Source organism: Streptomyces roseirectus (assembly GCF_014489635.1).
Classification (GTDB): domain Bacteria; phylum Actinomycetota; class Actinomycetes; order Streptomycetales; family Streptomycetaceae; genus Streptomyces; species Streptomyces roseirectus.
The window spans coordinates 4,299,226-4,356,896 of record NZ_CP060828.1; the positions used below are offsets into that span (position 1 = coordinate 4,299,226).

Genomic DNA, 57,671 nt, shown 5'->3' on the forward strand with positions numbered 1-57,671 from the left:
GAAAAAGGCCCCGCAAGCGAACCGAAAGGACCCGGCAAGGGGCCACCAGCCGCCGACGGAGGAAACCGCAAGGGGTGCGGCCCACCATTTCGCTCACGGAGACACGGACAGCGGTGCTGCCCGTGCCGGCGGAGAGCGAGACGGACAGAACGGCGGGATCACCCATGTTCGACCAGAGGAGCGCGGCCCCCGCGAACGGCGTGCCGCGCCCGGGGCCGCCGGACCCGGACGGCCGTCCCCCGGGCCGCCCGCGCCACCGGCACGCCGCGACCGACCACGTGGGCTTCAGCCTCGCCCAGTTGCGGTACTTCGTGGTCGCCGCCGAGATGGGCAACATCTCCGAGGCGGCGGAACTGCTGTGCGCGTCGCAGTCGACGGTCTCCTCGGCCGTGATGCGGCTGGAGCGCCGGCTCGGCGTGCAGTTGCTGCTGCGGCACCGGTCCCGTGGGGTCACCCTCACCCCGAGCGGCCGGCGTCTCCTGCGGGAGGCGCGTGCGCTGCTGAGGCAGGCGGAGAACATCCAGGCCCAGGGCGACGCACTGGTGAACGACACCGCCGGCCGCCTCGACGTCGGGTTCTTCCTCCCCGTCACCCCGTTCCTGCTGCCCCTCGCCTACCGGCTGACCAAGGAGCGCCACGCCCGGCTCCAGCTGAACGTGCACGAGGAATCCGCCGAACTCCTCCTCGACCGCCTGCGCGACGGCCTGTGCGAGCTGATCGTCACCTACGACTTCCTCGCGGCGGAATCCGCGTTCCACCCACTCGCCGAACTCCCCCTGCACGCCCTGCTTCCCGGCGACGACCCACGCGGCACGGACGGCGCCCCCCTGCCCCTGGCCGAGCTGAGCACCCGCCCCCTGATCACCCTCGACTCCGCCCCTCTCGTCCGCCACTTCGAGAAGCTCTACGCGAACGCCGGCGCACCCGCCCCCCGCGTCATCACCGCGTCCACCCCGGAAACCGTCCGTGGCCTCGTCGCCGCCGGCGCCGGCATCTCCCTCACCTACGAACGCTCCTCGACCCCCACGACCTTGGACGGCAACACCCTCCACACCCTCCCGATCACCGCCCCCACACCCCCCACCACCGCCCTCGGCATCGCCACACCCCCCGGCCTCACCATGACCACCCGCGCCACCGCCTTCCGCGACATCCTCCACACCGCCATCCCCACGGCCTACGGAACGGCCTCCCATGCGACCGGCTGACGGCACGGGCTGGGCGGGGCAGGCGACCGACGACACGGGCCGGCCGACCGGCGGCACCGATGGGACCGGGCAGCCGGCTGACGGCGGCGGTCAGGCCATGCCGCCGGGCGGGCTCGTGTCGAGCGTGGTGCTGTCGGACGTGGTGCGGGAGGTGACCGGGCGGGTCCTGGCCCGCGAGCCGCACGAGATCGCCGGCGAGTTGCCGTTCGAGGCCCAGGGGCTGGACCCGTTGCGGGCCATACACCTGGTGCGCGCCCTGAACGAGGCCCTGTCCCTGGACCTCCCGACGACCGTCGCCTTCGACTTCCCGACCCCGGACCACCTCACCGCCCACCTGCTCACGCGGTACGCCGACGCCACGCCCCGCACCGCCCCAGCGCGTCTGGCACCGGGCCACCCCGCCCGGGATCTCACCGAACCGCGAAACCCCGCCTCGGAACTCCCCGCCCCGGGCCACCCCGCCCCGGAACGGCCACCGGCGCCCGCGGCGGCTCCCGAGCCCCCCGCTTCGGCCGCGCCCCTGGCCTCGACCGCGCCCCCCGGCCCCACCCAGCCGCTCACCACCGCCCAGCCGCCCGGCCCCACCCCCCTGCCCGGCCCCGCCCAACTCCCCGGCCCGCACCCCTCCGTCCCCGCGCCGCCCCTTCCCCCCGTCCGCTGGAACCTCGCGCAGGGCCAGCTCGTCATGTACCGGGACCAGCGGCGTTGTCCGGGGTCGGTGGCCTACAACCTGCCGTTGCTGTTCGAGATCCACGGGGAGTTGGACGAGGCGGCGCTGGAGCGCGCGGTCCGGGCGCAGGTGGAGACGCATCCGGTGCTGGGTGCGCGGTTCGGGGAGCGGGACGGCGTTCCGTACATGACCGTCGTACCGGGCCGGGGCCCGTCGTTCGGACGAGTCACGCTGACGGGCGAGTCCCGTGCGGAGCAGCTTGCCGAGCTGCGTGCCCTGGTGGACGTCCCCTTCGACCTGGCGGCCGGCCCGCTGGTCCGCGCTCACCTCGTCACCCTCCCCGGCGGGCGGCGCCTGCTGCTGCTCACCGTCCACCACATCCTGATGGACGGCACGTCGACCGCGGTCCTGATCCGCACGCTCAAAGAGGCGTACCGGGGTGAGCGGGCCCAGCCCGGCGTCTCGTTCGGGGACTTCGTCGCCTGGGAGGAGGAGTTGCTGGCCGGCGCGCGGGGGGCCCGGCACCGGGAGCACTGGCTGCGGAGGCTGGCCGGCAGTCCGCCGCTCGCGCTGCCCTTCGACCGCCCGTACGACCCGCGCCGGCTGCCCCGGGTGGCCGTCCTGACCGCCGGGGTGCCCCCGGCACGGGCCGCCGCGCTCGCCGCGACGGCGAGGGCGCACCGGGTGAGCGTCGCCACGGTGTTCTTCGCGGCGTACGTGCGCCTGCTGCGCCGGCTGACCGGACAAGGCGACCTGATCCTCGGCATGACCGTGGCCGCCCGCTACGAGAAGCGCTTCCAGGACGTCGTCGGCCAGATCGCGAACTGTCTGCCCCTGCGCTGCGCGGACACCGGCGACCTCGCCGGGCTCCTGAGGTCGGCGCAGCGCGAGATGGTCGCCGGCATCGAGCACGGCGCCTGCCCGCTGCCGGAGATCGCCCGGTCGCTGGGCACCGGCGGCCCGCTGGTCCTGACGAACTTCCTGTTCCAGAACTTCGAGGGCGCCGAACTCCTCGGGGACGGCGTGCGGTCCGGTCCCGGCGCCCTGGATCTGCGGCCGTTCGACGACCTCCCGTACGCCGGTGAATATCCGCTCTCCCTGGAGTTCTACCGGGACGGCGAGGGCTACAAGGTCTTTCTCAAGTACGACACCCACGTTTTCGACGAGAGCACCGCGCGAAAAGCGCTGACCGAATGGAACGCGGTGCTCGACGAATTCACCCCCGATATCCCTGGCATCCCTGGAGGAAATGATGGCCGGTCTGCATGAGCCGTTCACCGTGGGTGATCTCACGGTCCCCAACCGGATCGTGATGGCGCCGATGACGCGCACCGCGTCCCCCGGCGGTGTCCCCGGCCCGGACGCCGCCGAGTACTACGCCCGCCGGGCCGCGCACCAGGTCGGCCTGATCATCACGGAGGGCACGTACATCGACCGCCCGGCGGCGGGCGCGTACGACAACGTGCCCCACTTCTACGGCGAGCGGGCCCTGGAGGGCTGGTCGCACGTCGTCCGCCGGGTCCACGCGGCCGGCGGCCGGATCATCCCCCAGCTGTGGCACACGGGCGCGGCCCGCCTCACGGACGACCCGCCCGCCGACGTCCCCTCGGGCATCGGCCTGGACGGCACCCCGCTGGGCCGCGCGATGACGCAGCGGGACATCGACGAGGCGATCGCCGCGTACGCGCGGGCCGCGGCCACCGCCGAACGCCTCGGCTTCGACGGCGTCGAGATCCACGGCGCGCACGGCTACCTGATCGACAACTTCCTGTGGAGCGCCACCAACCGCCGCACCGACCGCTACGGCGGTGACCCGGCCTCCCGCGCCCGGTTCGGCGCCGAGGTCGTGCGGGCGGTCCGCGCGGCCGTCAGCCCCGGGTTCCCGGTGTTCTTCCGGCTGTCGCAGTGGAAGGTGGGCCGGTACGAGGCGCGCACCGCCGAGAGCCCGGAGGAGCTGGCGGGGCTGGTGACGCCGCTGGCCGAGGCCGGTGTCGACGTGTTCCACGGCTCCACGCGCCGGTACTGGCTGCGGGAGTTCGAGGGCAGCTCCCTGAACCTGTCGGGCTGGCTGCGCAAGCTCACCGGCAAGCCGTCCGTGACGGTCGGTTCGGTCGGCATGGAACGGCAGTACGGCGAGGGCGACTTCACGTCCGGTTTCACGGGCCCCTCCGCGGTGGCCGGCATCGAGGAGCTGGCGGCCCGCCTGGAGCGCGACGAGTTCGACCTCGTCGCCGTCGGCCGCTCCCTGCTGGCCAACCCGGACTGGGCAGCGCTGGCCCTGCGCGGCGAACTGTCCCGCGCCCTCCCCTACGACCCGTCGGTCCTCCAGACCCTGGCCTGACGGCACCGGAAAGGCACGTCCATGCGCATCGGCATCATCGGCGCGGGCAACATCGGCGGCAATCTGGCCCGGCGGTTCACCGCGCTCGGGCACCGGGTGGCCGTGGCCAACTCGCGCGGCCCGCACACCCTCACGGCGCTCGCCGAGGAGACCGGCGCCCTCCCGGTCACCGTCTCCGAGGCGGCCCGGGGCGCCCAGGTCGTCGTGGTGGCCGTCCCCGTCAAGGCCGTCGCCGAGCTGCCCGCCGGGCTTCTCGACGGCGCGGCGCCGGGCGTCGTCGTCATCGACACCGGCAACTACTACCCGAGGGAGCGCGACGGCCGGATCGCCGCCATCGAGGACGGCCTGCCCGAGAGCCGCTGGACCGAGCAGTGTCTCGGCCACCCCGTGGTGAAGGCGTTCAACGGCACCTACGCCCAGGACCTCCTGGACCGCGGCCTTCCCCGGGGCACCCCCGGCCGCCAGGCCCTCCCGGTCGCCGGTGACGACGAGGCGGCCAAGCGGACCGTGCGCGACCTCATCGACCAGCTCGGCTTCGACACCGTCGACGCGGGCACCCTCGACGACTCCTGGCGCCAGCAGCCCGGCACCCCCTCCTACGGCCTGCGCGCCGACGCCCCCGCCCTCGCCGATTCCCTGTCGGCGGCCTCAATAACCAGAAGATAAGGAACCGTCATGTCGGAGAACATAAGCAATCTGGTGGACCGTTTTCTTCGGGTGCTGGAGAAGTACGACTTCTCCGCCGCCGAGGAGATGTGCACCGAAAAGGCGACCGTATGGCAGAACGACGGAAAGCCGGAACAGCTGATCGGTGAACGCCTCACCCAGTTCAGGTCGTTCGTCACCACGGTCGAGTCGATGCGGTACGACGTGCTCCGTCGGTTCGACGACGGGGAGGCGGTGCTCCAGCAGCAGGTGCTGCACCTGAACATGACCGACGGGACGAGCAGCGCCCTCAACGCCCTGCTCTATTTCCGCTTCGAGGACGGTCTCATCGACCGCATCGAGGAGTACGTCTACGCCATGCCGGCGCCCGGCGAAGCCGCGTAGCGGCGGCTCGGCGATTCGAAGGGAGACGGCCATGGAGACGCCGCAACCTGCCACCCGCCCCACCCGCCCCAGTCGTCTGCCGTCGCTGACCGGCACCCGGGCCATCGCGGCCCTGGCCGTGCTGATCACCCATCTGACGGGGCTGTATCCCGGCCTGTGGCCCGTGTTCACGACCATCGGGCCGGTCGGGGTGTCGTTCTTCTTCGCCCTCAGCGGTTTCGTCCTCACCTGGGTCGCCGCCCCGCAGGACACCGCGCGGAAGTTCTGGCGCCGACGCCTGGTGAAGGTGTTCCCGAACCACTGGGTGACGTTCGCCGTGACCCTCGCGCTGATGGCCACCGCGGGCGTGACCCTCAAGGTCGTCAACACGGTCCCGGTGTTCTTCCTGGTAGAGCCCTGGGTGCCGCACTTCGACACCCTCGGCGGGCTCAACGGCATCAACGTGCCGGTCTGGTCCCTCTGCTGCGAGCTGGTCTTCTACCTCGCGTTCCCGGTCCTGATCCGGTACATCAGGCGGATCCGCCCGGAACGGCTGTGGCTGTGGGTGGGCGCGACCGCCGCGGGCACCGTCCTCGTCCCGTTCGTCGCCCTGCTGCTGCCGAGGGACCCGGCGACCTCGTGGGACCCGACGATCCCGGAGTGGCACAGCTGGTTCGTCTACAGCTTCCCCTTCACCAGGATGCTGGAGTTCGTGCTGGGCATCCTGCTGGCGCGGGTCATGATGAACGGCAAGTGGATCCGCTTCGGCATGGCGCCGGCGTTCCTGCTGCTGGCCGTCTGCACGACCGTCCAGGCGTACCTGCCGGGCATCTTCCGCATCTCCGCCGGGATGACGGCGTTCCCGGTCGCCCTGGCGATCGCCGCGTGCGCCGCCGCCGACGTCCGCGGGGTGCGGACGCCGTTCAACGGGCGGGTCATGGTGTGGCTGGGCGAGATCTCGTTCGCCTTCTACATGGTGCACTGGCTGGTCATCCAGTACGGCCCGCTGGACGCCATCGACGGCGTCAACACCGGTTCCGCGACGGACACGGCCCTCAACATCGCGCTGACCGTCGTCCTCAGCCTCGCGTTCGCGGTGGCCCTCTACACGCTGGTCGAACGCCCCGCGGTCCAGCGCTTCAGCGTGAAGCGGCCCCGCCGGACCGAACCGCCCGCCGCCGTCCGCGAACCCACGGCCGTCCGGTAGGCCCCAGGGCCCGTCCGGCGGACCGGATCCCGGCGCGCACCCCCCACATCCGTGCGCCCCGGCCCCCCGGACAGCCCCTCTTCTCTCCACCACGTCAGCCCGGAGCTGCCCCCATGACAGACATCAGCCCCGTATCCGACACCGTGACATCCGACACCGACGTTCCCGACTTCCCCGTCTCCCGGCCGCAGGGATGCCCCTTCGACATCGACGAGACCTACACCCGGCTGCGGGCCGAGGAGCCCGTGTCCCGGGTGCGCTGCCCAGCCGGCATGGACGCCTGGCTGGTCACCCGCTACCAGGACATCCGCGACGTGCTCGCCGACCCCCGGCTGAGCTCCCGCGCCGCCGGCTCCGACCACATGCTGCCGTCCTACGCCGGCCACGCCCCGCTGCCGGGCTTCATGATCCAGCTGGACGGCGAGGAGCACTCCCGGCTGCGGCGGCTGCTGGTCGGCGAGTTCACCGGCCGCCGGGTGGCGGCCATGCGGCCCTACATCCAGCGGATCGCCGACGAGCACACCGACGCGATGCTCACGGGCACGAGCGCCGACCTGGTGCGGGACTTCGCGCTGCCGATCCCCTCCCAGGTGATCTGCGACATGCTCGGCGTGCCCTACCAGGACCACCCCGCCTTCCAGCACGACAGCCAGATCCTGACGAGCTTCGAGGCCGACGAAGCCACCCGCGCGGCGGCCACCCGGCGCCTGGAGGACTACCTCGGCGAGCTGATCGAGAAGCGGATCGCCGTGCCGCGGGACGACATGCTGAGCCGGCTGATCGAACGCGCCGCCGCCACCGGCCGGCCGCTGACCGTGCCCGAACTGTCCACGCTGGCCGTGCTGACGCTGGTCGCCGGGCACGAGACGACCGCCAACATGATCACGCTGAGCATGGCGGTGCTCCTTGAGGACCCCGAACGGCTGGCCGCGCTGCGGGCCGCCCCGGAGACCATCGGCCCCGCCGTGAAGGAACTCCTGCGCTATCTGACGGTGATCCAGTTCGGCCTGGTCCGGTACGCCACCGAGGACGTCACCGTCGCCGGCACCGAGGTGAGGGCCGGTGAGTGGGTGGTCGCCGCGCTCCCGTCCGGCAACCGCGACGCGAGCGTGTTCCCCGACCCCGACACCCTCGACCTGGGCCGGCGGGCCCGCACGAACCTGTCCTTCGGCGTCGGCCCGCACCAGTGCGTCGGCCAGCACCTGGCCGAGGTCGAACTCCAGGTCGCCCTGACCACCCTGCTCCGCCGGTTGCCGGGCCTGCGGCTCGCGCGACCGCTGGAGCGGTCCGACTTCAAGCTCAACGACATCGTCCACGGCCTGCGCACCATGCCGGTCGTCTGGTAGCGCCCCGCGCGCCCGCAACCTCAGGAGGAGAACCCCATGACCAGCCAGGACCACCCCACCCCGACGCCGCTCACGGAGCTGGCGGGCAAGCGGGCCGTCGTCACCGGCGGCAGCCGCGGCATCGGCGCCGCGATCGTGCGGAACTTCCTCGACGCCGGCGCCGGCGTCGTGACGTCCGCCCGCAACCCGGACCCGGACGCGCCGTCCGGTGCCACGTTCGTCAAGGCCGACCTCAGCACCGCCGACGGGGTGCGCGCGTTCGCGGACGCCGCGCTGGAGACGCTGGGCGGCGTCGACATCATCGTCAACAACGTGGGCGGCGTCCGCTCCTTCCACCCGGTGCTGGAGCTGGAGAAGGACTGGCAGTACACGATGGACGTCAACTTCCTGGCGTCCGTGCGGCTCAACGCGGCGCTGGTGCCCTCGATGCGCGAGGCGGGCGGCGGGAGCATCGTCCACGTCTCGACGACGGCGACGATCGCCGCGTACCCGATGCTGTACCACTACGCCGCCGCCAACGCCGCCCTGGAGTCGTACAGCAAGGGCCTGTCCACCGAGCTGGCGCCGGACGGCATCCGGGTCGTGTCGGTGTGTCTGGGCAACGTCGACACGCCGGCCTCGAAGTCGGCGCGCGGCCAGATCGTCGAGTACTTCGGCGGCGACCCGGCCAGCACCGACCTCGACGACCTCGCGAAGCAGTGGGCCGCCGAGATCCCGCTCGGACGACTGGGCGCCTCGCAGGACGTCGCCGACGCGGTGAGCTTCCTGGTCTCGCCGCGCGCCTCGTGGATCACCGGCAGCAACGTCGTCATCGACGGCGGGAAGACCGCGAGCCTCGCCTGACCCGCGACGCCGCCTCCCGACACCCCACCCCACGTAAAGGACGCACACGATGACTGCGGCAGGCGAAGAAGTACGGGCCTACCCCTTCGGCCCGATCATCCGCCTCGACCTGGACCCGACGCTCAAGGAACTGTGCGGCGAGCGCCCGGTACTGCGCGTGCGGCTGCCGTTCGGCGGCGACGGCTGGCTCGTCACCCGGCACGCGGACGTCAGGACGGTGCTGGCCGACCCCCGGTTCAGCCGGGCGGCTGCCGTCGGCGACCACGTGCCGCGCACGGTCGCGGTCGGGCTGCCCAGCACCTCGATGCTCAGCATGGACCCGCCGGACCACACGCGGCTGCGGCGCCGGGTCACGAACGCGTTCTCCGTCCGCCGGCTGAAAGCGCTGCGCCCGCGCATCGAGGAGATCGTGCACGAACTGCTCGACACGATGGAGGCGACCGGGTCACCGGCCGATCTGACGACGGCCCTGACCTGGCCGCTGCCCATCACGGTGATCTGCGAGATGCTGGGCGTCCCGCTGGCCGACCGGGGCCGGTTCGGCGAGTGGGTGGACGGCCTGCTCATGCTGGCCGACCCCGAGCAGGCGGCGCAGGCCCGCGCCCAGCTCGACACCTACCTCGCCGGACTGATCGCGCAGCGCCGGATCACCCCCACCGACGACCTGCTCGGCGAGCTGGTCGCCGACGACGAGCAGGACGAGGAGGGCCCGCTCGCCGAGGAGGAGCTGATCGGCCTCGGGGTCAGCCTGCTGTCGGCGGGCCAGGAGGCGACGGCCAACCAGATCGGCAACTTCGTCTACACGCTGGTGACCCGGCCCGAGCTGTGGGAACGGCTGCGGACGGAGCCGACGCTGATCCCCAAGGCCGTCGAGGAGCTGCTGCGGTTCATCCCGAACAGCGCGACCGCCGGGTTCACCCGGATCGCCACCGAGGACGTCGAGCTGAGCGGGACCCTGATCCGCGCCGGGGACGCGGTGGTGGCCGAGCTGGGCATGGCCAACCACGACACCGAGGTGTTCGAGCGGCCCGACGAGATCGACTTCCACCGCGAGCGCGTCCCGCACGTCACGTTCGGGCACGGCCTGCACCACTGCCTGGGCGCCCAGCTGGCCCGCCTGGAGCTGCGGATCGTCCTGGAGATCCTGACCCAGCGCCTGCCGAACCTTCGACTCGCGGTCCCGGCCGACCAGTTGTCCTGGCGCACCGAACGCCTCGTGCGGGGCGTGGCGGCCCTGCCGGTCACCTGGTGACCATCCCACCCCCCACTGAGACACCCTGATACACCCTGAGGAGAGCCGACCATGGCCGTATCACGGGACGCGACCACCGCGCCCGCCCCTGACACGGGCGGCGGGCTCGCCGAGGTCCTGGCGTCCGTCGACCCGGGACAGGCGCTCGCCGAGGTGATGGCGGCCGTCATGGAGAGCTACGGCGACCGGCCGGCCCTCGGCGAGCGGGCGAAGGACCCGGCGACGGGCGAACTCCTGCCGCGCTTCGACACCGTCAGCTACCGCGAGCTGTGGGCCCGCATCCGGGCGGTCGCCGCCCGCTGGCACGACCCGGAGTACCCGCTGGGCCCCGGGGAGCGCCTGTGCACGCTGGGCTTCCCGAGCGTCGACCAGGCGACGCTGGACCTGGCGTCCATCCACGCGGGCGTCGTCCCCGTGCCTCTCCAGCACAGCGCGACGAGAAGCCAGTTGACGGAGATCGTCGCGGAGACCGAGCCGAGCGTCTTCGCGGTGAGCGCCGAGCACCTGGACGCGGCCGTCGAACTGGTCCTGGACGCGGCGTCGGTGCGGCGGCTGACGGTCTTCGACCACCGCCCCCAGGACCCCGCGCAGCGGGCCGCGCTGATGCGGGCCCGGCGGCGGCTGGCCGAGGCGGGGAGCGCGGCGGCCGTCGAGACGCTGGCGGAGGTGATCGCGCGAGGCAGGGAGCTGCCGCCGGCCCCGCTGTTCACGGCCGCGCCGGGCGAGGACCCACTGGCGCTGCTGATCTACACGTCCGGTTCGACCGGCGCCCCCAAGGGGGCGATGTACACGCAGCGGCTGGTGGGCACCGCCTGGTACGGCTTCAGCTACGGGTCGGCCAACCAGCCCCCGGTGAGCGTCCTCTACATGCCGCACAGCCATCTCGCCGGGCGGTACGCCCTGATGGGGTCGCTGGTGCGCGGCGGCACCGGCTACTACACCGCGAAGAGCGACCTGTCGGCGCTGTTCGACGACATCGCGCTGGTGCGGCCGACGGAGCTGACGATGGTTCCGCGCATCTGCGACATGCTCTTCCAGCGCTACCGGGGCGAGCTGGACCGCCGGGCGGGCGAGCCCGGTGACGTGGAGGCGGCCGTCCTGAAGGACCTGCGGGAGAACGTGCTGGGCGGGCGGATCGCCAACGCGTTCTGCGGGACCGCCCCGCTCTCCCCGGAGCTGGCCTCGTTCGTCGAGGCGTGTCTCGGCTTCCACCTCTACACCGGGTACGGCTCCACGGAGGCGGGCGGCGTCCTGCTCGACACGGTCGTCCAGCGTCCGCCCGTGCTCGACTACAAGCTCGTCGACGTCCCCGAACTCGGCTACCACACCACCGACCTCCCCTACCCGCGCGGCGAACTGCTCCTCAAGTCGCAGACCCTGGTGCCCGGTTACTACAAGCGCCCGGAGCTGACGGCCGAACTCTTCGACGCGGACGGCTACTACCGCACCGGTGACGTCTTCGCCGAGCTGGGCCCCGACCGGCTCGTGCACGTGGACCGCACGAAGGACACCCTGAAGCTGTCCCAGGGCGAGTTCGTGGCCGTCTCCCGGCTGGAGACCGCGTTCCTCGCCGCGCCGCCGGTCCACCAGATCTACGTGTACGGCAACAGCGAGCGCTCCCACCTCCTCGCGGTGATCGTGCCCACCCCGCAGGCCCTGGCCCGGTACGGCGAAGGCACGCCGGCCCTCAAGGCGGCGCTCGCCGAGGGGCTGCGGCAGGTCGCGGCGGACGCCGGCCTCAACCCGTACGAGGTGCCGCGCGACTTCCTGATCGAGACCGAGCCGTTCAGCCCCGAGAACGGCCTCTACACCGAAAGCCACAAGGTGCTGCGCCCCCGGCTCAAGGAGAGGTACGGCGCCCGACTCGAAGCGCTGTACGCCGAGTTGGCCGAGGGCCAGGATCAGCGCCTGCGCGAGCTGCGTCGCACGGGCGCGGACCGACCGGTGGCCGAGACCGTCGTGCGGGCGGCGCAGGCGCTGCTGGGCCGCTCGGACGCCGCCCCCGCCCCCGGCGCCCGCTTCACCGACCTCGGCGGCGACTCCCTGTCCGCGCTCGCCTTCTCCCGGCTGCTGGAGGAGATCTTCGGCGTCGAGGTGCCCGTCGGCGTCGTCATCGGCGCCGCGAACGACCTCGCCGGGGTGGCCCGGCACATCGAGGCGGGCGCGCGCGGCGCGACGTACGCGGCGGTGCACGGCGCGGACGACGCCGAGGTGCGCGCGAGCGACCTCACCCTGGAGAAGTTCCTCGACGCCGGGCTGCTCGCCGCCGCCCCCGCGCTGCCGGGCCCCTCCGGCGACGTCCGCACGGTCCTGCTGACCGGCGCCAACGGCTACCTGGGCCGGTTCCTGTGCCTGGAGTGGCTGGAGCGGCTGGCGCCGGTGGGCGGCCGGCTGGTGTGCGTGGTGCGGGGCACGGACCCGGCACGGCGCCTCGAGGAGGCGTACGACACCGGCGACGGTGAACTCCTCGCCCGGTACCGGGAGTTGGCGGGCTCCACGCTGGACGTCGTCGCGGGCGACCTCGGCGAGCCCCGGCTCGGGCTCGACGAGGGGACGTGGGACCGGCTCGCCGGTGAGGTGGACCTCGTCGTCCACGCGGGCGCCCTCGTCAACCACGTCCTGCCCTACCGCCAGCTCTTCGGGCCGAACGTCGCCGGGACGGCCGAGGTGATCCGCCTCGCGCTCACGGCCCGGCGGAAGCCGGTCACGTACGTCTCGACGATCGCCGTCCAGGCGCCCGACGAGAACGCCGACATCCGCACCGCCGTGCCCGTCCGGCGCGCCGGCGACGGGTACGCCGACGGGTACGCGACCAGCAAGTGGGCCGGTGAGGTCCTGTTGCGCGAGGCGCACGAGCGGTTCGGGCTGCCGGTCGGTGTCTTCCGCTCCGGGGTCCTGCTCGCGCACACCCGCTACGCGGGCCAGCTCAACGTGCCCGACCTGTTCACCCGGCTCCTGCTGAGCCTCGCCGCCACCGGCATCGCCCCGGACACCTTCGGCCACGTCCGCCACGACGGCCTGCCGGTCGACTTCAGCGCCTCGGCCCTCACCACGCTGGGCGCGGGCATCACCGAGGGCCACCACACCTTCCACGCCGTGAACCCGCACGACGACGGGGCCGGCCTCGACACCGTCGTCGACTGGCTCACCGACGCGGGGTGCCCGGTGCGGCGCCTGCCCGACCACGCCACCTGGCTCGCCCGCTTCGAGGCCGCCCTGCGCGCCCTGCCCGAACCCCTGCGCCGGGCCTCCCTGCTGCCCCTGCTGCACGCCTTCGCCGAGCCCGGCGCCCCCACCCCGGCCCTGCCCGCCGAACGGTTCCACGCGGCCGTGAAGGACACCGGCACCGAGATCCCCCACGCCTCGGCGGCCCTCGTCCGCAAGTACGTCGCGGACCTCCGGGCCCTGGGCCTGCTGGGGACGACGACCGAGGCGGCACGCCGATGAACGAGACCGTCGGGGCGCGCCACCGCGTCCACGCGCTCACCTTCCCGCGCGGCGGCGTCCACCACGCCCACTCCCGCCCCGCCACCGGCCCCGTCCGCGAACCCCTGGACCCCGGCAACTCCTGGCTCCTCCAGCTCCGCCCCCACGACCCCGACGCCCTCCACCACGCCGTCAGCGACACCCCCACCCTCCGCGAGGCCCGCCTGCTCATCGGGGACGGCGCCGTGGGGTGGGCGGTGGAGGTGGCCGCGCGAATGGCCGCAGCGGGCGCCGCCACCGGCCGCCCGCCCGGAACCAACACCCAGCCACCGTCCCGGAGCACCCACCGACCACCGGCCCCTGGCACCGGGTGGCCGACGGCCAGGAACACCGGCCCGTCACCGGACGGAGAACCCGGCCGCCTGCTGGACGGAGTCGCCACACCATCACCGGACAGGCTCGCAGGCCGGACGCCGGACGAGGCCGCCGACCGTCTGCCGGGCCAAGGCTCCGGGTGGCCGGCGAGCGGGGCCGCCGGCCCGTCACCGTACGGAGTCACCGGCCGGGCACCGGGCCGGGGCGCCGCCGGGGCGTCGGACGGAGTCACCGGCCGACCTGCGGGCCGGGACACCGGCCGGCCGCCGGGCGGAGCCACCGTGCCGCCGCCGGGCCCTGGCGCCGGGTGGCCGACGAGCGCAGCCGCCGGCCCGTCACCGGACGGAGTCACCGGCCGGGCACCGGGCCGGGGCGCCGGGCGGCTGCCGGGCGGAGTCGCCGTGCCGCCGCCGGGCCGGGTCGCCGTGCTGCCCCGGGTCCCCGCCGACCTCGGGGCGCGGGGCGCGGAGGCGCTGGCGCTGTACGTGCTGACCTGCCTCGCCGGGTACACCGCCGACGACCTGCCGGAGGCCGTCGGAGTGTCCGTCCGGGAGGCCACCCGGCGGGGGCTGCCGGCCGGCGGCACGTTCGACGTCCTCAAGGGGCAACTCGACTGTCTGGTGCGGGAGTTGTTCCACGCCTGCGAGGACCTGCTCGGCCCGGCGGAGGCCGCCGACGTCACCCGCACGCTCTCCGGGGCGCTGGTGGCCGAGGTGCAGCACATCCTGCTGACGCTGGCCGAGCAGGCGGAGCACGAGCGGCGCGGCTGGTTCGGCAGCGCCGCCGCGCACCACCAGGAACTCGTCCTCGACATCCTCGACGGCACGGACATCGACGCCCCGCAGGCGTTCCTGCGGCTCGGCTACGACATCAGCCGCAGCCACCTCGCGCTGATCGTCTGGCGCGACGACTGGGACGCCCACGGCACCGCCGACCTCGCCGCCGCCGCGACGACCCTGCTGCGCGGCGCGGGCTGCTCCTCGCTGCTGACCGTGCCCGTCGGGGTGTCGTCGCTGTGGGCGTGGGGCGCGCGCACGCGCGGGAACCCGCTGTCGCTGCGTCAGCTGCGCGACGCGGAGGGCCCGCACCGGCAGGTGCCGGGCGTGCACATCGCGGCCGGCCTGCCGGGCGAGGGCATCGAGGGCTTCCGGACCAGTCACCGGCAGGCCGGGGAGGCGGCGGAGCTGATCCGCGCGGCCGGTCCCGGCGCCGGGGGGCAGCGGTCGCCGTACGACTACGCCGACCTCGAACTCGCCGTCCTGCTGCGCTCGCGGCCCGACCTCAGCGCCGGGTTCGTGCGCCGCGAACTCGGGCCGCTGGCCGGTGAGGACATGGCCGAGCTGCGGACGACCGTCAAGTGCTACCTGGATCTGGAGCGCAGCATGTCCGCCGTCGCCGGGCGCCTGCACATCGCCAAGAGCAGCGTCGCCTACCGGATCAGGAAGGCCGAACGGCTCCTGGGCCGGCCCGTCCAGGAGGACCGGCTGCGGCTGCACAGCGCCCTGCTCCTGTTCGACGTCCTCGGCAAGGCCGCCCTGGACGCCTGACCCCGTCCACCACCCCGTACTGGGAGACACCATGCCGTTCGCAGTCCTCTTCCCCGGGCAGGGGGCGCAGTCCCGCGGGATGGGCGCCGGCCTCTTCGAGCGCTACCCCGCGCTCACCGAGTTCGCCTGCGACCTCCTCGGCTACGACCTCGCCGCCGTCTGCCGGGACAACCCCGACGACATCCTCGCCCGCACCGAGTGCACCCAGCCCGCCCTGTTCACCGTCAACGCCTTCCACACGTTCGAGCGCGAGCACCGCGAGGAGCGGCCCGCGGACTTCTACCTCGGGCACAGCCTCGGCGAGTACAACGCGCTCCTCGCGGCCGGCGCGTTCGACTTCCAGACGGGGCTGCGGCTGGTCAAGAAGCGCGGCGAGCTGATGGCGGCGGCCTCGGACGGGGGCATGACGGCGGTGATGGGCCTCCAGCCGGAAGAGCTCCAGGAGGTCTTCCGTCAGGACGGCATCGACACCATCGACATGGCGGGCTTCAACTCCGACACCCAGCTCGTCGTCGCCGGCCCCCTCCCCGACCTGCGCACCGCGCACGACGCCCTCAAGGCCCGCAAGATCCGCTTCGTGCCCCTGCGGGTGGGCGGCCCCTTCCACTCCCGCTACATGGACCCGGCCCGCGTCCTCTTCGAGAAGTACCTGAAGGACTTCACCTTCACCGCCCCCCACACCCCGGTCATCTCCAACGTCACCGCCCGCCCCCACGACCCCACCGACTTCCCCCACACCCTCGGCGCCCAACTCATCCACCCCGTCCGCTGGACCGACAGCATCCGCTGGCTGCACACCCATGACACCCCCCTGGAATGCGAGGAAATCGGCGGCAAGTCCCTCCTGAACATGCTGAAAAAAATCAGCGCCCCGACCCCGGTACCGGCCTAGGCAACTCGGCACCCGTGGCCGGGTGGCAGCAGCCGTGGCCGAGGGGCTCGGCAGCCGGGGCCGGGCGGCTCAGCGCCGTGTCCGGGGGGCTCAGCGGCCGGGGTCAGGCCGCTCGGCAGCCGGGGCCAGGCGGCTCAGCGACCGGGGTCAGGCGGCTCGGCAGCCGGGGCTGGGCGAGGCGGCCGCCACGAGCGCATAGGCGACGCCCGACAGGAGGTGGCCAGACGGTTCAGCGGCCGTAGCCGAGCAAGGCAGCTCAACGCCGCGTCCAGGCGGCTCAGCGCCGGGGCCAGGCGGCTCAGCGCCGGGGCCAGGCGGCTCAACAGCCGTGGCCAGGCGGCTCAGCGCCGCGTCCGGGCAGCTCAGCGGCCGGGGTCAAGCCGCTCGGCAGCCGGGGCCAGGCGAGGCGGCCGCCACGAGCGCATAGGCGGCACCCGACAGGAGGTGGCCAGACGGTTCAGCGGCCGTAGCCGAGCAAGGCAGCTCAACGCCGCATCCGGGCGGCTCAGCAGCCGTGGCCAGGGGGCTCAGCGCCGGGGCCAGGCGGCTCAGCGACCGGGGTCAGGCGGCTCGGCAGCCGGGGCCGGGCGAGGCGGCCGCCACGAGCGCATAGGCGGCACCCGACAGGAGGTGGCCAGACGGTTCAGCGGCCGTAGCCGAGCAAGGCAGCTCAACGCCGCATCCGGGCGGCTCAGCAGCCGGGGCCAGGCGGCTCAGCGCCGGGGCCAGGCGGCTCAGCGACAAGCCGCTCGGCAGCCGGGGCCGGGCGAGGCGGCCGCCACGAGCGCATAGGCGGCACCCGACAGGAGGTGGCCAGACGGTTCAGCGGCCGTAGCCGAGCAAGGCAGCTCAACGCCGCGTCCAGGCGGCTCAGCAGCCGGGGCCAGGCGGCTCAGCGCCGGGGCCAGGCGGCTCAACAGCCGTGGCCAGGCGGCTCAGCGCCGCGTCCGGGCGGCTCAACAGCCTTGGCCGGGCAGCTCAGCGGCCTTGGCCGGGTGGTTCAGCAGCCGTGGCACACCAGTTCGTCCGTCTCGTTCGCCGCCTCGGCGATCCGTTGCCGGAACCGGTGCCGTTCCTCGTGGCCGATGCTGTCCGCGAGGGCCTGGCGGACCGGGGCGGACACGAACCGGACGCGGCCGGGGTGGCGGGGGTCCTCGCGCAGCAGCTCGGCGCGCAGCAGCTGGTCCAGCGCGGCGTCGACGGGCTCGTCCGCCGCGACCCGGCGCAGCAGATCGAGGTCGATCCGCTCGCCGGCGACCGCGCACAGGTGCGCCACGCGCCGCTCCCGCTCCGGCATCCGCGCGAGCACGGCCCGCAGGCTCTCCAGCGCCCGCGCCCGCCCCTGCGCGCAGCACGCCCGCTCGCCGCGCCCGTCGCGGTCCTGCCGAGCCCCGCACCACATGAGCGTGCGGTGGGCGAAGTAGGGGTTGCCCTGGCTCTCCTGGTAGACCCGCTCGACGTGCTCCTCCTCCGTCTCCGGCCCGAGCCGCGCCCGCACGAGGTCGGCGATGGAGTGCCGGGGCAGCTCACCGAGGCGCAGCACCCCGGCGCGCGGCCCCCGCAGGATGTCCCCGAGAACGCGCCGCAGCCGTCCGTCGACGGTGATCTTCCAGTCCCACACGGACGCGACGACGCCGATCCGCCACCCCCCGCGCCGCCGCGCCAGCATCTCCAGGAGCCCCAGCGACGCGGCGTCCGCCCAGTGCAGATCGTCCACGCACAGCACCAGCGCCCGCTGCGCGGCCAGCGTGCGCAGCACCTCGCAGACCGCGTCCTGCGTGAGGAACCGCGTCCGCGCCTGCTCACCGCCCGCCCGCTGCTCCCCGACGCCGGCGAGCAGCGGCGCGAGCAGCGCCTCGTACGGCACGACCGCGTCGTGGAACGCGCCTGCGCGTGTCACCGACAGCCGCCGCAGCACCTGCGTCCACAGCCAGTGCGGCGGCACGCCCTGGTCCCGCAGCGCGTGCACGGCGACGACCTCGACGTCCGGATGCGCCGCCCCCATCCGCGCGGTGAACTCCGTCAGCAGGTGCGACTTCCCGATCCCGAGCGGCCCCGTCACACAGCTCACATACTCCTGCCCCCCGAGCGCCCCGACGGCCTCGGCCTCCAACCGCCCCAACTCGACGCTCCGCCCGACGAACGAGGACCCACCCAAGGCCGCGTACGCCCCCGGCGACGGCGACAGGCTCCCCGTCGGTACCGAGGCCGCCCGAACGCCCTGCACCGGAGCCGGAGAACCCACCTGCGCCGGGCCCGCGAGGGCATCCTGCGCCGGGCCCTGCGCCGAACCCTGCGCCGGGCCGTGCATCCCACCCTGCACCGGAGCCGCCAGGGCCCCCTGCGCCGGGACCGGGAAACCCGCCTGCGCCGGGCCCTGCGCGGGAGCGGCGAACGCCCCCTGCACCGGGGCCTGCGCCGGAGCCCCCAGGGCCCCCTGCACCGCCGCGCCCTGCACCGGGCCCACAAAGGCCCCTTGCACCAAGGCCGACCGGGCATCCAGCCCCGCCCCCGCCGGCACCGACACGCCCCTTCCCCGCTCCCCCACTCCCCCACCACCGGCACTGAACCCGGCACCGCCACCAGCCCCAGTCCCGGCACCGGCACCGGCACCGGCACCACCGCCTCCTCCGCCCCCCATCCCGTTCGCCCCCACCGGCTCCCCCAGCCGCCCCACTCCCCGAACACCCTCCCCCGTCCGCACCCCTTCCCCCGTCCGCACCCCCATCTCCTGCCGCAGGATCGCCACATGCACCCGCCGCAGCTCGTCCCCGGTCTCCACCCCCAGCTCCTCCGCCAGATACCCCCGGGTCCGCTCGTACACGGCCAGCGCCTCCGCCTGGCGGCCGAGGGTGAAGAGGGCGGTCATCAGGTGCCCGACCAGCCGTTCGCGCGCGGGATGCCGGCGGGCCTCGCTGTCCAGCTCGAAGACGACCTGCTCGGCGTCCCCGAGCCGGAGGCGCGCGTCGGCGCGGTGTTCCAGCGCGGTGAGCCGGAGCTGTTCGAGGCGGGCGAGTTCGTGGGCGAGTGACGCGGAGGAGTCGAACTCGGTGTAGGGCGCCCCGCGCCACAGCGTCAGCGCCTCGCTGAGGCTCACGCAGGCCCCGCTCGCGTCCCCCTCCCGCAGCAGCCGCTGCCCGGCGTGGACCAGTTCCTCGAAGAGGTGGACGTCGACCTGCCCCGGCGGCAGCAGCAGCACATACCCGGGTGCCTGGTGCCGCAGCACCGACCCCACGCCCCGCGCGCCCGGCGGATCGAGGACCCCGCGCAGATGGGAGACGTGGCTCTGGAGCGTGGCGAGCGCCTTCTTCGGCGGCCGGCCCGTCCACAGCTCCTCGATGAGCAGTTCGGCGGGGACGACCTGCCCGCGTCTGACGACGAGGAGGGCGAGCAGGAGCCGGCGCAGGGGTGGGCCGACAGGCAGCTCACGGCCTTCGGCCCGGACCGCCATGGGCCCGAGGACACGCAGCATGGGCGGTGTGTCGGTTCGCATTTTCATGGCCACCCGTTTGAAATCGGGAAATCCGATGCGGCAGATTCGTTCCACCGTATCGACCGTAATTGCCGCCCTTGTACGCAGCCACCCCTAGGCCACCCCACCTGCCCCCTGAAATGGATCCTTCCCGCGGAAAAAACAAGGTGCCGCCCATGTTTATGGACGGCACCCAGAGAAACGCGCGCTAGGCGAGCGTTTCGTCCAGTGGCGGAGAACATGCGGCGAGTTCGTCACGGTGTTTGACCTTGAGTTTGCGGTAGATACGGGTGAGATGCTGTTCGACCGTACTCACCGTGACGAAGAGTTTGGCGGCTATTTCCCGGTTGCTGTATCCGACGCCGACCAGCCAGGCGACTCGCCGTTCGGCCGGACTGAGCCGGGCCGCCGCGCCCTCGGCCGCCGGCTGCGGACCGGCCGGACCAGCCGGCGCAGGCGGCGCAGGCGCGGACCGCGCGTCCCCTTCCCCGAGCCGGCGTTGCAGCACGTCCTCGAACCCGGCCCCGCGCGCGACGCGCACCGCGCGCTGGATGAGCGAGCGGGCGACCCGCGCGTTGCCGAGCGCGTAGTGCGTCTGCCCCAACTCGACCATGCACTCGACGAGTTCGACGCGGTCCCCGGTGTCCTCCAGCAGCCCCATCGCCTCCCGCAGCAGCGCCCCGCGCCCCTCGACGGGCCGGGCCAGCGCGAGGACCCGCAGGGCGACGGCGCGGGCGCGCGCGAACCCGCTGTCGGCGGCGTCGCGGGCGAGGCGTACGGCGTCGTCGCGGTGGCCGAGGCGCAGGTGGGCCTCGGCGGCGTGGGCCTGCCACAGGCAGGCGGGCGTGGGCTCGAACCCGCCCTGCCGTTCGGCCTCGCCGCAGCCGAGGAAGTCGCTGAGGGCGGCGCCGTAGCTCTTGACGGCGAGGTAGTGCTGGCCGCGGGCGTCGAGGTAGAGCAGCCCGAACCGGGAGGCGAACAGGGCGGCGGGGACCGGGGTGTTGAGCAGTTCGGCCGTCTCGTCGGCCTTGCCGCGCCGGGCGAGCGCGACGACGAGGACGCTCAGCGGCAGTCCGACCGCGACCCCCCAGGCGCGCGGTCGCACCAGCGCGGCCCGCGCGCTCTGCTCGGCGCGCGCCAGGTCGCCCTGGGCGAGGGCGCTGACGGCCTGGAGGCAGTGCAGCAGGAGCTGGTGGAAGGGGGAGAGCCGTTCGACGGCGGCCACGGACACGGCGTCGATCCTGGGCAGCGGCTCCCGGTCCGCGCTGACCTGGTGCAGCAGCCGCAGGTGGCAGTGGACGATGTCGGTGATCCGCGCCTCGGCGTCGCCGGCCGTGTAGAGGGCCTGCTGGGTGAGGTCGACGAGGGAGAAGAGGGAGCCGTCCGCGCCGGCGCTCCCGAGGGCGGGCAGCGAGAGCAGCACCTCGCGCCAGGGCGGCACGTCCAGCGCCGGCCGGTGCTGTCCGTCGTCCCGGTAGCGGGTGAAGACGAGGCTCAGCATGGCGTCGAGCAGCCCGAGTTCGACGGCGGCCTGCGCGTCGTCCGCGGCCCGCTCCCGCAGCAGCGCGAGCACGTCGTCGACCTCGTCGAGCCGCCCGTGCCAGGCCAGCATCTGGGCGACGAGGGTGAGTTCACGCGCCGCGAGCCGCCCCGCGCGGCCCAGGCCGACGAGTTCGGCGAGGTGCCGGGAGGCGGTGTAGGGGTCCAACTGCCAGCGGGCGAGGACCACTTGGACGAGGAGCCCGGCAGGGTCGTCGAGTTCTCCCCGGCAGCTCTGGGCCAGTTCCAGCAGCTCGACGGCCTCCTCCCAGCGCCCCTCGGACTGCGCGTGCCGGGCGGCCTCGCGCAGCGCGGACACCTCCCAGGCGGCGACGACGCCCCCGGCGGCGGTCAGGCAGCGGGCGACCCGCAGCGGGGCGGCGCCGGCCCGGTACAGCAGCCGCGCGGCCCGGCGGCTCAGCTCGGCGCGCCCGGTGAACCCGCTGTCCTCCAGGACGGCGGCCCGGGTCGCCGGGTGCCGGAAGCGGCCGTCGGCGGCCAGTCCGGCGGCCTCCAGCAGGTCGAGGCTGGTGGCCACCCCGACCGGGTCCACGCCGGCGAGCCTGCTGATCAGGTCGGGCGAGCGGGCGTCGCCGAGGACGGCGAGGGCGCGGGCGACCTTCTCGACGGTCTCGGAGCGCTGCGCCGACACCATGAGCGCGACCGCCTCGCAGAACGCCGTCCCCGGCACGGGCGACCAGCGCGCGGCCGGCACGTCCTGGAACGCGTACTGCGTGTCCCGCGCGACGGCCCACAGCAGCCGGGGGTTCCCGGCGGTCACCTCCAGCGCGTCCCGCACGTACGCGGGCGTCGGCGGCCGTCCCAGCACTTCGCGCAGCAGCCGGACGGTGTCCTGCGGGTCCAGCGGGGCGAGTTCGGCCACGCACAGGCGGGCGCCGCGCAGCAGCGCGGCCTGGAAGGCGCGGTACTCCTCGCCGGGGTGCAGCCCGTCGGCGAGCACGAGGAAGACCCGCAGCCGCACGAGGCGCTTGGCGAGGAACCGCAGGACCTGCGTGGAGGCGTCGTCGGTGTGGTGCGCGTCATCGACGACGGCGACGACGGCCCCCCGCCCGGCGAGGCCGCGCAGGGCGTCCTCGACGAGCGCCTGCGTGCGCAGCATCAGCCGCTCGGCGTCCCGCTCGTCGCCCCGCAGCAGGGCCTCGCGGTACGCCTGGACGAGGGCGGCGAGCCGGGGCGGCGGCCCGACGCCGCCCCGCCCGTCGTCGAACCACTGCTCGACGACGCCGAGGGGGACGCCCTGTTCGTCGGCGCTACCGGTGGCGTACAGGGTCACCATCCCGGCGGCCCGGGTCCGTTCGGCGAACCGTCCGAGGAGGGTCGTCTTCCCGGAGCCCGGAAATCCCTTGAGGACAGCCGCCCCGCCGCCGTGCCGCCGGAGTTTCTGAATGTGCCCCCAGAGCTTCGTCATTACTCTTTCGCGGCTGTCGAGCACTGTCCGACGCTCCTCTCGATCACTCCACCGTACGTCGCCGATAAACGTGAAGAGCAGCCCACGGGTGCCCGCCACTCTACGGAACGCGATGTTCGGTGCCCTGGTCAACGGGCGTTCCGCCGAATGGAACGCGACCCGCACGCCGCCCCTATCGGCCGGACTTTATTAGGGGTTGGCCGCCCGGCGGGCGCCCGGTTTAATTCCCCGGGACCGACGTTCCGGAAATCTACCTGGACAAGAGGGAACCGAAATGACCGGCACACATTCGACCCGGAACGGCGGCCGCCGCCTGTTCACCTCCGAGTCCGTGACCGAGGGCCATCCCGACAAGATCGCCGACCAGATCAGCGACACGATCCTCGACGCGCTGCTGCGCGAGGACCCCACGTCCCGGGTCGCCGTCGAGACGCTGATCACGACGGGCCTCGTGCACGTCGCCGGTGAGGTCACCACCCAGGCGTACGCGCCGATCCCCCAGCTGGTGCGGGAGAAGATCCTGGAGATCGGCTACGACTCGTCGAAGAAGGGCTTCGACGGCGCGTCCTGCGGCGTCTCCGTGTCCATCGGCGCGCAGTCCCCCGACATCGCGCAGGGTGTCGACACCGCGTACGAGTCCCGGGTCGAGGGCGACGAGGACGAGCTGGACAAGCAGGGCGCCGGCGACCAGGGCCTGATGTTCGGCTACGCGTCCGACGAGACGCCCACCCTGATGCCGCTCCCCATCTTCCTGGCCCACCGCCTCTCCAAGCGCCTCTCGGACGTCCGCAAGAACGGCACCGTCCCCTACCTGCGCCCCGACGGCAAGACGCAGGTCACCATCGAGTACGACGGCGACAAGGCCGTCCGCCTCGACACGGTCGTCGTCTCCTCCCAGCACGCGGCGGACATCGACCTCGACACCCTGCTGACCCCCGACATCAGGGACTTCGTGGTCGACCCCGAGCTGAAGGCCCTGGCGGACGAGGGCATCGTCCTCGACACCACCGACTACCGCCTCCTGGTCAACCCCACCGGCCGCTTCGAGATCGGCGGCCCGATGGGCGACGCCGGCCTCACCGGCCGCAAGATCATCATCGACACGTACGGCGGCTTCGCCCGCCACGGCGGCGGCGCCTTCTCCGGCAAGGACCCGTCCAAGGTCGACCGCTCCGCCGCGTACGCGATGCGCTGGGTCGCCAAGAACGTCGTCGCCGCGGGCCTCGCCTCCCGCTGCGAGGTCCAGGTCGCCTACGCCATCGGCAAGGCCGAGCCCGTCGGCCTCTTCGTCGAGACCTTCGGCACGCACACCGTCTCCCCCGCCGCCATCGAGCAGGCCATCGACGAGGTCTTCGACCTCCGCCCGGCCGCCATCATCCGCGACCTCGACCTCCTCCGCCCCATCTACGCCCAGACCGCCGCCTACGGCCACTTCGGCCGCGAACTCCCCGACTTCACCTGGGAGAAGACAGACCGGGTGGACGCCCTGCGCAAGGCAGCGGGTCTCTGAGCCTTTTCGCATGAAGCCCAGGTCGGAACGGTCCCGGCCTGGGCTTCAGCGCTCGTCGGGCGTCCAGGCCGCGACGAGGTCCAGCAGGCCGGGGAAACGCGCTTCGAGGTCGTCGACGCGGACGTGGCTGCGGCGCTCCAGGCCGTACTGGCGCTGCCGGGTGACTCCCGCCTCGCGCAGGGCCTTGAAGTGGTGGGTCAGCGAGGACTTGGGGCGGTCGAGCCCGAACCAGCCGCAGGTGTGGTCGAAGTCCTCCGACTCCAGGAGGAGTTTCCGCACGATCCGCAGCCGCAGCGGATCACTCAGCGCGCCGAGCACGGTTTCCAGCCGCAGGTCCTCCACGGCGGGCTCGGGCAACGGCTCGGGCAGGTCCGCCGGAGGCTCGATGGCAGGCATGGACGACTCCTCAGGGCCCGGATCCTCAGTACGACTCCGATCGTACTGCATGCTAAGTTCGAGAAAACTCGTACTTAGCCGGCGGGAGGGCCTGTCATGCCGGAGAACCGAACCGCGCCTGCGAGGGCGGCTGTTGAACGGGGAGCGTCGCGGGGGTGGGTGTGGCTGGCCGCCTGGCCGGTGGCGGCGGTCTTCGTCCTGTCCAACGCGGCGACGCCGCTGTACGTGCTGTGGCAGCGCGAGATCGGGTTCTCCAAGGGGACCCTGACCGTGATCTTCGCCTTCTACATCGTCAGCCTGCTCGGATCGCTGCTCGTCTCCGGCGTCGTCTCCGACCGGCTCGGCCGCAAGGCGGTCCTGCTGCCCGCGCTCGGGCTCGCGCTGGCCGCCTGCGCCGTCTTCGCGACCGCGTCCACCGTGGCCGCGCTGATCGCGGCCCGGCTGTTCACCGGGATCGCCGTCGGAGCGGTCGTCTCCGCGGGGATGGCCGCGGTGACGGACGTGGCGGCGGGCACGGCCGCCGTGACGGACGTGGCTGGGCAGAGCCGTAAGCGGCTCGCGGCGCTGCTCGCCTCCTGCGCCATGGTCTTCGGGGCCGGCCTCGGCCCGCTCCTCGCGGGCGTGCTGTCCGAGACCGCGCCCGCTCCCACCGTCACCGTCTTCGTGGTGGAGGCGGTGCTGCTCGCCACCGCGGTGCTCGCCGTGCTGCGGATGCCCGTACGCCGGCCCACCGCGCCCGTGGCGGGCCCCTGGATCCGCGTCCCCGGCGTCCCGCGCGGCGACGGCCTGCGACTCGCCCTCGGCATCGCCGTCTTCGCCCCCGGCATCACGGCGACGTCGTTCATGCTCTCGCTCGGCCCGTCACTGCTGTCCGGCCTGCTCGGCACCACCAGCCGCACCATCGCCGGCGCCATGGCGTTCGCGATGTTCCTGGCCGCCACCGGCGTGCAATTCGCGGTGCAGAAGCTGAACCGGCGCACCATTCTGACCGCCGGGGCGATCAGCACCACGCTCAGCATGATCACGCTCACCACCGCCGTACACACCTCATCGGTCCCCGCACTGATCGCCTCCGCCCTCCTGGCCGGCACCGGCCAGGGCATGGGCCAACTCGGCGCCCTCTCCCTGCTCAACCACAGCGTCCCCGCCCACCGGCTCGCCGAGGCCAACGCGGCGCTCAACATCGGCGGTTACATACCCGCCGGAGCACTGCCGGTCTCGACCGGCTACCTCAGCGACACCATCGGCCTGACGAACGGCACGACCGCGTTCGCCCTCACCCTCCTGACCCTCGCCGTCACCGGCGGCCTGATGGTCGCCACCTTCCGCCCCCGGCGCTGACTCATCACGAATCGTGATCGTCGTCAGAGTCGATCGCGTCTTGGACGGCAGGTACGCCGGTGCTGGACTTGATCCGCGACGGAACGCCCCCGTCGCGTTCCTCACCAGGCCCGATCGGAGATACCCATGCCCCTCATCCACGTTCAGCAGACCCCCGGCAAGACCGCCGAGCAGAAGAGCGAGCTCGTGCGCGAGCTGACCGATGCCTATGTGCGGGCGACCGGCGCGAAGCCGGAGAGCGTCTGGATCACCGTCCAGGAGATCGCCCCCGACAGTTGGTCGATCGCCGGGGAAACCCTCGCGGCCCGCGCGGCCAGGAGCTGACGGGTTCCCCTCCCCGGACCACCGGTCCGGCCCGGTCGTCCCCCGTACCGGCCCGGACCGGCCCTGACCGACTCAGACCGGCCCGGACCGGCTCGGGGGGCCGCACCGGACCGCTGAACGCGCCGCCCCCTGCCCCCCTCCTGACCTCCTCCTGACCTCCTCCTGACCTCAGGGAAGTCCGTTCACGACGACCGCCCTGGCCCACACGCCGTACGCGCTGCTGCTCGCCGTGCTGTGCTAGCTCAACGCAGGCGGCCTGTTCGCGTACGGCCGCAAGCGCGTCATCCTCTTCGGCCTCGGCGTCTTCGTCGCCGCGTCCCTGATCTGCGCGGGCGCGCCCACCATCGAGGTCTTCGGGGCCGGCCGGCTGCCGCAGGCGCTGGGCGCCGGATCGGGCATGGTGATCGGCCGCGCGGTCATCAGCGACCTGTACGAGGAGAAGGACGCGGCCCGGATGTTCGCCACGGTCATGCCGATCGTGGGCGTCTCCCCCTCGGTCGCCCCTCTCGTCGGCGGCTACCTGACCACGTACGTCAGCTGGCGGGCCCCGTTCGCGATGACCGCTCTGACCGGTGCGCTGACCCTGCTCGTCATGGCCGCGCGGGTGCCCGAGAACCTGCCGCCCAAGCGGCGCGGCCGGCACCTGGGCGCCACCCTGCGCGGTTACCCGCGGCTGCTCACCTGCCCGCTCTTCTTCGGTTACCTGGCCGCGTCCCCGCTGATCTTCCAGCGGATGGGGCTGGCCACCGTGACGACGAGCTACTGCTACACCACCGTCTGGGTCGCCTACGTGGCGGGCAACCTGACCTCGCGCGCCCTGGTTCGTACCCGCGCGATCGACCGCCTCCTGTGGTGGGGCCACGGTTTCTTCTCCACGGGCGCCCTGCTGATGCTGGCGCTCCAACTGCTCGGCGCGTCGCTGGGCATCTTCACGGTCAGCCGGCTTCCCGCGGGGGATCTGTTCAGCCTCGGCTGGTACGTCGCCGGCACGTCCCTCCTGGGAATCGTGTCCTTCCGCTTCTTCCTGACGCCGGCCACGCGGCAGGAAGGAGCGCATCGTATATTGATCGTAAATTTCTGCCGCGAATCCTATGGGTCATGAGATGATCACTCCCGTGACATCAGCCCAGTTTGTCGGGCAGGCGCGGGGGGGCCGAGTGGAATTGCGTCAGATCCAGTACTTCGTGGCCGTCGCCGAGGAGTTGCATTTCGGCCGGGCCGCCGAGCGCCTGAATATCGGACAGCCCGCGGTGAGCCAGCAGGTCCGACGCCTGGAACGCGAATTGGGCGCAGACCTTTTCGACAGATCCCGGCGTTCCATACAGCTCACCCCATTCGGCCGGGAACTGCTCACCGAAGGCCAAGAGATCCTGCGAGCGGTCGACACCTTCACGGCCAAGGCCAGAAAAACGGCGACCCAGGAGAGCGACACCTTCCGCCTTGGCATCAGCTCGGCACTAGGACGACGCCTCGACTACTTCCTGGACGCCCTGCCTCGACACGGAATGAACACCCGCTTCGAATTCCAGACACTCGGCATACAGGAACGCCTCAAGGAACTACAGGCCGGCACACTGGACGCCGCCTTCATCCGCGGAGTCGAGAGCGTGCCAGGGCTGAATCTGCTCACCCTGTGGTACGACCCACTGCTGGTAGCCCTCCCCGCCACCCATCCCCTGGCCGAAAAACCCACCCTCACCCTCCACGACCTCGCCGAACTCCCCCTGCGCATCGCCGACCGAACCCAGAACACCATCCTCCACGACTCGGTACTGCTCGCCTGCCAGGACGCCGGTTTCGATCCGGCGCCAGGCCCACCCTTCACCGGCCTCCAGGACACCCTGGCCGAAATCGGCGCAGGCTCGCCCGCCTGGACCCTGGTCTATCCGACAGCAGTCGCCTCGATATCCTCACGACGCATCAAACTCAAAAAGCTCGAAAACTTCCCGATCACCATGCGAATGTCCCTAGCACTCCGCCCGGACATCGACCGGAATTGGTCATCGATACTTTCAGGGGTCTGCTCCCAGGTGCGTCGAAAGGTCGTCGAGGAAAATTCGACAATCCTTGAGGACAGGTAAGCCTTGCTCTGCCGATGCCGATAGCGTTCACAGCGAGAACTCCGGGTCTGCTCGGCCGTGATTCCGTTCAGGAATCCGCTGATCCAGCATGCGGACCCGTCGCGGCAATGGCGAACGCGCTGAATCGAACAACTTCGACTTCTCGCTCGACTACGCCCAGCCCAAACCGGGCGTGGGGCTGACCGGCGTCGGTACCGACGACCACATACGGGCCGTCGCCGAGGTCATACCGCCCGAACAGATCTGCATGATCCTGCACCCGAAGAACATCGCCGACGACGACCTCACGCGGATGTACCGGGCGGGCGTGCGGCTCGTGCGGCTCTGCCTGCCGTCGAAGACACCCGAGCCGGGGCCGGCCATGCTGCGCAGGGCCGCGGACATCGGCTTCACCACCACCGTCAACATCACCCGGGTCAGCCGGCTCGACCGCCGGCGCCTGGTCGAGCTCGCCGCGCTCTCCGAGGACGCGGGGGCAGACGTGATCTACCTGGCGGACTCCAACGGCAGCCTCCTGTCGGAAGAGGTCTCCCGCCTGGTCACCCTGGTCCGCTCGGTGACCGGCTCGGCCATCGGCCTGCACGCCCACAACAACCTGGGCCTGGCCCTGGCCAACTCCACGGCGGCAGTCGACGCCGGCGCCACCTGGGAAGCACCGACCTGGTTCACCGGCGAAGAACGCACCACAGCCCCGGTCCCGGACCAGTGCGCAGGAACTCCTCGACCTCCATCGCGCCCACGACAACGTCCTGATCGCCGCACGCGCTTCCGCCACCCTGGCCACGGAACGCCGCTACCGCAAGAGCAGCTTCGAGACCTCCGCCAAAGCCCAGGAGGAACTCGACAAGGTCTGGGTCCTGCTGAAGATCCCGGACGAGGACGACGACTGGGGCCGCCAGCAGATCAGCGACCTCCTGAAGAAGTGCCTCAGGGACAAATCCCCGGTCCCGGACTACGACGAGACCCGCCGCCGGATCAAGATGGGCCAGCAGGTCACCCTGAAGACCACGGTCGAGAAGCAGCTCGACACCTGGCTCGCGGGCAAGAAGAACCTGCGTCGAGGCGACACGTCCCGCTACGAGACCGACGTCCGCGTCCGCCACCTCACCGTGATGTTCAACGCGATCAACGAACGCGACATCGAGATCCAGGAGCAGAACGCCCAGCGCCGGGCCGTCGCTCAGGAACTCAAGGCCACCCCCTACAAGGGCGCGGAGCACCGGACTCGCCGTAAGCAACTCAAGGCCCAGCTCGACGCGATGCCGCCCTTCCGCAGGCCATCGCGCGGGAGCCCCGGCCAGCTACGGCCGGGGCTCCCGCGTTTGCAGAAGTCCCCCAAACCACAGTCAGCCACCGCCGAACGGCCCATGTCACCGGCCTGCACGCCTCCTGCACGCCACGACACCGTTACGTCACCGCTGGCCCCCAGGCCGCCTTTTCGCACCGTGCCGCGCTCACGCACCACATCACGGGCAAGAAAAAAGCCCAGGTCAGACAGCATCTGACCTGGGCTTCACAAGAGCCGCCTTCGGGATTCGAACCCGAGACCTACGCATTACGAGACCATGAGCGTTCGTGTTGCGTGGTGATTCGTCGTGCTGCGTGGTGACGTTTTGCCTGATCAGAACATGTGCGGCAGGTTGGCCCGTGCCACCCTGTGATGCACCGTCCAAAGGCGTCTGTCCACCGGTTGTCCACCGACGGGGTTGTCGCCGACCCATCAGTGAGACCGAAACTGGTCTCCCGACGACGCATTCGACCAATTGGAGAGCCATGGGGGCCACTGTAGAATCTCCACAAGCACCCCTTCGCTCAGGTTCCGGCACCGTTCCCTCGGTCAGCCTGCACGACTTGGCGGTCGATCCATTCTAAAGGCGGCCTTGCCTCACCATCGGCTCGCGCATCGTACACGGAGACCTTCCAACACAGACGGCGGGCCTCACTGACCTTCCCCTCGTAGCGTAGAGACCGTGACTGCAGGGGAAGTTGAGGGTCATGGCGGGCAAGAGGCGGAAGTTCGACGCGGAGTTCCGTGAGGGGGCTGTGCGGATCGTGGCGGAGACCGGCAAGCCGATCCCACAGGTCGCGAAGGACCTTGGGATCAATGAGACGACGCTGGCCACCTGGGTGTCGAGGGCACGGGTGGCCGGCAAGGCCGGTCCGACGGGTGAGAGCGAGGAACTTGCACGGTTGCGACGGGAGAATGCCCAGCTCAAGCGGGACAACAAGGAGCTGGTCATGGAGCGTGATGTCCTCAAACGCTGCATGGTCCTGTGGGTGAAGTAGCTGTTGCGGACCCGGCGGCGCTCGTCGGGGTGATCAGCGACCAGAGGACCGATTTCAAGATTCCGCATCGCACCTCCTGTCGAGCCCTGGGGGTGTCGGAGGCGTGGTTCCACAAGTGGCGGCGCAGACCGTCCGAGCCGGCGAAACGCGAGGTCAGACGGGTACTGCTGGCCGAGCGGATCTCGTACTTCTTCGACCGGTCAGGCCGCACCTACGGCTCGCCGAGGATCACGCCGGACTTGTGGGAGGAGGGCCGGCAGGTGTCGCAGAACACCGTCGCCGACATCATGGCCGAGCTCGGCCTGCAGGGCCGCGAGCCACCACGCCGCCGGCGTTCGCTGACCCGTCCCGGGAAGCGGAAGACGGCACGTGACCTGGTGCTGCGCAGGTTCGACGCGATCGCGCCGAATATCTTGTGGTGGGGTGACATGACCGAGATCGACACCGGCGAGGGCAAGCTCTACCTCGCGAGCGTGCACGACGCGTTCTCCCGCCGGGCCCTGGGCTACGCGATGGGCGACCGGCACGACACGACGCTGGTCAGCGCTGCCCTGCAGATGGCGATCGCGACCAGAGGCGGCCAAGTGGACGGCGTCATTTTCCACACCGACCGCGGACCGGAGTACAACTCCGAGGCGTTCAGGCGGCTTTGTGGCAGGTGGGGCATGGTGCAGTCGATGGGCCGTGCCGGCTCCGCCCTGGACAACGCCGCCGCGGAGTCGTTCCACTCGGTCCTCAAGGTCGAACACGTCCACCGACACCGTTTCGCCACCCGCGCCGAGGCGCGGCTGAAGACCGCCATCTGGATCGCGGACTTCTACACCACCAAACGACGCCACAGCGCGGCCAGCGGGCAACCACCCGTCGAGTTCGAACGGATCATCCAACAAGCGCGAGCTCGGCTCGATCAACAAGACCGGGCCGCATAACCAACGTCTCTACGAAATCTGGGGATTGACATCACGCCAGCATCATCGTCGTGCGCAGGCACCGACAGTCACGAGGAAAACATCACGCTCCAAGCGGGTTGCCGGTGTCATCCTGTGCTGGTGGACATATCTCTTCCCGACCAACTGGGCGCAGCTGAACGAGAGTCCTGCGCGGCTGTGCGAGAAGTGACCCGAAAGCTGAATCTCTCCGCGCCTCCTGAGCAGATCACGGGACAGCAGGAAGTCGCCTTTGTGCCGGTGACCCGCGCGCAATGGAAGACAGTGCTGAGGGAAGCCAACCTGTCTGGGCTTCAGCGGGAGACCGACGAGAAGGTTACGGAGATCCTGCGCCTACGGACCGCTTCGGGCCGGACCGTCGGGAAGCAGCTTCCGGAGTTGTTGCGGAGTCTCCACGCGTCGGTTGTTGCCCTGAGCGCTGTCGCAGAAGAGGTGTCCCGGTTCAGTCCGTCCCGTACGAGCGCAGCAGAGCGACGGTTGGCGACTGACCTGGCGCGAGCGAATCGGAACGAGGTTCAGGCGCTGTTCGTCTGCCTGGAACAGGGATGGGCGGAGTCCGCTTGGTCTGCAGCACGGAAGTATGCTCTCGCGGCTCAGGCAGCCGGGCGAACTCTGGAAACTGCCGCCAAGACTGATCACGCCGACCTTCCTGACGAGGACGTCTACCAGCGAACGCTCGGGGTGTCGGCCGAGCAAGTGGGTCCCGGGTCGGGTGTGGCGTCGCGGGCCCGCCTCTTGGCCGCCTGGGCGGAAGCCCCGCAGATGCTCGATCATCGGCTGCGCCGGAGCATGAGACATCTGATCGATGACTCACTGCCCCTAACGGTAATACTTCTCCATCACCTTGCCGTCCTAGCGATCTCCGATCGCCCCTTGGTAACGCACCGTGCTGCCCTCCTGGGACGTGACCTGGTGACGTCCCATCTAAAGTCCGATCCGGAACTGGCATGTTCAGTGATGGCACGACACGTAGCCCGAGAACCGGAGATGGTGTCCGCCCATCGCGGACAGATCGCCTACCTCGACGCTTGCTACGAGGAGGAGTACCAGGAAGAAAAGGCGCGGGCGGTCATGGACCTGCACCGGGCCGTGCTGGAAGCAGACGTCAGGCGCACGGCTGTTGTGGTACTGGAACTGCTGGGAAGGACGGTTCCGCAGGGGGCCTCGCTCGCCACCGTCCGGGATCTGCTGGCAGCTCAAGACGGCCAGCCACTGTGCAAGTTGCTTGCCTCGACGATCCGCTCCGAGTGGCGCAACGCGAACGCCCACGAGGATTTCCACTGGGACCCTGTCAACGACACACTCCTCTTGGGCGGACGGCCAGCCGATCTCGACGAGGTACTGGACGCAGCGCTCCGCGCTCGCGCCATTTGTCGCGGGTTCGAGCACGGGGTGGCAGTGGCCTACGCACAGAACACATCGCTGGTCGTCCGGGGCGCGGAGGACTCGAACTACGTCGGCCGAGACCTCTCCATACTCCAGGCAGCAGGAGAAGTCAGATTCCCGGTGCTGGACATCCGGCGCCGTGGCAGTCTCGTGCGGCTGGACGTGCCCGACGTCTCCGTTGAGAGCCTGAGAGAGGCGTTTCGTGCGATCCTCAGGGGCGCCATCGCGGACCCCAGCGTCGAGTGCTGGGAACTACGTCAGGAGTCTCCTGACCGGCCTCTGCTGCACGTGGACCGTACGGGAACACATGCCGGGCTCCAGGTCGCAGAGCCCCTCTGGGACACTGCCGACCCCCTGCCTTTCGCCACTCTCCCACTGCTGGCAAATGCCATGACCAACGCGGGAGAACCCGCCGAAGCAACAGCGTCAACGGTTCTCTGCCTGGCAGCTGCCCACGTCCTCGGTGAACGAGACCGCCTGTCACCTGCCCTTGCACACGGGGATCCAGCCGCCAAGGACGAGTTGATCAGCACCACGAAGCTGATCAGCGACGGCGCCAAGGCAGCAGCGCGCCTGATGGAGGGAGCAGCCCACCGCAAGTTGCTGGCCTTCGCTGAAGTCCTTGCCGGAGAGTGCCACCGGTTGAAGAGCGCTCCCCCCTTCGCACTTGTGCGGGAGTTCGTGCCGGCGTACCGGGCCCTGCGGAGGCATGGGCCACCTCATCTCCCATGGATCACAGGGCTCCACGACTCTGCCGTCTGAGATCCCCGACACGGTCGCTCAGATCACGCTTCAGAATTCAGCGCGCGGGCGAGATGGCCGACAGGCTGACCATCCCGGCCGAAAATCAGGACTGCTTGGCATCCTTCGTCGTGGTACGAGGGTTCGGAACCGGCTTCTGCTCCGCGGCCTTCCCCTTTCCGTCCAGCCCCAGGGACTGCTTGATGTTCTCGTAGTCGACGACGGGGGTGCCGATCCTGGCCACCGAGTGCCCGTGCGAGGTCAGCATGGCCTCGGCGAACGGGCTGTCCAGCGTGGCGACCTGGGTCCACGAGCGGACCTCTGCCAACGGAACAGACTGCACGATCTCGAAGTCGACCAGCAGGTCCGGGATGTCGAGGTACTTGGGCAGGATCCGGTAACGGGCATTGTTGTCGCGGAACATCTCCAGAGCCGCGTTCCGCTCCTTGCTCCCCTTGATGGGAGATCCGGCCTCGACCCAACGAGCGATCAAGGGCGCTTCACTCAACGGCACCGCCTTGGCGAGACGCACGTACTCGGCCTTGGCCGCGCGGTTGCCGCCGCTCAGCAGGTCCTCGTAGAGGTCGCACGCAGGGGTGAGGACGAGCCACCAGCCGTCCTGGGGGTCCCGCAGAATGTCTGCCGCGGTCACGTGTTTCGTAACCGGCGGCATCAGGTACATCCGGGCGGTCGACGCGTGTCCCATCACACGGTCCTCGGAGGAACCGAGCGCGGCTCCGAGGGCCTCGGCCGCGTTCTCCTTCAGCCAGGCCGCCAGGCGGTGCACGAGAACGGGGGCGATCTGGCTACGGTCGACGGCCTCGAGCCGGTCCCAGTTCGGGGCGATCTCGTCCCGCAGGAATCCGCGTACGTGCTCGTCCACGAGGGCGGTGATGTGCCGGGTGAGGACCGGGACACCGGACTCGAGGCCCTCCCGTATCGCGGTGACGGCGTCGTCCAGCCGGTTCTTCGGGACCACCTGGATGAGCGGTGGCTGCGCCAGGTCGTTCACCTGCTCCGCGAGGCCGGTGCAGAAGACAACCGGCACCCAGCGGGTCTTGGCTATCCGGTCGTACAGTTCCCGGCCCTGCAGGTTGGGGTGCGCGGTGGAGCCACCCCGTGTCGCGTCCCTGACATCCAGAACAACCAGATCGAACGGCTGGGTCTCCAGCAGGCGTTCGGCTTCGTCGAAATCGTTCTCGACGTGGATGTCGAGCGTTCCGAGGTCCGAGAGCTCCTCCCCGAGCATCTCGGACAGTTCCTCCGCGATGTCCACCTCGTCCTCGACAATCAAGACCCGGTACACCGCGCCCCCGTCCGTCACCCAACTCTCCTTCTCAGTCTTGCCCTGAACGTGGCTCCGGCGAGGGGCCCTGGCGTCACCAGGGACAGATCGCCGTCGTAGAAGTCCTTCACGACGCTGCCGGCGATGCTGAGGCCCAGCCCGATGCCGTCCTCCTTGTCGCTGAAGTACGTGTCGAAGATCATCTCTCGGATCTCCTCACGTACTCCGGGGCCGCTGTCGCTCACGTCGATGTCGACCTCGTCGTCGGGCGTCCGCCTCGTCTCGATGAGGATGGTGCGCTCCTTCCCCTCGGGCAGGGTGGAGAGCCAGTAGATGGAGTTCCCTACGAGGTTGTGGACCACCTGGGAGATGTCACCGGGGTCAGCCGTCACTGTCACGTCCTCGCCGCTGACGGTGACGGTGATGCCATGCTTCTTGAGCGTGCCCTCGTGGACCGCGACGGCCTCGTCGATCGCGGCTTGGAGAGACAGGGCGCGGGGGCGGCCTCGCCGCCGGCCGCTCAGCGGCTCGACGCGGGTGAAGAGCCGGTCCAAAGCCTGTTCTTGCGCCGTGAGGTCGACGTGCATCTTCGTGAGAGCGGAGGCGAGTTGTTCGTCCTCGTCGCGCTTACGGCCTGCCAGCTTGTTCAGCCGACGGAGGACGTAGGCGATGCGTGTCAGTGCCGTTCGACCGTCGTGCAGTACGACGTCAACCAGGGCTCCGAGAGTCGCGAGGCGGGAGAACTGCGAGAGGACCTCCTGGACTTTCTCGACGCTCTCGTCGATCGTTTCCTGAGCCTCCTCCAGCGCGCGGCTCAACTCGGTGTCGTCCGGGTACTTCGCGTTGAGAACGTCCCGGACGGGCGAGAGGGTGAAGTTCTGGAACAGGCCGTGGCGGTCGCTTCCAGCGCCGGAGGGGGTGTCCACCGTGACCGGACCCGACTGGCGGCCCTCCCCATTCGGACGGCGCAGCCTGTAGCGCCAGGTCTCGAGTCGGCTCACGGCCTGGGTCAGTACACCCTTCAGGTCCTCGTACTCGGGAGAGTCGATGAGCCCTTCCCGGTGCGACCGGTCCCGAAGCCCGGGGTTGCCGTCCGCCGATATGTACACGAAGCCCGCGACCTGGTTGTTTGAGAACCGCATGGTGGGGTTGTTCACGCGGCGGAGGTCGAAGCGCAGCCAGTCGAAGTCGACCTCGCCGAAGGGCTGCACCCGGAAGCCGTCCCGGTAGAGGGCGACACCGCTGTTGTCCTTGATCAGCTTACGGACCTCGGTGATGTTGCGGGCCCCGAGGTCGATGTTGAGCATCTCCTTGAGGGAGGCCGAGTCGAGGTCCCAGGTACGGAGGTCCAGCTTCAGGGGGCCGCACTTGGGTGCCTTCCCGTGCGACGGGAAGACGTACTGGTTCAGGGTTTCCGACTGCCCGGACGTCAGGTTGGTCATGGTCAGGTCGGCGAGACCGTTTTCGTCGATGGTCCCTATGAGGCGGTAGTGCGGGTGTGCCAGAGCTTCGCTGGCCGCGACGAAACCGGTGTGGTGGTCCAACGGCCCGGCCGGAAGGGAGAGGTAGATCGTGAACTCCGGCTGGTCGGGTACGTCCAGCTCCGCAGGAGGGGGAGGGGGGAGGAGTCGGGACAGGGACCGCTTCAGGCTCTCCACCGACTCGGCCCCCCAGTCCTGCCGAAGCCCTTCGAGCCGGACGAGAGTGCCGTGAGAGCCCGTCCAGGCGGGCTGTTTCCCGCTCGCGCGGAAAGTACTTGTCACCTCGTCGAAGAGGCGTCGCGCTTCGCCGTTGTCGGCGAACACCTCGGGAGCGCCCACGTTCCACTGGACCGGTACCTGGTCGAGGTAGGCGTTCTCGGCGGCGAAGTCGCTCCAGTCGAGCCGGATGTTCACCTCGGGGCCGCCGGCCTTGCGACTCCTGATCGCGGTCACGGCGCCGAGGCGGGCTGCAGAGAAGCGCCCGATTCCCTTTGCACCGAGAACCCTTCGCCCGAACTGCTCACTGTGCGGGGCACGGTGCCGGAACGGTGTGGCAATCTCCATCCAGGTGTCCCGGACGGTCTCGGGGGACATACCGTGCCCGTCGTCCCACACCTCGATGGAACCGAAACCCTCCTCCAAGGGCCCGTTGAACCTGATCACGACCAGGCTCGCGTCGGCGTCGTAGGCGTTCTTGACCAGCTCGGTGAGCGCCACCCGCTCGTTGCTGATCAGTTCCTCGCCGAGTGTGCTCATCAGGCGCGCACGGGGACGAAGGAACGTCTGTGTGTTCTCGGAGTCCACGCTCGCCCCTCTGACCGCTTCGCACCCGCACCCCCGCCCGAGGAGTACCAGCTGCGATCTTAACGGCGGGGAGGGCTCCGGAAACGCTGCTCGGGAGATTTGGGCAGCACGTGTGCCGGGACGGGGGTTCACGGTGGTTGCGGCACCCGACGCCCGGCAAAGGGGCATAGCCCTGTGATCGAACGTGTCTTCTGGTTCGGGGGTTCGTTGAGACAAGCGACGTTCGTGGACGTATCGCAACCGGAACTGGGGAGTCCCGAAGAGTAGCCCGGGCGGTGTCCTCTAACATGGGGTGCCTCAAGAGTAGGACACTGCTTCAAGTTGCCAATGAGACACGGTGAGCGAACAGCAGTGTTCACCAGGCAGGTCACCCGCGTGACAGACGAGGCTTTGCGGCGGCGTGGACCGGCCGGAAGCCTTGCCTCCGCAGCGTCGTGCGTGATCTCCTGGAGGTCGTTCAGGTCATCAGGTACGGAGGAGTGGGTCGTGGCGAAGGAGAAGGGGGCAAAAAGCACGTACGGCGTGCCCCTGGAGCGGAGCGACTACCTCAAACTGGACAAGCACAGGCACCACTGCGAGCCGGACGATTTCAGAAAATGGGTCGAGTCCGGTTACGGAAAAGGTAAACGCCTGGCTGTCGACCTCTTCTCGGGTGCCGGCGGGCTGAGCCTGGGCCTTGAGCGGGCCGGATGGACCACCGCTGCGGCCGTGGACTTCGACGAGCGGGCTCGCGAGACGCATGCAGCAAACTTCCCGGGAATGAGTCTTTGCGTCGACCTCGGCGATGACGACCAGCGAGGCGAATTCGTCCAGCGAATCCTGGACTCCGGCGCCGATATCGACATCGTGGCGGGAGGCCCTCCCTGCCAGCCGTTCAGTCGTGCCGGACGCAGCAAAATCCGACACTTGGTCGAATACCACAACCGTGACCCGCACGATCTCCGAAAGGAACTCTGGCGCGCCTACGTCGATGTGGTGGAGCGGCTCCTTCCACGTGCCGTCCTCATGGAGAACGTCCCCGACATGGGGCTCGGCGATGACTTCAGCGTGATCCGCATCATCGAGGCAAAGTTGGAGAACCTCGGGTACGTGACCCAGGTACGTCTCGTCGATGCGTGGAACTATCGCGTGCCGCAGCACAGGAAGCGTCTGATCCTCCTCGCACGGAGAGACGGTGGCGACTTCGCGTGGGGGAAGCCGAAGAAACAGACCAAACTTCGGGATGCCATCGGCGACCTACCTGCGCTCAATCCGGAGGCTTTGAAAGCGGTGGGTGCCCGAGTCATCGACTACGACGAGCAGCAGGAGTCGACACTCTCTTCCTTCGCCAAGGAGATGCGCAGAAGGGCAGACAAGGGTGTAATTCACGACCACATGACACGGCGGGTTCGTGAGGACGACTTCAGGATCTTCACGGTCATGGATTCCAAAACCCTCTACTCCGAGCTCGAAGAGAAACTGGAAGAGGACGAGAAGGATTTCCAGAGGTACGACTCGGAGCAATTCACCGACAAGTACAAGAAACTGGACTGGGAGGAACTGAGCCGCACCATCACCGCGCACATCGCCAAGGACGGTTACTGGTACATCCATCCTGAAGAGGCGCGAACGCTGACCGTGCGTGAAGCCGCGAGGATTCAGACCTTCCCTGACCGCTTTCGGTTCGCGGGTACGCGGAGCGACGCCTTCCGCCAGATCGGCAACGCGGTTCCCCCGCTGTTGGGCGAAGCCGCGGCCCGGGTTCTCCAGCCGCAAGATGTTCCCGCCGGGGACGAAGCCGCGGACAAGTGGCCGAAGGTACGTGAGGAGCTGACCCGCTGGGCCAAGGAGCAGCGTGCGGGCAAGCAGTGGTACCAGTTCCCCGGCGGCCGGAAGATGAAGCCGCTCGGGGCTCTCGTCATGGCGGTGCTCTCGGGAAGCAAGCTGCACCCGAAGCAGCTCTCCGACGTGATGGACGAGGTCGCCGGGCACAGGGAACTGACGCAGGACGTCTATCTCGCCCTCGTGAACGCGGCGCCGACAACAGCACTCCGCAAGCGTCTGGAGGGCAGGCTCAGTCCGGTCGTCGACAAGCCCGAGGTCTGGGTGAACGCTGATTCGGTTCTCGATCACAGCAAGGTGTTGGGGCTCAAGCCAGCTGAGCTCGCGTTGTTCAGGCTGCTGGCTGGCGGCGACATAATGCTGGTCGGCCAGAGTGCATTGCGGGTGGCCGCGCGGGTTCATCAGAACGAATCGCACCTGACCAACCGATTGACCGAGGGTCGGCTCAACCTCATCAAACTTCTTGGCGCTGGCCGGGACGCACCAGTGCGCATGGCCGCCATTAGATTCATCGGCGAGAACCTGTGTCGTGACAAGCAGCCCGTTTGTGGAAGCTGCCCGCTGAGCGATTACTGCCCGACCCGTCCCCAGGAGGACGAAGGGTCCGAAGCTACCTTGGATGTTGCGGTAACCACAGGCTGACAGGGCCCTCCCAGGAGGACTGAAACGTGCGGCGTGAACGATGCGTTCGGCGGCCTGCCCGGCGTCGGCCCTGACCTCAGGACTCCAGATGCGGACTACGGTCCGCAACCCTGACTGCCCGGGACTGCCGCGCTCTCACACGGTCCCGTCGTCGAGGCCAACGGGCATGGGATGGAACCCATGCCGCAGAGCCTCTTCGTAGACCTCCATCGCCTGTCGTGCCTGAGCCCCTATGACCCGTCGTCCCTGGGACAGACGCTGCGCGACACGGTCGGCGAGCTGCCTGTCCACGGCGCGCAGAACCCGGCCTTCGCGGGCCCAGTCCGCCAGAGCCTGCCACTCCTCGCTGGGGATGTCCTCGACGGCGGCTTCGGCCTCGTCGGACTCGGTACTCTCGGGAGAGGCGATCTCGAAGGACTCGGCCGACAGCTCGGCGGTCAGCGCGTCGGGGAGTGTCCACGCGATGCGGGACACCTCGTCCCAGCAGTCGGGCTTCTTCGCCCACTCCGACACGTGCCGGTCACCGGAGATCACCGTCTCCATGATCAGGGGGCAGAGTTCGTCGAGGGCGTCCCTCAAAGCGTCCGTGATGCCCTGCTCGTTCCAGACCCTGTCGAGGTCGATCCGCTTCTCGGCAGCGAGCGAGAGCCGGGCGACTGTGTAGGTCGTGATCAGTCGTTTGTGGCTGCCAGCCGAGTGTGCACGAGCGATCCGGTCGGCAGCCTGGAAGAGGAGGGCAGTGGCTATGGCGCGCTTGCAGTACTGCACGTCCACGACGGGATCGGACTTCTCGATCCGCTCCATGAAATGAGCAAAGTTCTTCTGGGCGCCGCGGCTGACCCAGTACGGGAGCTGCTCCCAGGAGTGCACGAAGGTGGCCAGGTCGGACTTGCTGAATCTCTGCCGACTCGGCGTGATCAGCTTGAACTTGCGCTGGGCGGCACGGGTCTCGTGCTCGGCGGACTTGTCGGTGTACTGACCCCGCGCCCGCTCGTAGAACCATCGCGTCTCCTGACCACTGCCGTCGGTCGCAGGAGCCCACAGGCTGCGGGAGACACGCTCGAAGGCGACGTGGAACTCGTGGTTCGAACTGAAGTCGACCAACGTCACCTTGTTCTGGGTGTTGGAGTACTGGGAGATCCTCGGAACGATCTCGGACAGGTAAGCGGGATCGACAATCGTGAGTTTCATCTGTACGTGGACGCCGTCCAAGTCCCGCTTGTCATGAGTCAGGACGTGATGCAGCGAGGCGGTGGTCTGGCCGCCGTTGACGATCTGGAGACCGGTCATGCTCCTGATCGCGACGGGACTGCCGTGCTCGTCGGTCTCGAAGTCCACGTCCGAGGCAGTGGCGGTCACGCCATTGTTGTAGGCGAGGAAGCGGCTCGGATCCTTCAGCAGGGTTTCGCGGATGCCCTTGTTCACGCCACCGCGGGTCTGGAGGAAGGACCGGACGTTGAGTTCGAGCAGCCGGGTCCGGTGCTCCTTGTACAGTTCGGCAAGCTGTCGGCCGGGGATGACGGCCAGGACGACCGAGTAGTTCGGCTCGTCGCTGTGCGCCGCCAGGCACGGAAGAGGACGCTCGAAAGTCACCTTGATGGGCTCGCCGATGCTCCCGGAGGTCTCGTGTCTGTGGAGCCGCGCAAGGTCCCAGAGCTCATGTGTGACAGGAATCCCCTCGAACTCTCCGGGTCCCGGGGCACTCGTCGTGCTGACCCGGTTGCTGAGGAGAAAGAGGCGGATCTTCGGAACTTCCGACAGCGCCTTCTCCACACCGACGCACATGTCGTGCACGTCGGTGTTGTCCTCCTGGTTGGGGCGGATGGCCGCGTGCTTGCCCAGGAACGCAAACAGCCTGCGGAAGAGCCTGTCGGACTCGGCCTTGGTCAGCTTGCTGCTCATCGGGGTCAGGTTGAAGTCGGTGGTGTAGAGATCGAGGCTGGACCCGTCCTCGGGCAGACCGTAGCCGTAGATCTCCAGCCCCCGGGAGGAGTGGTAGGCGAGCGCAGCGTCGGTGACCACCCCGGCCTCCTCGAGGATCTCGAGTACGTGCTGGGTGAACGTGTTCGGGATCGAGCCGCCCTCGGCGTCCGCCAGCGCCTGGATGTCGGTCACCAGCGCGCGTGAGTAGTCGTGGAGGTCGTGCTCAGCCATGGGTTCCTCGGATCAGGTCGACGAGTGTCTCGGCGGTCACGCTGTGGGCGGTCAGTGCCGACACGTCGATGGTGTAGGTGCAGTTGCCCACCCCTGGTGGCAGTTCGGCCTCGACGATGCGGGGGAAACCCTCCCCCACCGTCCAGAACTCGCTGCGCCGCAGGGTGTAACGGTCGTGGTCGTAGAGGTCCCGCTGATTCGGCAGATAGCCGGCTTGGACCAGCAGACTCTCGAAGCGCTGGGCGGCGGACGGTGAGGTCAGACGGGCCCGTATCTCGTCCACCAGGGCGTTCAGACTCCTGCCGAGCCCACTTTGCCGGTCGTCGAGGACGACATGAGCCAGTGCGAGGGGCGTCGAGTCGGCCGTGTCCAGCTGCCGCTCACTCGCGATCTGGACCGTCCTGGGAGAGCGCACTGTGGTCGCCTTCACCTCGACCGCGGCACCGGGCAGCTGGAAGTCCTGGTTCGTCTGCCTGGGGCCGGTCCAGGAGCTGACGGCTGTGTGCTGGTCCACAGCCGGAAGCACGTACTCAAGGAGGAAGTGGAGTTCGCCGAAGAGACCGCACCGAGCCTGTCGCGACAGGCCGTCGCGCGACACTGAGCGCAGCAGCTGCTGCCACCGGACGTAGCGGCGGACCGCGGCCTCCGCCGCCGTCTCGGTTGTCGGTGCGTCCCGCACCACCTCTGCGATGTCGGAGACGAGCGGGGTGAACACCTCCGTGAGTTCGTCGTCGGTGAGCATCACCTGGAGCTCGTAGTGGTTGCCGGACACCGACGACAGGTTCAGCTGCAGGCCGCGGGTGGCCGGCAGTTCGTGGATCTCCTGACGTACGGTGTCGGCGGTCCTGGCGTCTGTGCCGAGCAGCAGCATCCGCCGGTGGGCAGGGTGCGTCACCGACACGTGGATGTCGTGCGGGGAGTCGGGGTGGAGCCGCCGGGTCGACCTGCCCGGGGTCTGCTGGTGGGCCTCCAGCTCCTGCCACACACTCTCGTCGATCACTCTTCGTCCTCGAAGTCGTCGAACTCCATGTCCTGCTTGAACCAGATGTCGTTCACCACGTACTCGGTCTTCAACTGGTGACGGGAGAACGGGAAACTGATGGCAAACCCGACCAGCGGAGCGACCGGCTCGGCGTTCCCCGACGACTTGGCCACCTCGGCAGGGCTGAGGGGATACAACAGAAGCAACGGCTGGTCAGAGCGGCGCTGGTTGCGCAGGGGCCGACCGCGGGGAGTGTCGGGGTCGAGCGGCTCGCCCTTCCTGTTGAGCTTCCCCTTCGCGGCCTCCTTCGTGTCCTTCAGCGCACGCTCCTTCTGCTCGTCGGTTAGGTCGCAGAGTTCGTCGGCGGGGCTGAGTACGCGCTTGATCGTGTAGCGGCCGGGAACAACGTCCGAGGACTTGGAGTGGCTGCGCGTGATGAGGCCGACGGAATGGCCTGCGATCTCGGCCGCAGCTCCCTCCGGCAGTCGGCTGGCGAGGCGGATTGTCCAGTTGCCGAGCTCACCCTGCTTGGCGCACTGGCGTACGTACTCCGCGATGAAGGCCGGCCGCACCCGCTGGGCCTGCCGGTCGGTGAGGTAGGAGTCGAGAAAACCCTCGGTAACGTCCGAGGCTGCGACGCCACTCCAGGTGATGCTCCCGCTCCGCTCGTCCACCTTCCCGGCGGAGAGCCCATCGAGGCGCGCGACGAACGACTCAAGGAGCTCGTGGTTGTTACGAACCGCCTTCTCGGAGAGGTCGAAGATAGTCGTCTCGGGAAGCTCACCGGAGTAGCTGAGGCGGACACGCGTACCCTGCCTCATCTTGTTGGAGGCCGTGATACCGAGGCCGAGCGACGAGGTCCTGACCTTGAGACCGTACTCGCGGGGGGTGAGTCCCACCGCGGACATCTCCTCTACGTCGCGCCGGAGTTCGTCGGTGGCTGCAGTGATCTCCGCGTACTGGCGCTGCAGCGTACGTGTCGTGTACAGGCGGCACAGGTCTTCGTAGCGGGGCCGGTAGCCGAACCAGCGCCCCATCTGCAGCAGGGTGTCGTACGTCTTGGAGGCACGCAGGTAGTAGCTGACCGACAGCCCTTCGAGGGTCAGACCGCGGGAGAGCTTCTCGCCGCCTACGGCGATGACCGACAGGCCGGTATCCCGGCGCTCGTAGTACTGGAGAGCGTCCTTCGCGGCACCGTTGACAGCCATGGCGGTGATCTTCCCGAGGGCGGCGTGGAGATGCGGTTCGACGTCCCCCCAGTCGAGCCCGCCCCCGGTCATGTCCTCGGTGCAGGGGACGAAGTCCTCGTCCCAGAGCTCCCGCAGTTCTTCCTCAAGCTCTTCGCGAGCACTGCTGAACCGGTCTTGGAGGACGTCGAAGAGCAGACGCACATGGGCGTCGATCTGGTCGCGGACCTGCTGCTGTACGGCGGTGAAGCGGGTCACGTGCACCAACATGGAGTTGTGCACAGCGACCTGCCCCCGTGCTCGACGTGCCGCGCAGGTCAGGACGAAGGACCGGATGGCACGCTGCAGCGACTCGGGCAGGTAGTCGGGAACCCGGTGGTACGACTTGTGCTTGTCCGGCACCCAGAGGTCCGTGTCCTTGATATGCCTTATGAGCGGCAGCGGCTCGATGTCCTCCTCGTCTCCGTCGGTCTGCAGACCGAAGACCCGCTCGGGTCCGAGGTAGTTGGACGGCGCCCGCAGCGTGCGGATGAAACTCTCCGGGAAGAGGTCGGGGCCCAGCTCGTCGTGGTCCGTGTCGGGATTGATGTAGATGTTCGCGAAGGGGGTCGCGGTATAGCCGACGTAGGACGCCTTCGTGAAGCTGTTGACCAACCGCCTGATCGCCTTGTTGATCGCCGACGGGTTGGTGTCGGGGTCCTTGGAGGTGTTCACCCCGGCGTTGTCGGCCTCGTCGTCGATCACGAACAAGGGGAGGTCGGGCACGACCATCCGGCCGGTCTCCGGGTCCTCCACGCCGTGGTTGTCGATCACCCAGTCCCGCAGGTTGTCGATGATCCGACGGTTCTTCTTGACCACGAGGACCACCGGAACACTGCCCACCGGCACGTTCGCGGACACCGCCGTCTTCCGGGCGAAGTCCCCCTTTTCGTGACTGGTGGTGAGCGACGCCGCCTTCAGACGCTTGCCGTGTGACATCGCGCCGACCCCGATATGACGATGCGCGTCGTCATCCGAGCGGAACTGGTACTGGGTGTCGAACCCGAGGAGCCCTTCGTCAATACGGAGCTGGGTCTGGCTGCGCAGGTCGTTGTGAATCCCGGCGAACACCACGATGAGTCGGTAGCCAGCGTCGGCTGCCTTCGCGGCGAGCCCGATGAACTGCCCCGTCTTGCCGGACTGGACCTGTCCGATCACGAGCCCGGTCCGGCGCCACGCGCCTTCCCGCTGAGGGTCTTCCAGCTCGCCGAGGACGTCGTCGGTGCTCTGGTCGAGTCGGCGTACGACCTGCGTCGGGAGCTTGGAGACACTCAGGAGGTAGCGCCGGTAACGGTCCCAGAAGTCCCACTTCCGGTCGGCCTTCGCGTCGGCAAGCCAGGGCACGTGGCCCTCGTCGTTCTTCATCGCGGAGGAATCAGCCTGGAACACGGAAGCCCGGGCCTCGAGCACCTTCCGTACGAGATCTCGCTCCACGGTGATCCCCTGGGCAGCGAGGATGCTGACCGCGGTGTTCACCGCAAAGTCCACCTCAGCCGGCGTTGCCTGACGGTCACCTGGCAGAAGCAGCACCGCGGTCTGCTCGGCCTTCTCGAGACTGTCTTCGGGGGTGGTGCTCACAGCGACCTCCTGCGGCCGGGTCGGTTGGGCATGGGGACTACCAGGTGGGTCAGGAGTTCCAGAAACCTTGTTGCTCGTCGAAGGGAGGCATGGAGCTGAGTACGCCCCGGGCGTCCTCTGGGGAGCGGCCCTGCCCAAGGAGTGCTTCGTACACCTGGCGGGCGATGTCCACGGTCTCCGGGGCGGCCGGCCCCGGGCCGCCGAAGGGTTCGGGGTCGTCGACCGTGTCGGTCTCGTGGAGCAAGCGGAGCGCCGTGATTGGGACCGTCTCTTCAAGAAGGCGGATCATCGAGCGGACGACGTCCGGATTGCCGCCCTGGTCGTCCGTCGCTGCTTTCACCAAGGGGTGTTTTCTGTTGATGCGCAGAACGATCCGGCCGTCGAGGCGCTTCACGTTCCAGGCGAACTTCAGGGGGTCACCGTGCGCCCGCGACACCACCTGACCACGCTGTCGTGCGGAACGAGAGGCCACCTCGCGGGTGTGCCTCGCGATCCTCTCCAGATGACGACGCAAGGAGACGGGGGGAACCACACTCGCTTTGCGCACGTCCACGCCCCAGTCGGCGTCGGTCTCCGCAGGGATGTCCACGGCGATCCTCGCGAGGTTGTACTTCTCCTCGCGCCGCAGGCCGCGGATCCCCAGCCAGTCACCGGCCAGGATCAGGCGGTCACGGCGGTAGACGTAGAACCCCTGCTGCCCCAGCCATCCCTTCCGCCCGGCAGCCGACTCGTATTCGGCTGCCGAGAGCCGCTGGGCCGTCGGGAGGACGAACGGCTCCACGCGCACCGACTCCGATCCCAGCGGTAGAGGCTCCCAGGGGATCCGCTGGACCGACGGGTGCTTGGACAGAAACGGGTCCCACGGGGAGAGGGCGGAGCCACGTACCCGGATCCGGCACCGGGCCGGACGCTGCAGGAAACGGGCGAAGACCATCGCAAGGTGCGCTTCGGTACGCTCCGCCTCCGCGTAGAACTGGGCCTGCGTCTTTTCGTCGTCTCTGGCCACGGCGGTGTTGTGGTAACCGGAGAGCTGCTCCCACAGAACGATCGTCCCGTGCTGCATGCTTCCCGCGATCCGACGCAGGAGAGCGGTGGTCGTGTCGCCCGGGTCATGGAGGAGCCGCCACTCCTTGTAGTGCTCCACGACGCCGAGGTCCCACGTCCGGACGTGCCAGACCCCGTCCCTGACCGTGGCGACGGTGAGCTTGCGGCACTGGGAGAACGAGGCGGACTTCAGCCCCACACCGAAACGGCCGAGATCCGTGGCACTCCGCTCGGCTGACGGACCGCGGGCCGCCACCGTCATGGCGGTCACCAGCTCGGGCTCCGTCATCCCCCTGCCGTCGTCCGTCACAGCGATCCAGGAACTCCGCCCGTCCCACGTGAAGTCGACGTCGATGTTCCGGGCCTCAGCCGAGACACTGTTGTCCACAAGGTCTGCGACGGCGGCAGGAAGCGAGTAACCGAGCGAACTGAGCGACGCCACCATGCCAGCAGGGTCGGGAGCGGCGACGTCGAAGTCCATCTTCACGCTCCGTACCCGGTCAGTCCTGTGCGGTCGGTTCGCCTGTGTGCTCCGGGGAGCGGCGTGTGGCAGGACTTCTCGGGCCTCGTGCGGTGAGTGTGCCGCTACTCGTCCCACGACAACCGAAATCCCCCGTTCGGAGCATGGTACCGAACGGGGCTCGTCTGACGTAGGTGATCTCTGTGGAGGGCTGTCTGCCAGCTTCGCGAGGCACGACACGTACGCCGCTTGGTTACCTGGGCGGAGGACACGAAGATCCCACGCTCAGATCCGGCCTGTGCAGAACCACGGCGCGTAAGAGTTGCTGACCGGCAGCGGTAATGCCTCGCCGGGGCCGGTATTCCGGGCGGGTTCCAGCACTGCGGCTGTGTCGCTGCGCACTGGTTGACCGAGCGGACGAGGACTGGCTGGACCGGCATGGGTTCGCGCGTGCGGGCGCATCTTGGCCTTGCGCCATCGCCATATCTAATCAAGCTGACCGACGGATTCGCCCGCGACATCCGGGGACTTGGCTGTCTCGGGGGCAGGCGAGCCATCGGGGGAGGAGACGTGCTCGGCATTCGGCAAGGTTCGCGACATTTGCCACCACTCCCTCGTCCGCTGGGGCCGGTCTCCGGCGCCCTGCCAGTCAGGGAGCCCGACCAGCACGCCGGTTCAAGGCGCAGATCCGTGTGCAGCACACGCTCCCTGTTGCTCTCCCCACTCTTCGTGTGACCTTGCTCGGTCTCTTCGCGTGATCTTCTGCGGCATGTCGAGTTGCTCTGGAGTCTCGTGGAAACCTCCGTGAGCCATGAGTTCACGCGAGAGGAAGACAGAAGTTGGGATTTGCAGAGGAGGGCGGGAACCACTGGCTCAGCCGATACAGGATCGCGGCCTTGGCCCAGAACAACGCCCAGCGCCGCAGCCCGCGCGCCCCGGAGCTCGGCCAGGAGACCTTCGGCGAGTACGCGCACCGCTGGTACGAGGCTCAGGATCTGGCCGCCTCAACCATGCAGAACTACCGGCGCCACATCAAGGAGCACCTGCTCCCCGACTTCGGGGACAAGGCGCTCGCCGGCATCCTGCGCACAGACGTAGACCTCTGACAGAAAAGGGAGTCGGCTGTCTACGCGGCCTCCAGCGTGAGGACCTGGCGCGCGACGCTCCACGTGATTTTCGAGGACGCGATCGACGAGGGCCTGATCACGACCAACCCGGCCGCCAGGCGGCGCGGACGAGGAAAGCGCTCGGGCCGGTCCCGAGGCCGCGGCCCGGAAAAGGTCATCACCGACGCGCTCGGCATCCTTCTGACCGCCGAGCGAGCCGCTTTGCTGTCTGGTCGTGACGACGAGTTCGTTGCCGTGGTCCTCAAGGGGTACACGGGCATGCGCTGGGGCGAAATCGTCGGCTTGGAGACGGAATTCGCCCGCCCCAGCTCGATCCGTGTCGAGTGGCAGCTGTATGAGCTCGACACCGGCGAGTTCGTACGCTGCCCGCCCAAGGACGACAGCTACCGAACCATCGACGCGATGGACTGGTTGTCGGCCCTGGTCGCCACCCACGTCACCCGTACGCAGCCAGCACCTTGTCCGTGTCACGGCAGGACCTTCGTCTTCCGGGGGCAGGGCACAACTCGTGCGGGTGGCCATCAGGGCGCGAAGCTCGTTGATGTCGCGCGCCGCGCCGAAGTCTCCACGGGGACGGTGTCCAACGCACTCAACCACCCCGACCGCGTCAGCGAAGCCAAGCGGGTCAGGGTGGAGCAGGCCATCGCGGACCTAGGGTTCGTGCGGGGCGGCACGGCCTCGGAGAACGCAGCGCACTGGCGCCGCAACGGCTTCGCGACGTGGCTGTTCGCCCCAGCAGTCTCGGGCTGGTATCCGAAGAAGGCACCGCAGGAAGCCCGCCCCGTACCCCTGCGCGGCGAGCCTTGGCCCGGCGTTCCAGCCCGAGGACGGGGCGCCAGCAACCGGGCCAACGCCTGCTGGCTCCCAATCGCCAAGGGCCTCACACCTCACGGACTCCGCCACACCCACCGAACCGTGATGGAAGACCTGGGCACCGAGAGGGTCCTCATGGACGACCGAATGGGCCACGTCGACGGCTCTGTCTCGGCACGCTATGCCCACGTCACCCCTGGCATGCGCGAGCGCCTCATGATCGGGCTGACTGAGCAGTGGGAGACAGCGCTCGACGCCCGGCTGGCCCTGCACTCGGCATCACCGGTGCGCATACTCAACGACCTTCTGCGCACGCGCGCGTCCGTGATCCGACCTTCTCGCCGTCGATCCATGTCAGAACCGAACAGTCTCGACGCCACTGCGGCCCCCTCGGAGACCGGTGAATTTCACCCGTTGGCCAAGGGGTGACGAGAGTCTCTGACGGAGTTTCACGCACGGCTGTCCACCGGCTGTCCACCGGGACCCGTTGCGCCAGCCTGACCTGTTCCCTACCGGCAAGCAAAAGCCCAGCTCAGATCCTTGGTTCGTCAGCCTCGTCACGGAAACGAACCTCCGACCTACGCATTACGATGCATAGACAGGTGGTGCCCGATTTGCCGAGATTCCAAGGTCGCCCGAAAAAAGAAACCCCAGGTCAAAGGCTTGACCTGGGGTTCACCATAGAGCCGCCTTCGGGATTCGAACCCGAGACCTACGCATTACGAGTGCGTTGCTCTGGCCATCTGAGCTAAGGCGGCGCGCTGTCCGCACCATGGTGCGATCAGCAACGGTCGTAAGTCTACACAGTTTCGAGGGGTGCTCCGACCACCCTGGTGGGGCGCCTGGTGGAGCGCCTAGGAGCAGCGGAGGCCGGTGGATGGGACGGTGCCTCGCAGGAGGTACGCGTTGATCGCGGAGTCGACGCACACGCTGCCCCGCCCGTACGCGGTGTGCCCGTCGCCGTCGTACGTGAGGAGCCGCCCGGAGGAGAGCTGGGCGGCGAGGGACTGGGCCCAGCGGTAGGGCGTGGCGGGATCGCGGAGGGTGCCGACGACGAGGATGGGCGCCGCGCCGTCGGCGGTGATGCGGTGCGGCGTGCCGGTCGCGCGGACGGGCCAGTACGCGCAGTTGAGGGAGGCCCAGCCCATGCCCTCGCCGAAGACGGGGGACGCCTTCTCGAAGGCGGGGAGGGCGGCGCGGATCTCCTCGGGCGTGGCGTAGGCCGGCGGCAGGTCGAGGCAGTTCACCGCGGCGTTGGCGGACATGAGGTTGGCGTAGTGGCCGGCGGAGTCGCGTTCGTAGTAGCTGTCCGCGAGGACGAGCAGACCGGCGCCGTCGTTCTCGCGGATCGCCGCCGACAGCGCCTCCCGCAGCCGCTCCCAACTGCTCTCGTCGTACATCGCGGCGATCACCCCGGTCGTCGCGAGGGCTTCGCCGAGCGTGCGGCCGTCCGCGTCGCCCGTCGGGAGGGGGCGCGCGTCGGCGCGGCGGAAGAACGCCTTGAGGCCCGCGCCGACCTGCGCGGGCGTGCCGGTGAACGGGCAGTCGGGGTGCCGGACGCAGTCCTTCGCGAACGACTGGAACGCCGTCTCGAAGCCGGCGGTCTGGTCGAGGTTCAGCCGGCGCGCGGGGAGCGAGGGGTCCATCGCGCCGTCGAGGACGAGGCGCCCGACGCGCTCGGGGAACAGCCCGGCGTACGTCGCACCGAGGAACGTCCCGTACGACGCCCCGACGTACGTCAGCTTCGCGTCGCCGAGCGCCGCCCGCAGGACGTCCATGTCGCGCGCGGCCTCGACGGTCGAGACGTGCCGCAGGAGCCGGGGCGCGTCGGCGCCGCAGCCCTCCGCGAACTTCCGGTAGGACGCGACCAGCGCGTCCGTCTCACGCGGGTCGTCGGGCGTCATGTCGGTCTGCGTGTACGCGTCCATCGCGCGCCCGTCGAGGCATGTCACAGGCTCGCTGCGGGCGACGCCGCGCGGGTCGACGGCGACCATGTCGTACCGTGCGCGCACCTGCGCCGGGTAGCCGAGCCCGGCGTACTGCTGGAGGTAGCCGACCGCCGAGCCGCCGGGGCCACCGGGGTTGACCAGCAGCGATCCGAGCCGCGTCCCCGGCCCGGTCGCCTTCTTCCGGGCCACCGCGAGGCGGACGTCCCCGGCGGCCGGCTTCGCGTAGTCCAGCGGCGCCTTCATCGTCGCGCACTCGAACCCCGGCACCCCGCAGCTGCGCCACCGCAGCTTCTGCCCGTAGTACGGCGCCAACTGCGCCGGCGTCGACCTCGGCAGCGCCACCAGCGCCGTCCGCGCGGTATCGGCCGTCGGCACGGAGCACCCGCTCAGCAGCAGGGCCGCCGAGGCGAGCGACGCGAAGAGAGCGAGCGGGGTACGGGAGCGAGGACGACTGGGACTCATACACCGAGAGTAACGGTAAGCAACAATCCGTAGCCGATTCGTCCGTGATTCACCCCGGACGAGTGACAGCCCCGTCAACTCACGGTGACGCCGGGGCCGTTCTCACCCTTCCCGCAGCGCCATCGTCATCGCCTCCACCGCCAGCAGCGGCGCCACGTTCCGGTCCAGCGCCACCCGGCACGCCCCGATCGCCTCGATCCGCCGCAACGTCGCCTCCGGGGACCCCTCGCGGGCAAGCCGTTCCAGCGTGTCCTCGGCGTCCGCGTTGGCGAGGGCGACCCGGGTGCCGAGCTGGAGGGCGAGGACGTCGCGGTAGAACGCGGTGAGGTCGGTGAGCGCGAGGTCGAGGCTGTCGCGCTGCGTACGCGTGCGCCGGCGCTTCTGCTTGTCCTCCAGGTCCTTCATCACGCCCGCCGTGCCACGCGGCATCCGGCCCCCCTGCGCCGCGCCGAGCGCCGCCTTCAGCTCCTCGGTCTCCTTGCCGTCGACCTCCTCGGCGAGCACCTTCGCGTCCTCGGCCGCCGCGTCGACGAGTTCCTGCGCCGCCTTCAGCGCCCCGCCGATGTCACCGACGCGCAGCGGCAGCTTCAGCACGGACGCGCGCCGCGCGCGCGCCGCCGGGTCGGTCGCGAGGCGCCGCGCGCGGTCGACGTGCCCCTGCGTCGCGCGCGCGGCGGACGCGGCGACGGCCGGCTCGATGCCCTCGCGCCGCACCAGCATGTCGGCGACGGCGTCCACGGACGGGGTGCCCAGGTTGAGGTGCCGACAGCGGGAGCGGATCGTCGGCAGGACGTCCTCCAGGGACGGCGCGCACAGCAGCCAGACCGTGCGCGGCGCCGGTTCCTCCACCGCCTTCAGGACCGCGTTCGCCGACTTCTCGTTCAGCCGTTCCGCGTCCTCGACGAGGATGATCTGCCAGCGGCCGTTCGCCGGGGAGGTGAACGACTTGCGCACCGTGTCCCGCATGTCCTCCGCGAGGATCTGCGTGCCGACCGCCGCGACCGTCGTCACGTCCGCGTGCGTCCCGATCAGCGCCGTGTGGCAGCCGTCGCAGAAACCGCACCCCGGCGCTCCGCCCAGCGCCCGGTCCGGGCTCACGCACTGCAGCGCCGCCGCGAACGCCCGCGCCACCTGCGTACGCCCCGACCCGGGCGGCCCCGTGAACAGCCACGCGTGCGTCATCTTCGACGCCTCGGGCGGCGGCGCGTCGGTGGCGGCCGCGGTCACGAACGCGTCGGCGTCCCGAGCGGCAGCCCCCAACTGCCCACTGACCCGCTCCTGCCCGACGAGGTCGTCCCACACGCTCACCCGCGCCCGCCACCTTTCCGCTTCGTCCCGCTCAGCGCCGCATATCCCATTGTGCGGGCCACCACTGACAACGGAGCCCAGCCCGCCCCCACGCCGGGAATCGCCCAGCCCTTCAGGGACGCGGGCCGGTGTCCGACAGGCGGGCGCCACGGTGCCGCACCCGCCCACCGGCAGCCACGGCACCCCTACCGCGCCCGCCTACCGCCGACGCCCGTCCTCGTCATCCCGCCGAGGCCCCAGCAACTCATCGGCCAGCGACGGCAGATCGTCCAACGGCGTCTCCTCGGCCCAGTCCGACCGGGCCCGCTTGCGGGGCGCCCCGCCCTCGTCCACCTGAGGCAGCTCCCGCGTCCGGTCCTCCGCCTCGTCCCGGAAGAACCCTGGCGGCACCCGGTCGGCGGGCGTCTCCCCGCGCACGGGCGGCAGCACGGCCGTCTCCTCGACGTCGGCGCCGGAGTCCCCGACGGCCCACGACGGCCGCCCGGCGCCCGGCTGGGGCAGCTCGGCCGTCACGTCGCCCGCCCCGGAGGGAGCGTCGTCCTTGACCAGCCGGACCGGCGGCAGCACGGCCGTCTCCTCGACGTCCCGCCCCCGCGCGGCCTCCTGCGGCGTCACTGCGGGCGTGGGCACGGTGGCCGCCTCCGAAGGAGTGGGCCACCCACCCTTCCGGCCCGCGCCAGAGCCCGCGCCGGATCCTGCGCCAGACCCCGCGCCGGAACCGCCGCCCTCGCGCACGGCGGGCCAAGCGGCCGACTCCCCGGACTCGGTCCGCAGATCCCGCCCCTCGGACGCCCCCTGGGCGCCCGCGCCCCCGCGCGCGGCGGGCCAGCTCACCGCCCCGGCACCGGTCCCGGGCTCACCGCCGACGGGCCACCCGCCGACCGGCGTCCCATGGGGCGGCGTCCGAGGCCCGGCCTGCGCGGCGGCAGCGGCCTCCTCGGCCGCCCGTCGCGCCTCCTCGGCCCGCACCAGCGCCTCTTCGGCCCGTCGCTGCTTCTCCAGGCGCCGCGCCTCGGCCTCGGCCCGCAGCCGCGCCTCCTCCTCGGCCTGCTGACGGCGCCGCTCCTCCTCGGCGGCCCGCCGCGCCTCTTCCTCGGCGCGCGCCTTCTCCTCGGCGAGGAGCCGGGCCCGCTCCTCCTCGGCCCGCTTGCGCGCTTCCTCCGCGCGCACGCGCGCCTCCTCGGCCTGCCGTTCGGCCTCGCGCCGCTGCGCCTCCTCCAGCTCGCGCCGCTTGCGCTCCTCCTCCTCGGCGCGGAGCTTGGCAAGCTGCTCCTGGCGCTCGCGCTCCAGGCGCTCCTCCTCGGCCTTGCGGGCGGCCTCTTCCTCGGCCTTGCGCCGGGCCTCCTCCTCGGCCTTCCGGCGCGCCTCCTCCTGGGCCTCGATCTCGGCCTCGGACAGGGGCAGCAGCTGGTCGAGGCGCGCGCGGACGACGGTCGTGACGGCCTCGGGCTCCTGCCCGGCGTCGACGACGAGGTAGCGGCCGGGGTCGGCGGCGGCGAGCGTGAGGAAACCGGTCCGCACGCGCGCGTGGAACTCGGCGGGCTCGGACTCCAGCCGGTCCGGCGCCTCGGTGAACCGCTCGCGGGCGGTCTCCGGGGAGACGTCCAGCAGGACCGTCAGGTGCGGGACGAGCCCGTCGGTGGCCCAGCGCGAGATGCGGGCGATCTCGACCGGCGAGAGGTCGCGCCCGGCGCCCTGGTAGGCGACGGACGAGTCGACGTACCGGTCGGTGATGACGACGGCGCCGCGCTCCAGGGCGGGCCGGACGACGGTGTCGACGTGCTCGGCGCGGTCGGCGGCGTACAGCAGCGCCTCCGCGCGGTGCGAGAGGCCGGCCGACGAGACGTCGAGGAGGATCGAGCGCAGCCGCTTGCCGACCGGCGTCGCGCCGGGCTCGCGGGTGAGGACGACCTCGTGCCCCTTGGCCCTTATCCACTCGGCGAGCGCTTCGGCCTGGGTCGACTTGCCGGCGCCGTCGCCGCCCTCCAGGGCGATGAAGAAGCCGCTCGTGGCGGGCGCCGTCGCGGGCTCGGAGCCGCCGAGCAGCGCGTCGCGCAGGTCCTGGCGCAGGGGGACGCCGGAGCGGTCGTCGACCTTGGCGAGGACCAGGGCAGCGACCGGCAGCAGCAGCGCGCCGACCAGCATCAGGGTGAACGCGGCGCCGCCGTGCGCGAAGACGAACCGGCCGCTCTCCAGGCGGTGCGGCCCGATGAGCGCGGCCACCAGGGGCGCGATCAGCGCGGCGAGCCCGACGAAGACGCGGACGACGGCGTGCAGGTGCTCGGTGACGCGCGCACGGCGGCTGTCCTCGGTCTCCTGGTCGAGCAGCGCGTGCCCGGTGTTGGCGGCGACGCCCGCGCCCACGCCCGCGAGGGCGACGAGCAGCAGGACGGTCGCGTTGTCCGGGACGAGCCCGGCGGCCAGCAGGCCCACGCCGGTCACCGCGATCGCCAGCGCCAGCAGGCGCCGGCGCGAGAGCGCGGGCAGGATCTTGGGCGCCGTCCGGATGCCGGCGACGACGCCGCCGGTCAGGCCGAGGACGAGCAGGCCGTAGGAGACCGGGCCACCGCCCAGGTCGACGGCCTGGAGAGCGGCCACCGCGACGGCCGCGGCGATCGCCCCGGCCACGGCACCGCAGGCCGCGACCAGCAGCGGGATCGCGCCGGTGCGGCCGGTCTCGGAGCCGTTCGCCGCGCGCGGGCGGCGCAGCCCTTCGAGCGGGGACCGCGCGCGCGGGGTGCTCACCTTGGGCAGTTCCAGCGCGGAGACGACCGACAGGGACGCCGCGAACAGGCCCGCCGCGACGTACGAGGCGAGCGCCGCCTGGTGCTGGTCGAACCACTCGACACCGGCGCCCAGCAGGACGTTCACCAGGCCGGCCGCGATCAGGACGGCCGCGCCCAGCGGGATCGCCGCGAAGCTGGTGCGCAGCGACAGGCGGCGCAGCGCGTCCATGTGGTCCGGCAGCGGCCGTACGGTCGCGCCCTCGGGCGGCGGTGCCGGCAGCAGCGCGGGCGCGGCGCCCTCGCGCGCGACGGTCCACAGCCGCTCGGCGATGCCGGTCACGAAGACCGTGGCCAGCAGCAGCGCCAGCGCGTTGCCCGGCGTCCAGTCGATCCACAGGGGCGCGACGATCAGCAGCACCGCGCGCACGCCGTCGGCCCCGGCCATCGTCCAGCGGCGGTCCAGCGGGCCGCCGGGCGCGGTCAGCGAGGTCAGGGGGCCGAGGAGGACGGCGCCGAAGAGGACGGTGGCCACGATCCGCACACCGAGGACGAGCGCCACGCTGAGCGCCATGCCCCGGTATCCGCCGCCCAGGGACTCCTGCGCGACGGCGGCCTGGAGCACGAGGAAGACCAGCACGAGGACGGCGAGGGCGTCGCCCACCCCGCCCACCAGATGGGCGCTCCACAGCCGCCGCAACTGGGGCTGCCTCAGCAACGCCCGCACGGCGCGCTCACGTGAGTCCACCACCAGGGCGTCATTCTCTGCCGGGTGAAGGCCCGTCGGCTGCTCGGCTCGCGTCATGCTTTCAGCCTATCCGCCCCCGCTGACAGCCCACCCCCACAGGAGCGCGCCGGGCCGCACCCACCCCGAACCCGCACCGAAAAACGACAACGACCCCGCGCCCGCCCCTCCCTTGCCGGGGGCGACACAGGGCCGTATCGACGACCGCACCTTTCGGCCACCCCCGGCGCGCGCGTGCCTGCGGCCACCCCGAGGCGCGCGTGCCTGCGGGCCGCTGGCCGTCGCTCCTCAGGAGCCCCCCCGGCCTCCCGGCCGGGGCCCGCGTGCCTGCGGGCCGCCGAAAGCCGACGCCCGCCATGGCCTCGGCGGGGTCCTCGGGCACGCGCGCCCGCTGGCCGCTGTCCTCCGACCGCGCCTGCCGGCCGCCGCAGGGGACGGCAGTGACTGCCGACCGGCCGTCTGAGGGACGGCCATGTATGCCGGTCAGCCACCTCAGGGACGACCACGCCTGCCGGCCGCCGCAGGGGGACTGCCGTGGCTGCCTGCCGGGCCGCCTCAGGGACGACGGGACGACCGCGTCTGCCGCCCAGCCGCCCCGAGACCAGCCAGCCACCCCGAAGCCGACGATGCCACCCCGAGGCCAGCGATGCCGCTCCGGCCGGCCGAGCCGCCGGCCGGGGTCACCCGAGGCCGGCCATGCCCGCCCCGCTCACCCGACCGGCCACGTCGCCAGCCGTACCCGCCCCTCAGCGGGCAGTCCCGGCTGCCGCTCAGTCCTCCGCCGGCGCGGCCGTCTTCCGCGCCGCGGTGGTCTTCTTCGCGGTGGTCGTCTTCTTGGCCGCCGTCGTCTTCTTCGCGGCCGTCTTCTTGGCGGCGGCCGTCTTGGTCGCGGCGGCCTTCTTCGCCGGGGCCTTCTTGGCGGGCGCCTTCTTCGCGGTCTTCTTGGCCGGCCCCTTCGCCCGCTTCTCGGCGAGGAGTTCGTAGCCGCGCTCGGGGGTGATCTCCTCGACGCTGTCGCCGGAGCGCAGCGTCGCGTTGGTCTCGCCGTCGGTGACGTACGGCCCGAACCGCCCGTCCTTGACGACGACCGGCTTCCCGCTGACCGGGTCCGCGCCCAGCTCCTTCAGCGGCGGCTTGGCGGCGGCGCGCCCGCGCTGCTTGGGCTGCGCGTAGATCGCCAGGGCCTCTTCGAGGGTGATCGTGAAGAGCTGTTCCTCGGTCTGGAGCGACCGGGAGTCGGTGCCCTTCTTGAGGTAGGGCCCGTAGCGCCCGTTCTGCGCGGTGATCTCGACGCCCTCGGCGTCGGCGCCGACCACGCGCGGGAGGGACATCAGCTTGAGCGCGTCGTCCAGGGTGACGGTGTCCAGGGACATCGACTTGAACAGCGAGGCCGTGCGCGGCTTGACCGCGTTCTTGCCGGTCTTCGGCGTGCCCTCGGGCAGCACCTCGGTGACGTACGGCCCGTACCGGCCGTCCCGG

Annotated in this window: 36 protein-coding genes, 1 tRNA gene and 2 pseudogenes (1 of these 39 running past the window's edge); 23 read left to right on the forward strand and 16 right to left on the reverse strand. The window is 70.6% G+C overall.

Features of this window, described 5'->3' with window-relative positions; all coding sequences use genetic code 11:
• Positions 1 to 164 precede the first annotated feature (164 nt).
• From IAG44_RS17805 to fabD, 12 genes are all read left to right on the forward strand, one after another.
• Positions 165 to 1,208: a LysR family transcriptional regulator gene (locus tag IAG44_RS17805; RefSeq protein ID WP_187748085.1), complete on the forward strand. Its 1,044-nt coding sequence runs from the start codon at positions 165 to 167 to the stop codon at positions 1,206 to 1,208.
• The gene (locus IAG44_RS17810; protein ID WP_187748086.1) at positions 1,195 to 3,147 is read left to right on the forward strand and encodes a condensation domain-containing protein; all 1,953 of its coding nucleotides are present in this window, start codon (positions 1,195 to 1,197) and stop codon (positions 3,145 to 3,147) included. Before IAG44_RS17805 ends, IAG44_RS17810 begins: the two co-directional genes overlap by 14 nt.
• The gene (locus IAG44_RS17815; protein WP_187748087.1) at positions 3,131 to 4,219 is read left to right on the forward strand and encodes an oxidoreductase; all 1,089 of its coding nucleotides are present in this window, start codon (positions 3,131 to 3,133) and stop codon (positions 4,217 to 4,219) included. The genes IAG44_RS17810 and IAG44_RS17815 overlap by 17 nt, the downstream gene beginning before the upstream one ends.
• Positions 4,220 to 4,240: 21 nt before the next feature.
• Complete coding sequence (locus IAG44_RS17820) at positions 4,241 to 4,885, forward strand: NADPH-dependent F420 reductase (protein WP_187748088.1); 645 nt, start codon at positions 4,241 to 4,243, stop codon at positions 4,883 to 4,885.
• 9 nt (positions 4,886 to 4,894) lie between these two features.
• Entirely contained in the window at positions 4,895 to 5,269 is a 375-nt protein-coding gene (locus tag IAG44_RS17825; protein WP_187748089.1) for a nuclear transport factor 2 family protein, read from the forward strand.
• Positions 5,270 to 5,300: 31 nt separating this feature from the next.
• Entirely contained in the window at positions 5,301 to 6,455 is a 1,155-nt protein-coding gene (locus tag IAG44_RS17830) for an acyltransferase family protein (RefSeq protein ID WP_187748090.1), read from the forward strand.
• Between the two features lie 113 nt (positions 6,456 to 6,568).
• Entirely contained in the window at positions 6,569 to 7,801 is a 1,233-nt protein-coding gene (locus tag IAG44_RS17835; RefSeq protein ID WP_187748091.1) for a cytochrome P450, read from the forward strand.
• 36 nt (positions 7,802 to 7,837) lie between these two features.
• Positions 7,838 to 8,644: an oxidoreductase gene (locus IAG44_RS17840; protein ID WP_187748092.1), complete on the forward strand. Its 807-nt coding sequence runs from the start codon at positions 7,838 to 7,840 to the stop codon at positions 8,642 to 8,644.
• A gap of 49 nt (positions 8,645 to 8,693) precedes the next feature.
• Entirely contained in the window at positions 8,694 to 9,896 is a 1,203-nt protein-coding gene (locus tag IAG44_RS17845) for a cytochrome P450 (RefSeq protein WP_187748093.1), read from the forward strand.
• Positions 9,897 to 9,947: 51 nt separating this feature from the next.
• Positions 9,948 to 13,343 carry a carboxylic acid reductase gene (gene car, locus IAG44_RS17850; protein WP_187748094.1) on the forward strand — a complete coding sequence of 1,132 codons (3,396 nt, stop codon included), beginning with the start codon at positions 9,948 to 9,950 and terminating at the stop codon, positions 13,341 to 13,343.
• Complete coding sequence (locus IAG44_RS17855) at positions 13,340 to 15,244, forward strand: helix-turn-helix domain-containing protein (protein ID WP_187748095.1); 1,905 nt, start codon at positions 13,340 to 13,342, stop codon at positions 15,242 to 15,244. The genes car and IAG44_RS17855 overlap by 4 nt, the downstream gene beginning before the upstream one ends.
• Before the next feature lie 31 nt (positions 15,245 to 15,275).
• Positions 15,276 to 16,136, forward strand: a complete 861-nt coding sequence (gene fabD, locus IAG44_RS17860; RefSeq protein WP_187748096.1) for an ACP S-malonyltransferase — start codon at positions 15,276 to 15,278, stop codon at positions 16,134 to 16,136.
• 1,000 nt (positions 16,137 to 17,136) lie between these two features.
• On the opposite strand, the gene IAG44_RS17865 is transcribed toward fabD, so the two are convergent.
• The gene (locus IAG44_RS17865; protein ID WP_246561802.1) at positions 17,137 to 19,608 is read right to left on the reverse strand and encodes an ATP-binding protein; all 2,472 of its coding nucleotides are present in this window, start codon (positions 19,606 to 19,608) and stop codon (positions 17,137 to 17,139) included.
• Positions 19,609 to 19,816: 208 nt separating this feature from the next.
• On the reverse strand, positions 19,817 to 22,741 hold the full coding sequence (locus tag IAG44_RS17870) for a helix-turn-helix transcriptional regulator (protein WP_425508455.1): 2,925 nt from the start codon (positions 22,739 to 22,741) through the stop codon (positions 19,817 to 19,819).
• A gap of 109 nt (positions 22,742 to 22,850) precedes the next feature.
• Between IAG44_RS17870 and metK the strand changes: the two genes are divergently transcribed.
• The gene (metK, locus tag IAG44_RS17875) at positions 22,851 to 24,086 is read left to right on the forward strand and encodes a methionine adenosyltransferase (protein WP_187748099.1); all 1,236 of its coding nucleotides are present in this window, start codon (positions 22,851 to 22,853) and stop codon (positions 24,084 to 24,086) included.
• A 45-nt stretch (positions 24,087 to 24,131) separates the two neighbouring features.
• Here metK and IAG44_RS17880 read toward each other — a convergent pair whose 3' ends face one another.
• Complete coding sequence (locus IAG44_RS17880; RefSeq protein ID WP_187748100.1) at positions 24,132 to 24,482, reverse strand: ArsR/SmtB family transcription factor; 351 nt, start codon at positions 24,480 to 24,482, stop codon at positions 24,132 to 24,134.
• A 96-nt stretch (positions 24,483 to 24,578) separates the two neighbouring features.
• Here IAG44_RS17880 and IAG44_RS17885 point away from each other — a divergent pair, with 96 nt between their 5' ends.
• From IAG44_RS17885 to IAG44_RS17900, 4 genes are all read left to right on the forward strand, one after another.
• Entirely contained in the window at positions 24,579 to 25,823 is a 1,245-nt protein-coding gene (locus tag IAG44_RS17885) for an MFS transporter (protein WP_187748101.1), read from the forward strand.
• A 126-nt stretch (positions 25,824 to 25,949) separates the two neighbouring features.
• Positions 25,950 to 26,147, forward strand: a complete 198-nt coding sequence (locus IAG44_RS17890; RefSeq protein ID WP_187748102.1) for a tautomerase family protein — start codon at positions 25,950 to 25,952, stop codon at positions 26,145 to 26,147.
• A 256-nt stretch (positions 26,148 to 26,403) separates the two neighbouring features.
• Positions 26,404 to 27,249, forward strand: coding sequence for an MFS transporter (locus IAG44_RS17895; RefSeq protein WP_187752740.1), 846 nt, complete (start codon positions 26,404 to 26,406; stop codon positions 27,247 to 27,249).
• A gap of 13 nt (positions 27,250 to 27,262) precedes the next feature.
• Positions 27,263 to 28,228, forward strand: coding sequence for a LysR family transcriptional regulator (locus tag IAG44_RS17900; protein WP_187748103.1), 966 nt, complete (start codon positions 27,263 to 27,265; stop codon positions 28,226 to 28,228).
• A 150-nt stretch (positions 28,229 to 28,378) separates the two neighbouring features.
• On the opposite strand, the gene IAG44_RS43555 is transcribed toward IAG44_RS17900, so the two are convergent.
• Positions 28,379 to 28,612 carry a hypothetical protein gene (locus IAG44_RS43555; RefSeq protein ID WP_246561804.1) on the reverse strand — a complete coding sequence of 78 codons (234 nt, stop codon included), beginning with the start codon at positions 28,610 to 28,612 and terminating at the stop codon, positions 28,379 to 28,381.
• Between IAG44_RS43555 and IAG44_RS44755 the strand changes: the two are divergent.
• A pseudogene (locus tag IAG44_RS44755) lies at positions 28,590 to 28,817 on the forward strand (hypothetical protein); the annotation flags it as partial. The gene IAG44_RS43555 and the pseudogene IAG44_RS44755 overlap by 23 nt on opposite strands.
• A gap of 76 nt (positions 28,818 to 28,893) precedes the next feature.
• Here IAG44_RS44755 and IAG44_RS43560 read toward each other — a convergent pair.
• Positions 28,894 to 29,448, reverse strand: a complete 555-nt coding sequence (locus IAG44_RS43560) for a hypothetical protein (protein ID WP_246561806.1) — start codon at positions 29,446 to 29,448, stop codon at positions 28,894 to 28,896.
• 775 nt (positions 29,449 to 30,223) lie between these two features.
• Between IAG44_RS43560 and IAG44_RS17910 the strand changes: the two genes are divergently transcribed.
• From IAG44_RS17910 to IAG44_RS17920, 3 genes are all read left to right on the forward strand, one after another.
• Positions 30,224 to 30,514: a transposase gene (locus IAG44_RS17910; protein ID WP_187748105.1), complete on the forward strand. Its 291-nt coding sequence runs from the start codon at positions 30,224 to 30,226 to the stop codon at positions 30,512 to 30,514.
• Positions 30,502 to 31,443, forward strand: coding sequence for an IS3 family transposase (locus IAG44_RS17915; protein ID WP_187748106.1), 942 nt, complete (start codon positions 30,502 to 30,504; stop codon positions 31,441 to 31,443). Before IAG44_RS17910 ends, IAG44_RS17915 begins: the two co-directional genes overlap by 13 nt.
• A gap of 120 nt (positions 31,444 to 31,563) precedes the next feature.
• Entirely contained in the window at positions 31,564 to 33,609 is a 2,046-nt protein-coding gene (locus IAG44_RS17920) for a hypothetical protein (protein ID WP_187748107.1), read from the forward strand.
• Between the two features lie 85 nt (positions 33,610 to 33,694).
• Here IAG44_RS17920 and IAG44_RS17925 read toward each other — a convergent pair whose 3' ends face one another.
• Positions 33,695 to 34,912, reverse strand: a complete 1,218-nt coding sequence (locus tag IAG44_RS17925; protein ID WP_187748108.1) for a DNA-binding transcriptional response regulator — start codon at positions 34,910 to 34,912, stop codon at positions 33,695 to 33,697.
• Positions 34,909 to 37,290 (reverse strand): sensor histidine kinase, encoded by a 2,382-nt coding sequence (locus IAG44_RS17930; RefSeq protein ID WP_246561809.1) that lies wholly within the window; start codon positions 37,288 to 37,290, stop codon positions 34,909 to 34,911. Before IAG44_RS17930 ends, IAG44_RS17925 begins: the two co-directional genes overlap by 4 nt.
• A 354-nt stretch (positions 37,291 to 37,644) precedes the next feature.
• Here IAG44_RS17930 and IAG44_RS17935 point away from each other — a divergent pair, with 354 nt between their 5' ends.
• Complete coding sequence (locus tag IAG44_RS17935) at positions 37,645 to 39,621, forward strand: DNA cytosine methyltransferase (protein ID WP_246561811.1); 1,977 nt, start codon at positions 37,645 to 37,647, stop codon at positions 39,619 to 39,621.
• A 135-nt stretch (positions 39,622 to 39,756) separates the two neighbouring features.
• On the opposite strand, the gene IAG44_RS17940 is transcribed toward IAG44_RS17935, so the two are convergent.
• From IAG44_RS17940 to IAG44_RS17955, 4 genes are read right to left on the reverse strand one after another with little or no spacing between them, the layout of a single operon-like run.
• The gene (locus IAG44_RS17940) at positions 39,757 to 41,775 is read right to left on the reverse strand and encodes an AIPR family protein (RefSeq protein WP_187748110.1); all 2,019 of its coding nucleotides are present in this window, start codon (positions 41,773 to 41,775) and stop codon (positions 39,757 to 39,759) included.
• Positions 41,768 to 42,775 carry a PD-(D/E)XK motif protein gene (locus tag IAG44_RS17945; RefSeq protein ID WP_187748111.1) on the reverse strand — a complete coding sequence of 336 codons (1,008 nt, stop codon included), beginning with the start codon at positions 42,773 to 42,775 and terminating at the stop codon, positions 41,768 to 41,770. The genes IAG44_RS17940 and IAG44_RS17945 overlap by 8 nt, the downstream gene beginning before the upstream one ends.
• Positions 42,772 to 45,561: a Z1 domain-containing protein gene (locus IAG44_RS17950; protein ID WP_187748112.1), complete on the reverse strand. Its 2,790-nt coding sequence runs from the start codon at positions 45,559 to 45,561 to the stop codon at positions 42,772 to 42,774. Before IAG44_RS17950 ends, IAG44_RS17945 begins: the two co-directional genes overlap by 4 nt.
• Before the next feature lie 49 nt (positions 45,562 to 45,610).
• On the reverse strand, positions 45,611 to 47,086 hold the full coding sequence (locus IAG44_RS17955) for an ATP-binding protein (protein WP_187748113.1): 1,476 nt from the start codon (positions 47,084 to 47,086) through the stop codon (positions 45,611 to 45,613).
• An 818-nt stretch (positions 47,087 to 47,904) separates the two neighbouring features.
• On the opposite strand from IAG44_RS17955, the pseudogene IAG44_RS17960 reads away from it, so the two are divergent.
• Positions 47,905 to 49,434 (forward strand): annotated as a pseudogene (locus tag IAG44_RS17960) (LacI family DNA-binding transcriptional regulator).
• Between the two features lie 255 nt (positions 49,435 to 49,689).
• Here IAG44_RS17960 and IAG44_RS17965 read toward each other — a convergent pair.
• From IAG44_RS17965 to topA, 5 genes are all read right to left on the reverse strand, one after another.
• Positions 49,690 to 49,763: transfer RNA gene (locus IAG44_RS17965), tRNA-Thr, on the reverse strand.
• Positions 49,764 to 49,859: 96 nt separating this feature from the next.
• Positions 49,860 to 51,416 carry an alpha/beta hydrolase gene (locus tag IAG44_RS17970; RefSeq protein WP_187748114.1) on the reverse strand — a complete coding sequence of 519 codons (1,557 nt, stop codon included), beginning with the start codon at positions 51,414 to 51,416 and terminating at the stop codon, positions 49,860 to 49,862.
• 102 nt (positions 51,417 to 51,518) lie between these two features.
• The gene (locus IAG44_RS17975) at positions 51,519 to 52,724 is read right to left on the reverse strand and encodes a DNA polymerase III subunit delta' (RefSeq protein ID WP_187748115.1); all 1,206 of its coding nucleotides are present in this window, start codon (positions 52,722 to 52,724) and stop codon (positions 51,519 to 51,521) included.
• Between the two features lie 198 nt (positions 52,725 to 52,922).
• A complete protein-coding gene (gene tmk, locus IAG44_RS17980) occupies positions 52,923 to 56,252 on the reverse strand; it encodes a dTMP kinase (protein WP_187748116.1) in 3,330 nt (1,109 codons plus the stop codon).
• Between the two features lie 710 nt (positions 56,253 to 56,962).
• Positions 56,963 to 57,671 carry the final stretch of a type I DNA topoisomerase gene (gene topA / locus IAG44_RS17985; RefSeq protein WP_187748117.1) on the reverse strand. It continues 2,123 nt past the right edge of the window, so only the last 709 of its 2,832 coding nucleotides appear in the window; the start codon falls outside the window, past its right edge; it ends in the stop codon at positions 56,963 to 56,965.

Coding starts and splice junctions, on each gene's coding strand:
- IAG44_RS17805 (WP_187748085.1), top strand. CDS start 165: ATGTTCGACCAGAGGAGCGCGGCCCCCGCGAACGGCGTGCCGCGCCCG.
- car (WP_187748094.1), top strand. CDS start 9,948: ATGGCCGTATCACGGGACGCGACCACCGCGCCCGCCCCTGACACGGGC.
- IAG44_RS17855 (WP_187748095.1), top strand. CDS start 13,340: ATGAACGAGACCGTCGGGGCGCGCCACCGCGTCCACGCGCTCACCTTC.
- fabD (WP_187748096.1), top strand. CDS start 15,276: ATGCCGTTCGCAGTCCTCTTCCCCGGGCAGGGGGCGCAGTCCCGCGGG.
- IAG44_RS17825 (WP_187748089.1), top strand. CDS start 4,895: ATGTCGGAGAACATAAGCAATCTGGTGGACCGTTTTCTTCGGGTGCTG.
- IAG44_RS17810 (WP_187748086.1), top strand. CDS start 1,195: ATGCGACCGGCTGACGGCACGGGCTGGGCGGGGCAGGCGACCGACGAC.
- IAG44_RS17910 (WP_187748105.1), top strand. CDS start 30,224: ATGGCGGGCAAGAGGCGGAAGTTCGACGCGGAGTTCCGTGAGGGGGCT.
- IAG44_RS17940 (WP_187748110.1), bottom strand. CDS start 41,775: ATGGCTGAGCACGACCTCCACGACTACTCACGCGCGCTGGTGACCGAC.
- IAG44_RS17955 (WP_187748113.1), bottom strand. CDS start 47,086: ATGGACTTCGACGTCGCCGCTCCCGACCCTGCTGGCATGGTGGCGTCG.
- IAG44_RS17885 (WP_187748101.1), top strand. CDS start 24,579: ATGCCGGAGAACCGAACCGCGCCTGCGAGGGCGGCTGTTGAACGGGGA.
- IAG44_RS17820 (WP_187748088.1), top strand. CDS start 4,241: ATGCGCATCGGCATCATCGGCGCGGGCAACATCGGCGGCAATCTGGCC.
- IAG44_RS17880 (WP_187748100.1), bottom strand. CDS start 24,482: ATGCCTGCCATCGAGCCTCCGGCGGACCTGCCCGAGCCGTTGCCCGAG.
- IAG44_RS17845 (WP_187748093.1), top strand. CDS start 8,694: ATGACTGCGGCAGGCGAAGAAGTACGGGCCTACCCCTTCGGCCCGATC.
- tmk (WP_187748116.1), bottom strand. CDS start 56,252: ATGACGCGAGCCGAGCAGCCGACGGGCCTTCACCCGGCAGAGAATGAC.
- metK (WP_187748099.1), top strand. CDS start 22,851: ATGACCGGCACACATTCGACCCGGAACGGCGGCCGCCGCCTGTTCACC.
- IAG44_RS43555 (WP_246561804.1), bottom strand. CDS start 28,612: ATGTCCGCGGCCCTGCGCAGCATGGCCGGCCCCGGCTCGGGTGTCTTC.
- IAG44_RS17835 (WP_187748091.1), top strand. CDS start 6,569: ATGACAGACATCAGCCCCGTATCCGACACCGTGACATCCGACACCGAC.
- IAG44_RS17830 (WP_187748090.1), top strand. CDS start 5,301: ATGGAGACGCCGCAACCTGCCACCCGCCCCACCCGCCCCAGTCGTCTG.
- IAG44_RS17840 (WP_187748092.1), top strand. CDS start 7,838: ATGACCAGCCAGGACCACCCCACCCCGACGCCGCTCACGGAGCTGGCG.
- IAG44_RS17865 (WP_246561802.1), bottom strand. CDS start 19,608: ATGCTGCGTGTCCTCGGGCCCATGGCGGTCCGGGCCGAAGGCCGTGAG.
- IAG44_RS17890 (WP_187748102.1), top strand. CDS start 25,950: ATGCCCCTCATCCACGTTCAGCAGACCCCCGGCAAGACCGCCGAGCAG.
- IAG44_RS17970 (WP_187748114.1), bottom strand. CDS start 51,416: ATGAGTCCCAGTCGTCCTCGCTCCCGTACCCCGCTCGCTCTCTTCGCG.
- IAG44_RS17815 (WP_187748087.1), top strand. CDS start 3,131: ATGGCCGGTCTGCATGAGCCGTTCACCGTGGGTGATCTCACGGTCCCC.